At 43.7% G+C, this 57671-nt stretch carries 53 protein-coding genes, 2 tRNA genes and 2 pseudogenes (1 of these 57 running past the window's edge); 30 read left to right on the forward strand and 27 right to left on the reverse strand.

Annotated elements, in window-relative coordinates; all coding sequences use genetic code 11:
- Positions 1–220 precede the first annotated feature (220 nt).
- From M9196_RS17920 to M9196_RS23750, 4 genes are all read right to left on the reverse strand, one after another.
- Positions 221–1804 (reverse strand): bifunctional aspartate transaminase/aspartate 4-decarboxylase, encoded by a 1584-nt coding sequence (locus M9196_RS17920; RefSeq protein ID WP_250618887.1) that lies wholly within the window; start codon positions 1802–1804, stop codon positions 221–223.
- 227 nt (positions 1805–2031) lie between these two features.
- Positions 2032–3405 (reverse strand): FUSC family protein, encoded by a 1374-nt coding sequence (locus M9196_RS17925; protein ID WP_250618888.1) that lies wholly within the window; start codon positions 3403–3405, stop codon positions 2032–2034.
- Positions 3395–4285, reverse strand: a complete 891-nt coding sequence (locus tag M9196_RS17930) for an HlyD family secretion protein (protein WP_250618889.1) — start codon at positions 4283–4285, stop codon at positions 3395–3397. The genes M9196_RS17925 and M9196_RS17930 overlap by 11 nt, the downstream gene beginning before the upstream one ends.
- Positions 4286–4305: 20 nt before the next feature.
- On the reverse strand, positions 4306–4530 hold the full coding sequence (locus M9196_RS23750) for a DUF1656 domain-containing protein (protein ID WP_406707700.1): 225 nt from the start codon (positions 4528–4530) through the stop codon (positions 4306–4308).
- A gap of 366 nt (positions 4531–4896) precedes the next feature.
- Between M9196_RS23750 and hflX the strand changes: the two genes are divergently transcribed.
- Entirely contained in the window at positions 4897–6234 is a 1338-nt protein-coding gene (gene hflX, locus M9196_RS17935) for a GTPase HflX (RefSeq protein ID WP_250618890.1), read from the forward strand.
- Positions 6235–6437: 203 nt separating this feature from the next.
- Here hflX and M9196_RS17940 read toward each other — a convergent pair.
- Positions 6438–6989 (reverse strand): annotated as a pseudogene (locus M9196_RS17940) (CBS domain-containing protein); the annotation flags it as partial.
- A 952-nt stretch (positions 6990–7941) separates the two neighbouring features.
- A complete protein-coding gene (focA, locus tag M9196_RS17945) occupies positions 7942–9390 on the reverse strand; it encodes a formate transporter FocA (protein WP_250618891.1) in 1449 nt (482 codons plus the stop codon).
- Between the two features lie 388 nt (positions 9391–9778).
- Here focA and M9196_RS17950 point away from each other — a divergent pair, with 388 nt between their 5' ends.
- Complete coding sequence (locus tag M9196_RS17950; RefSeq protein WP_250618892.1) at positions 9779–10684, forward strand: LysR substrate-binding domain-containing protein; 906 nt, start codon at positions 9779–9781, stop codon at positions 10682–10684.
- Positions 10685–10812: 128 nt separating this feature from the next.
- Positions 10813–11289, forward strand: a complete 477-nt coding sequence (locus M9196_RS17955) for a DUF1097 domain-containing protein (protein ID WP_250618893.1) — start codon at positions 10813–10815, stop codon at positions 11287–11289.
- A 203-nt stretch (positions 11290–11492) separates the two neighbouring features.
- On the opposite strand, the gene M9196_RS17960 is transcribed toward M9196_RS17955, so the two are convergent.
- Positions 11493–13124: an ATP-dependent endonuclease gene (locus tag M9196_RS17960; RefSeq protein WP_250618894.1), complete on the reverse strand. Its 1632-nt coding sequence runs from the start codon at positions 13122–13124 to the stop codon at positions 11493–11495.
- Between the two features lie 252 nt (positions 13125–13376).
- On the opposite strand from M9196_RS17960, the gene M9196_RS17965 reads away from it, so the two are divergent.
- Positions 13377–15074 carry a bifunctional metallophosphatase/5'-nucleotidase gene (locus M9196_RS17965; RefSeq protein WP_250618895.1) on the forward strand — a complete coding sequence of 566 codons (1698 nt, stop codon included), beginning with the start codon at positions 13377–13379 and terminating at the stop codon, positions 15072–15074.
- 369 nt (positions 15075–15443) lie between these two features.
- A complete protein-coding gene (locus M9196_RS17970) occupies positions 15444–15635 on the forward strand; it encodes a hypothetical protein (RefSeq protein ID WP_250618896.1) in 192 nt (63 codons plus the stop codon).
- 20 nt (positions 15636–15655) lie between these two features.
- On the opposite strand, the gene M9196_RS17975 is transcribed toward M9196_RS17970, so the two are convergent.
- On the reverse strand, positions 15656–16339 hold the full coding sequence (locus M9196_RS17975; protein ID WP_284677219.1) for a tRNA (adenine(22)-N(1))-methyltransferase: 684 nt from the start codon (positions 16337–16339) through the stop codon (positions 15656–15658).
- 203 nt (positions 16340–16542) lie between these two features.
- Between M9196_RS17975 and M9196_RS17980 the strand changes: the two genes are divergently transcribed.
- Positions 16543–16824 carry a hypothetical protein gene (locus M9196_RS17980; RefSeq protein ID WP_250618898.1) on the forward strand — a complete coding sequence of 94 codons (282 nt, stop codon included), beginning with the start codon at positions 16543–16545 and terminating at the stop codon, positions 16822–16824.
- A gap of 305 nt (positions 16825–17129) precedes the next feature.
- Here M9196_RS17980 and M9196_RS17985 read toward each other — a convergent pair whose 3' ends face one another.
- Positions 17130–18365, reverse strand: coding sequence for a leucine-rich repeat-containing protein kinase family protein (locus M9196_RS17985; RefSeq protein WP_250618899.1), 1236 nt, complete (start codon positions 18363–18365; stop codon positions 17130–17132).
- Positions 18366–18557: 192 nt separating this feature from the next.
- Here M9196_RS17985 and M9196_RS17990 point away from each other — a divergent pair, with 192 nt between their 5' ends.
- Positions 18558–19256, forward strand: a complete 699-nt coding sequence (locus M9196_RS17990) for a pseudouridine synthase (protein WP_250618900.1) — start codon at positions 18558–18560, stop codon at positions 19254–19256.
- A gap of 110 nt (positions 19257–19366) precedes the next feature.
- Positions 19367–19750, forward strand: coding sequence for a nuclear transport factor 2 family protein (locus M9196_RS17995; protein WP_250618901.1), 384 nt, complete (start codon positions 19367–19369; stop codon positions 19748–19750).
- Between the two features lie 162 nt (positions 19751–19912).
- On the opposite strand, the gene M9196_RS18000 is transcribed toward M9196_RS17995, so the two are convergent.
- Together M9196_RS18000 and M9196_RS18005 are read right to left on the reverse strand one after the other, a co-directional pair.
- On the reverse strand, positions 19913–20170 hold the full coding sequence (locus M9196_RS18000) for a putative hemolysin (protein WP_250618902.1): 258 nt from the start codon (positions 20168–20170) through the stop codon (positions 19913–19915).
- 245 nt (positions 20171–20415) lie between these two features.
- Positions 20416–21888 (reverse strand): DUF3943 domain-containing protein, encoded by a 1473-nt coding sequence (locus M9196_RS18005; RefSeq protein WP_250618903.1) that lies wholly within the window; start codon positions 21886–21888, stop codon positions 20416–20418.
- Positions 21889–22138: 250 nt separating this feature from the next.
- Here M9196_RS18005 and M9196_RS18010 point away from each other — a divergent pair, with 250 nt between their 5' ends.
- The 4 genes from M9196_RS18010 (at position 22139) to M9196_RS18025 (ending at position 24383) form a co-directional block, all read left to right on the forward strand.
- Positions 22139–22657, forward strand: coding sequence for an NUDIX hydrolase (locus M9196_RS18010; RefSeq protein ID WP_250618904.1), 519 nt, complete (start codon positions 22139–22141; stop codon positions 22655–22657).
- 16 nt (positions 22658–22673) lie between these two features.
- Complete coding sequence (locus tag M9196_RS18015) at positions 22674–23330, forward strand: potassium channel family protein (RefSeq protein WP_250618905.1); 657 nt, start codon at positions 22674–22676, stop codon at positions 23328–23330.
- Positions 23331–23502: 172 nt separating this feature from the next.
- Positions 23503–23979, forward strand: a complete 477-nt coding sequence (locus M9196_RS18020; RefSeq protein WP_250618906.1) for a LabA-like NYN domain-containing protein — start codon at positions 23503–23505, stop codon at positions 23977–23979.
- 5 nt (positions 23980–23984) lie between these two features.
- Positions 23985–24383 (forward strand): nitrous oxide-stimulated promoter family protein, encoded by a 399-nt coding sequence (locus tag M9196_RS18025; RefSeq protein ID WP_250618969.1) that lies wholly within the window; start codon positions 23985–23987, stop codon positions 24381–24383.
- A gap of 22 nt (positions 24384–24405) precedes the next feature.
- Here the strand turns inward: M9196_RS18025 and M9196_RS18030 are convergent, their stop codons facing one another.
- Together M9196_RS18030 and M9196_RS18035 are read right to left on the reverse strand one after the other, a co-directional pair.
- Positions 24406–24720 (reverse strand): AzlD domain-containing protein, encoded by a 315-nt coding sequence (locus M9196_RS18030; protein ID WP_250618907.1) that lies wholly within the window; start codon positions 24718–24720, stop codon positions 24406–24408.
- Positions 24717–25358 carry an AzlC family ABC transporter permease gene (locus M9196_RS18035; RefSeq protein WP_319946367.1) on the reverse strand — a complete coding sequence of 214 codons (642 nt, stop codon included), beginning with the start codon at positions 25356–25358 and terminating at the stop codon, positions 24717–24719. Before M9196_RS18035 ends, M9196_RS18030 begins: the two co-directional genes overlap by 4 nt.
- A gap of 450 nt (positions 25359–25808) precedes the next feature.
- On the opposite strand from M9196_RS18035, the gene M9196_RS18040 reads away from it, so the two are divergent.
- Positions 25809–26501 (forward strand): hypothetical protein, encoded by a 693-nt coding sequence (locus tag M9196_RS18040; RefSeq protein WP_250618908.1) that lies wholly within the window; start codon positions 25809–25811, stop codon positions 26499–26501.
- Positions 26502–26527: 26 nt separating this feature from the next.
- Here M9196_RS18040 and M9196_RS18045 read toward each other — a convergent pair whose 3' ends face one another.
- The 4 genes from M9196_RS18045 to M9196_RS18060 all read right to left on the reverse strand — a co-directional run bounded on the left by M9196_RS18045 (position 26528) and on the right by M9196_RS18060 (position 29872).
- Positions 26528–27319: an EAL domain-containing protein gene (locus M9196_RS18045; RefSeq protein ID WP_250618909.1), complete on the reverse strand. Its 792-nt coding sequence runs from the start codon at positions 27317–27319 to the stop codon at positions 26528–26530.
- 311 nt (positions 27320–27630) lie between these two features.
- Positions 27631–28419 (reverse strand): lipase family protein, encoded by a 789-nt coding sequence (locus M9196_RS18050; protein WP_250618910.1) that lies wholly within the window; start codon positions 28417–28419, stop codon positions 27631–27633.
- A gap of 127 nt (positions 28420–28546) precedes the next feature.
- Positions 28547–29179, reverse strand: a complete 633-nt coding sequence (locus M9196_RS18055; RefSeq protein ID WP_250618911.1) for a hypothetical protein — start codon at positions 29177–29179, stop codon at positions 28547–28549.
- 48 nt (positions 29180–29227) lie between these two features.
- Positions 29228–29872 (reverse strand): helix-turn-helix domain-containing protein, encoded by a 645-nt coding sequence (locus M9196_RS18060; protein ID WP_250618912.1) that lies wholly within the window; start codon positions 29870–29872, stop codon positions 29228–29230.
- 203 nt (positions 29873–30075) lie between these two features.
- Between M9196_RS18060 and M9196_RS18065 the strand changes: the two genes are divergently transcribed.
- The 6 genes from M9196_RS18065 (at position 30076) to pulA (ending at position 36636) form a co-directional block, all read left to right on the forward strand.
- A complete protein-coding gene (locus tag M9196_RS18065) occupies positions 30076–30309 on the forward strand; it encodes a DUF2164 domain-containing protein (RefSeq protein WP_250618971.1) in 234 nt (77 codons plus the stop codon).
- Positions 30310–30473: 164 nt separating this feature from the next.
- Positions 30474–31016 (forward strand): cytochrome b, encoded by a 543-nt coding sequence (locus M9196_RS18070; protein ID WP_250618913.1) that lies wholly within the window; start codon positions 30474–30476, stop codon positions 31014–31016.
- A complete protein-coding gene (locus M9196_RS18075) occupies positions 31013–31582 on the forward strand; it encodes a YceI family protein (RefSeq protein ID WP_250618914.1) in 570 nt (189 codons plus the stop codon). Before M9196_RS18070 ends, M9196_RS18075 begins: the two co-directional genes overlap by 4 nt.
- A 297-nt stretch (positions 31583–31879) precedes the next feature.
- Positions 31880–31966 (forward strand) — tRNA-Leu (locus M9196_RS18080).
- Positions 31967–32028: 62 nt separating this feature from the next.
- Positions 32029–32102: transfer RNA gene (locus M9196_RS18085), tRNA-Cys, on the forward strand.
- Positions 32103–32631: 529 nt separating this feature from the next.
- The gene (gene pulA, locus M9196_RS18090; protein WP_250618915.1) at positions 32632–36636 is read left to right on the forward strand and encodes a pullulanase-type alpha-1,6-glucosidase; all 4005 of its coding nucleotides are present in this window, start codon (positions 32632–32634) and stop codon (positions 36634–36636) included.
- A 143-nt stretch (positions 36637–36779) separates the two neighbouring features.
- Here the strand turns inward: pulA and M9196_RS18095 are convergent, their stop codons facing one another.
- Together M9196_RS18095 and M9196_RS18100 are read right to left on the reverse strand one after the other, a co-directional pair.
- Entirely contained in the window at positions 36780–37100 is a 321-nt protein-coding gene (locus M9196_RS18095) for a heavy metal-binding domain-containing protein (protein ID WP_250618916.1), read from the reverse strand.
- A gap of 150 nt (positions 37101–37250) precedes the next feature.
- Entirely contained in the window at positions 37251–38063 is an 813-nt protein-coding gene (locus tag M9196_RS18100; RefSeq protein WP_250618917.1) for a phosphate ABC transporter substrate-binding protein, read from the reverse strand.
- 182 nt (positions 38064–38245) lie between these two features.
- Here M9196_RS18100 and M9196_RS18105 point away from each other — a divergent pair, with 182 nt between their 5' ends.
- Positions 38246–38593, forward strand: a complete 348-nt coding sequence (locus tag M9196_RS18105) for a DUF3024 domain-containing protein (RefSeq protein WP_250618918.1) — start codon at positions 38246–38248, stop codon at positions 38591–38593.
- Between the two features lie 94 nt (positions 38594–38687).
- Here the strand turns inward: M9196_RS18105 and M9196_RS18110 are convergent, their stop codons facing one another.
- Both M9196_RS18110 and M9196_RS18115 read right to left on the reverse strand, forming a co-directional pair.
- The gene (locus M9196_RS18110; RefSeq protein WP_250618919.1) at positions 38688–40115 is read right to left on the reverse strand and encodes a methyl-accepting chemotaxis protein; all 1428 of its coding nucleotides are present in this window, start codon (positions 40113–40115) and stop codon (positions 38688–38690) included.
- A gap of 154 nt (positions 40116–40269) precedes the next feature.
- Positions 40270–41538: an aromatic amino acid transport family protein gene (locus M9196_RS18115; protein ID WP_250618920.1), complete on the reverse strand. Its 1269-nt coding sequence runs from the start codon at positions 41536–41538 to the stop codon at positions 40270–40272.
- Between the two features lie 607 nt (positions 41539–42145).
- Between M9196_RS18115 and M9196_RS18120 the strand changes: the two genes are divergently transcribed.
- Positions 42146–43084: an endonuclease/exonuclease/phosphatase family protein gene (locus tag M9196_RS18120; RefSeq protein WP_250618921.1), complete on the forward strand. Its 939-nt coding sequence runs from the start codon at positions 42146–42148 to the stop codon at positions 43082–43084.
- Between the two features lie 97 nt (positions 43085–43181).
- Here the strand turns inward: M9196_RS18120 and M9196_RS18125 are convergent, their stop codons facing one another.
- From M9196_RS18125 to M9196_RS18140, 4 genes are all read right to left on the reverse strand, one after another.
- Positions 43182–43748, reverse strand: coding sequence for a PhnA domain-containing protein (locus tag M9196_RS18125; protein WP_250618922.1), 567 nt, complete (start codon positions 43746–43748; stop codon positions 43182–43184).
- 181 nt (positions 43749–43929) lie between these two features.
- Positions 43930–46380: a VolA/Pla-1 family phospholipase gene (locus M9196_RS18130; protein ID WP_250618923.1), complete on the reverse strand. Its 2451-nt coding sequence runs from the start codon at positions 46378–46380 to the stop codon at positions 43930–43932.
- An 18-nt stretch (positions 46381–46398) separates the two neighbouring features.
- On the reverse strand, positions 46399–47646 hold the full coding sequence (locus tag M9196_RS18135) for an outer membrane protein transport protein (protein WP_250618924.1): 1248 nt from the start codon (positions 47644–47646) through the stop codon (positions 46399–46401).
- A 347-nt stretch (positions 47647–47993) separates the two neighbouring features.
- On the reverse strand, positions 47994–48782 hold the full coding sequence (locus tag M9196_RS18140; RefSeq protein ID WP_250618925.1) for a M48 family metallopeptidase: 789 nt from the start codon (positions 48780–48782) through the stop codon (positions 47994–47996).
- 167 nt (positions 48783–48949) lie between these two features.
- Between M9196_RS18140 and M9196_RS18145 the strand changes: the two genes are divergently transcribed.
- The 5 genes and pseudogenes from M9196_RS18145 (at position 48950) to cutA (ending at position 52073) form a co-directional block, all read left to right on the forward strand.
- Positions 48950–49384, forward strand: coding sequence for a hotdog fold thioesterase (locus M9196_RS18145; RefSeq protein WP_250618926.1), 435 nt, complete (start codon positions 48950–48952; stop codon positions 49382–49384).
- Positions 49381–49614, forward strand: coding sequence for a DUF3389 domain-containing protein (locus tag M9196_RS18150; protein WP_250618927.1), 234 nt, complete (start codon positions 49381–49383; stop codon positions 49612–49614). Before M9196_RS18145 ends, M9196_RS18150 begins: the two co-directional genes overlap by 4 nt.
- Positions 49615–49678: 64 nt before the next feature.
- Positions 49679–51379 (forward strand): annotated as a pseudogene (locus tag M9196_RS18155) (SgrR family transcriptional regulator); the annotation flags it as partial.
- A 107-nt stretch (positions 51380–51486) separates the two neighbouring features.
- Positions 51487–51738, forward strand: coding sequence for a hypothetical protein (locus M9196_RS18160; RefSeq protein WP_250618928.1), 252 nt, complete (start codon positions 51487–51489; stop codon positions 51736–51738).
- A gap of 14 nt (positions 51739–51752) precedes the next feature.
- The gene (gene cutA / locus M9196_RS18165; RefSeq protein ID WP_250618929.1) at positions 51753–52073 is read left to right on the forward strand and encodes a divalent-cation tolerance protein CutA; all 321 of its coding nucleotides are present in this window, start codon (positions 51753–51755) and stop codon (positions 52071–52073) included.
- 144 nt (positions 52074–52217) lie between these two features.
- Here cutA and M9196_RS18170 read toward each other — a convergent pair whose 3' ends face one another.
- Positions 52218–52829 carry a DUF2238 domain-containing protein gene (locus M9196_RS18170; protein ID WP_250618930.1) on the reverse strand — a complete coding sequence of 204 codons (612 nt, stop codon included), beginning with the start codon at positions 52827–52829 and terminating at the stop codon, positions 52218–52220.
- Positions 52830–52984: 155 nt separating this feature from the next.
- Between M9196_RS18170 and M9196_RS18175 the strand changes: the two genes are divergently transcribed.
- The 4 genes from M9196_RS18175 to M9196_RS18190 all read left to right on the forward strand — a co-directional run bounded on the left by M9196_RS18175 (position 52985) and on the right by M9196_RS18190 (position 56052).
- The gene (locus tag M9196_RS18175) at positions 52985–53188 is read left to right on the forward strand and encodes a hypothetical protein (RefSeq protein ID WP_250618931.1); all 204 of its coding nucleotides are present in this window, start codon (positions 52985–52987) and stop codon (positions 53186–53188) included.
- 682 nt (positions 53189–53870) lie between these two features.
- Positions 53871–54131, forward strand: a complete 261-nt coding sequence (locus tag M9196_RS18180; RefSeq protein ID WP_250618932.1) for a hypothetical protein — start codon at positions 53871–53873, stop codon at positions 54129–54131.
- 247 nt (positions 54132–54378) lie between these two features.
- Positions 54379–55218 carry an isopenicillin N synthase family dioxygenase gene (locus tag M9196_RS18185; protein WP_250618933.1) on the forward strand — a complete coding sequence of 280 codons (840 nt, stop codon included), beginning with the start codon at positions 54379–54381 and terminating at the stop codon, positions 55216–55218.
- 225 nt (positions 55219–55443) lie between these two features.
- A complete protein-coding gene (locus tag M9196_RS18190) occupies positions 55444–56052 on the forward strand; it encodes a DNA-J related domain-containing protein (protein ID WP_250618934.1) in 609 nt (202 codons plus the stop codon).
- 80 nt (positions 56053–56132) lie between these two features.
- Here the strand turns inward: M9196_RS18190 and M9196_RS18195 are convergent, their stop codons facing one another.
- A protein-coding gene (locus M9196_RS18195; protein ID WP_250618935.1) for an ABC-ATPase domain-containing protein crosses the window boundary here: on the reverse strand, positions 56133–57671 show its 3' portion. Its footprint extends 117 nt past the window's final position; 1539 of the gene's 1656 nt are visible here — the last part of the coding sequence; its start codon lies off the right edge, out of view; it ends in the stop codon at positions 56133–56135.

Raw genomic sequence — 57671 nt, forward strand, 5'->3', positions numbered from 1 at the left:
TTATATAAAATCAGTGTTTAACAAAAATATACTTAACCAGAAGTGATAAAGGTGATTTCTAGGTGTTGCAGAGAGGGTGAATAATCAGGATTGGAATGCGTTTATCTGTAGGGTTAAATAAAAATGCCTCGCAATATCCTGCGAGGCATAGACTAATATTAACATTGAGTAACTATTGAGTAGCTATTAATACTCAATAGTTACTAACACCAGAGAGTTATTACGAGCAAAACTCTGCGTAGTATTCGTCTAGGACTCGACGAGTCTCACGGCCTATGAGCTCATACTCGTGATGAGTGAGGTTAGCTAAAGAGACACGTACCGATGCGTGAACCACATCAAAACCTTTACCCGGTAATAGTATAACGCCTGTCTCCTGAGCCAGACGGAACAAGAAATCTTTACCTTTGTTATTGGCTTTAAACCAGTTCACAAAGGCTTCGCCGTAAAGCTTACCGCCCAGAGTGTCCAGTTCCAATAAGGTGTAATAATCAACACGGTCAGCATCCTCTTCGACTGTAATGCCCATATTTTCATAAAGCGTGTTGTAGCGCTCTCGGATGATACGTTTGCACGCGTCTTTGTACTTATCTTCTAAATCCATTAGACAGTTCAGAGAGAACATCGCCATTTGAACTTGTTGTGGCAGTGATAAGCCAGCGGTGTGGTTTAGTGCAACTGCGCGGCTATCAGCAACGATTCGGTCGATAAATTTAATATCTCTAGGCGTTGGTGTTAGCGTTTTGTATCGGTCATCGAGCTCAAGTTGATGTGCTTCCGGTAAGGCGCGCATCGCATCATCAAAAACATTACATTCTTGAATAGCGATAGTGCCTAGACGCCAACCTGTCGCCCCAAAGTATTTAGAGAATGAATACACACAAAGCGTGTTGTATGGAAGTTTGGCAAACAGTGACACAAAGTTGTCAGCAAACGTGCCGTAAACATCGTCGGTAATGATGAAGAGATCTTTTCGTTTCTCCTCAACAAATCTAGAGAGTCGATCCAACGTCTCATCTGAAAACTTCACTGATGCTGGGTTTGCTGGGTTTACCACGCAAAGTAGTTTGATATCTTCATCAGCAAGTTTTTCAATTTCTGACTGAGGCAGCTGCCATGTCTTTTCATCAAGACGAATTTCAACGATTTCCAGTTCGTATTCAGACAACTCTGGTATCTCTAAATATGGTGTGAAGATAGGGGTTGTTAGGGCTACTTTGTCACCTTTCTTCAATAGTCCATTGTGGAACATGGTCGCGAAGGTGTACGTCATTGACGCGGTGCCACCCTCAGTAGCAAACAAATCAAAGTCAGTCGATGTTGGCATTGGGCCATACATTTCTTCTGCGATGTATTGTTTTACAACTTTCTCTATGTTGACCAACATACGAGGAGGGACTGGGTAATTACAACCTAGGAACGCCAGTACGAGTTCATTCAAGAACACTTGCTTATCAATGCCTAAGCGGTCTTTAGCATAGCTTAGCGCCTTCACTAAGAACTTCGTACCTTCAGAGTGTCCGTATCGACTAACGAACGTATCAAAACGTTCAACAATTCCGTTTCCATCAGGGATACCGCCGAATCCAGCATCTAGATATGCATAGTTGCGTTCAGCTTCTTGCATCGAGAAATCACCAAGGCGTAAGAATGCATGACGAGGTAGAGTTGCAAGAAAATTAGGGTTACCTCGACCTGCATCCATAAGAGCACGGTCAGGGTTGGTTTTGGCGACCTCAATGAGTTTGTCTTTAAGTTCAAATGGGCTTAAGTTTTCAAATTGAGAAAAATCGAAAGTAGTCATAATAGTGATAACCTTTGTAATACTAAAAATATGAATGTAATTAATAAATTGATAAACACTGAGTAGTTAATGGTTCAATACAATTCTAATAATTGATAATTACGTCCTATGCTGGTAACGGGTTACCTTGTCCTGATGCAAATATAATACGTGATTAATTCACATGTAATAAATCGGTTTTGTAGGATCTTATCATCACTAATAGTAATGGATATAAGAAACGGAAATTAGCAAGTTGTTCGTTGATTAAACTGAATTAAGTCAATAAAAAACTTGGTTAAAGCCAGTGACATGAATACCATGATCACCATGATTATTGGTGTTTGTATGTCATAAGTTGGCGTCAAGTGGAGAGGGCCATTCGTCAATACAACAAGTAGTTGAGGACCTATTACTTTCTGCAGTGGTTGTTTAAAAATGTCACAACCAATTGACATAATCAATAAGTTAATAAAATAGAAAAGTCCTAATTGCCAAGCTTCAGTCAGTGCAGGTAGCAGTAATACAAACTGAATGAGCACGAAAACCGAAAAAAATAAAAAACCGCCTATTATATCGTGCATTATAGTTCGAGGCATTGAAGTTATAGTATTGGCTAATACGCAAGCTAACATTGGAAATGTTGTGCCACCCGGCACCGGGAGATACATCCAAATTGCGAACGCACTGACGATAATACATACGTTTTGCAGTGTTATCACCAGCCTTTGTTTATAATTAGTGAGTAACGTAGATTTTGGTTTAATTTTAGCGTTCAGGGAACTCAAGACGGTAGGGTCGCTTAAGAGTTTACTTGCTAATGAATCAATATCTAGTTCATCGAACGCTTTATAGTTGCCATATTTTTTGATGTTATTATAACGCTTACAGTGCGCTAAATATGCGTTATTATCTGTTTGTCTGAGTTGCTCAAAGCCTTCAATATAAGATGCTAATAGCAACCTAAAATATGGAAAGTTGCTTGTGACATTATAACTACCGCTTAGAGGCAGTTGTAGTAACGCTTTGGTGCGTTCGACGTTGAGATTAATCACGTCGAAGTCAACCTGATTAATCCCTTTAAATCGACCCGTAGAAATTGCGATGCGGTATTGTTTTTCAAGAATCTTGAATTGTGCTGCAATCACATCTTCTGTTTTCTGTGGCCATAAAAACGTATATACAAATGTAAAAACAAGCACACCTAATATGGTCTCTTGTAGGCGAATAATGGCAATATTGAATGTAGTGACATTATCAAAATTACCAACCATTGCGATCAGGGTACATACAGTAAAGGCCATCTTGAATAGGTAACCATGATAGACGCACCCGGATAAATAAACCAAAATCGCAGAAACGCTTACAAACGCAACAATAAAAGCAACGGGGCTCTGAGGAAAAAGAGCGACTAAAGTAAACGAAATCAATGTACCTAAAGCTGCGCCAAGTATACGTTGTTGGCCGGTTTTTAACGAATGCCCAAATGATTCGTTGGTCGATAGGACAATAACTGTGACGGCGGCCCAATACGGTTTTTCCCAACCAAAAGATAGCGCAAGAAGAAGCGCGACCGGTACGGATATCGCCAGTTTAAGTGCGTCTCGTGTATTAATCTTCATCGTTCTGCCCATGGTTTGGATATTTATTGATTAATACTGAAGCTGTTGCGCCAACAATAAGTTGAATGTCTTCAGGTGGGTTATCGAGTTTTACTTTGACTGGGATACGCTGTGCGAGACGAATCCACTGAAAGTTCGGGTTTACGTTTGGTAGCAAAAATGAACCCGTGCTGCCGTCAGATTTCGATATGCCATACCCCGTACTGGTTACGTGACCAATCAGTGGACTGTCTGGGTGAGACATAAGGGTAACTTTTGCAGATGAACCCTTACGAATATATCTAAGGTCAGTTTCTTCAAAGAAACCTTCGATCCAAAAACTGTCGTTATCGATAAGAGCAACAACCGGCTGATTAGCGACAACTTGCGACCCTTCCTTAAGATTTAAATTGGTTATGTAGCCGTCACTAGGAGCAGTAATGGTTGTGAAATCAAGGCTCAATTGAGCGGCTTCAAAGGAAGCTTGCGCTGCCTTTACATTTGCACGTGCGGTCTGAACATTGTTAGTTAAGTTGTTTAACGTTAACACTGGCACAGAGCCGGGCTTAAGCTTTTCTAGTGCAGACGAGCGCTTCTCTTCATTGATAGCACGATCAAGTAGTGCCTGTACTTGAAGAAGGTTGGCATAAGCTTGATCTTTCGTCGTTAGAAAGGTGCTCGGGTCGATCTTGAATAATAGATCGCCTTTGTTAACGAAGCTGTTGTCTTTTACGTTTAGTTCAACCACTGGGCCTGTAACCCGAGGGGTTATTTGAATAATGTCCGCGCGGACTTGTCCATCGCGAGTCCATGGATTTTGGATATAAGTTGAGTAATGGTCGAACGTAAAATAACCAGCAAAAGCTAGAACGGCGAATGTAGTAATAAGTTTCTTGAACACGGGAATACCTTTTTCTGTAGTTACGACCAAACGATATATTTATTGAGCAAAACAACGTAAATAGCGGCAATAGCGATCTCGACAAGTGCATAGCAGGCGAAGTGACGGTGCCATTTTCGTTTTACAATGAATCTGCTGGTAAGGAGTGCAAGCAAGTATCCACAAGTGCAAGTCAAAAGTAGCGGTGGGAAATAAATACCACCTAACTCAAGCTCATGTGGCATGGCGAACGTAAGTTCATTCATTGTGCGGTTATCCTCATACCAAATAATCTCATATCAGAAATTGTGTCTATAAAAGGTCACTGATATGTTCGATTGGGTAATGTTAAACGTTGCATGGATTGCTCACGAATCGTATATGGAGGATGGTATCCTCAGGTTGTATCCATCACCAAAAGGTGAGTGAGCGTGGATGATCGAGAGGAATGGACGATATTTTTGCGGCGAGCCTTATAATTTATTTCATTTATTCAATAGCTTAAAATATATAGAGCATCATTTAGTATTTAGCTCGTGGTTGCTCTATCAAGCTTGCGAATAACAGCGTAGGATCAGGCTCATTAAGACCCATTACTAGGTTTGCACCTAGGTGCATAAAGACATTCGATCATGAAACTAACCGCAAAAGCAGCACGCAATAATGCGTTACTTATTTCCATTACCACGCCGGAATTTAAAGGTGATGAAGCGAAAGAGTCTCTCGCAGAACTTGCTCGTTTAGTGACAACCTTAGGGTTTAAAGTGGTTGGCACCCAGTCGCAGAAGCAAAGCTCGACACAAAAAGCCAGTGTGCTTGGTGTGGGTAAGTTGGCTGAAATTGCTCAGTTGACGGGGTATCAAGGTTCCATAGAAGAAGCGGAATACGACGATCTTTTTGATGAAACCGATTTTTCAGATTTCGACGCTGAAACGTTGCCTTCTCAAACGGCAGATGTCGTGGTATTTGATTGTGACTTGAGCCCATCTCAACTTCGCAATGTTGAAAGCCAGTTAGGGGTAGAGGTTTTTGATCGCACAGGCATTATTATTGAGATATTCAGTCGTCATGCTCGTACTCGTACTGCACGCCTACAAGTTGAGATTGCACGTCTTAATTACTTAGTTCCACGGCTTCGCGAAACCGAAAATGGCGATAAAGAACGTCAGATGGGTCAGGGCGCCGGTGAAACATCACTAGAGTTAGATCGTCGAAAAGTGCGAGACCAACTTGCCGACCTAAAGCGCGAATTAGTAAGTGTACAGAGTGAACTAAAGAACCGACGCTCACAACGTTCGGAGCTATTTTGTGTTGCATTAGTTGGTTATACCAATGCGGGTAAATCATCCATGATGCGCGCTTTGACTGCCACGGATGTGGTGGGAGAAGACAAATTGTTTGCGACACTCGATACGACTGTCCGTGCGCTGCAACCCATTACTCAACCAAGGATCTTAGTTTCAGATACGGTTGGGTTCATCAAAAAGCTTCCTCATGACTTAGTCGCATCGTTCCACTCAACGCTTGCTGAAGCCCATGATGCTTCTTTGTTGCTGTATGTGGTTGATGCTTCCGATCCCTCATTCCGTACTCAACTTGATGTCGTTCATGATGTATTGGGGCAAGTCGGTGTAGAAGACAGTGAGAAGCTGTTGGTATTGAATAAATCCGACTGTTTGAGTGCTGAGCAGCAGCAAGCGTTGTTGGAAGAGTTCCCTGATGCGATGTTCACGTCGACTCGTGATCCCCTTGATATCAAAAAGCTGCACCAATACATTGTGAGCGTGGCTGAGCAAGGCATGATTGAAGAAGAAATTATCGTGCCTTATACCGCCAATGGTGTAGTCGGTGAGATTCGATCGAGCATGAGCGTGACGAAAGAAGAATATGATTATGAACATATTAAATTGACCGTACGCACCAGTGAAATTGAGCTGGCTAGACTGAAAAAGCGCATGCGGAATTTATAAGTGCTAATGGTAGTGGTGAAATAGCGTCGCGATAGTCGTAAAAAGTGTCACGATATTAGAGCCGCTTAGCCAATGATGATTAGACTTTTAAGCTCGATAAATCTTATCCTTTTTCCCCAGTTACAAAGGTGCCCCGGTTTTTACACCGGGGCTTTTTTGGCCAAACGACTTATTTCCTAACCAAAAACTTTAAAATGAGTGCATTACGCGGTGGCGCGTTCTGTTTCAACAATATTCAAGCGTTTGCCGTATGAAGGGCGAATGGCTTGCATGACTTCTAAGCGAGAGATACAGCCGACGAGTCTGCCGTCTTCCAAGACTGGTAACGTTTGTGGTTTGTTTACTTTCATTGCTTTTGCACGCTCTTCAAGAGACAGCGTGGTTAAGCTTGTTGCATAGCCCATTGATGATGTTGGATATAGCTGTTCTTTATCGATACATAGGGCTTCAATAACGTTAACTAACGTCTCTTTGGCGTTAATTGAGACAACATCACGATGCATTAGGTCGACGACTTTCTGGTCCTGCTGTGGGAGGTAATTCTCACACCAAAGATCCACCATCGCATCGTGCACGGAAAAGAAACCGATTAAACGTCCATTGGCATCCACGACAGGGGCACTGGTTTGATTGTTGTCTAATAGGGCATCCAGTGCGACGGATGTGAGTGTTTCAGCACTAAGAGCAATAGGTTGGTTGTTCATAATGTCTTTTACAATGATGTTGTTCATAACTGGTTCCCTTAATCTTGTTATAAGCCGCTATTTAAGTACGCCGCTTTGAGTTGTTTGCGTGCCGATACGACTAAACATAAACGTGATAATGTCGGCAGTTGCTGTGTTCGAAACTAGATTAAGGGATGATGACCTCTTGAGTAAAATGGGTAATATTGACTAAGGCGTTCAACATAATTGATGTCTCTTTGAAGCTAGGTATGACGGGCTTTGTGACATTTTTTAGCCGGTAATTATTTTAAATTATGGTGTTTGAGTATTCGTTTTTTTGGTCGATTTTTTAATCAATAACAAAGATGAATACCGCTAGTAAGAATCGTTGATGTTGCCGTTATTTAGCGTTTACCAGCTTTGTCATCTCTGAGCTAAACCTAGAGTTGGTCGGCGTAATTATTGCCAGCCTTGCTGTCCGTTATTCGTTAGCCGCCATGCGAATGACATATGCTCGTTTAAGGAGCGGGGGACGGTAGTTCTCTTAAAAAACGGTGTAAGCCTGTGTCTTATTCAACATCGTAATAAGCTAATAAGCTAATAAGCTAATAAGCCATAAGCTAATCAGTAAAGCCATTGAACACGATGATAAGTGGAGATAATGGGTCGCTAGTGTCAGTTTTGGTTTTTCACTGGGGTTCTAGCGTAGATGCGTGAAATTTGAGTCGCTAAATGTCATCCAGCGCACGTCACGATCTATTTGAGATTGAAAGAATGGAGCGTGGGTAGAAATACAGCGGGCAACAAAGAATAGCAGCGGGCTGGGTGAGATTGGCGTCAGGAACAGGTGTTCAGTCGAAAATGTGAGTGAAAATGGCTAGCGACAATGATGATTAACATCGCGATGTACTGTAGGGGCTTTGGGAAAGGGTTTTACAAAGTCTAGAAATAGGGTAGCCCCAGCTTTTACACTGGGGCTTTTTTGGCCAAACGACTTATTTTCCAACCAAAAACTTTTTAACTTTTACTGCGATTTTGAGCATTAAGCGGTTTCTAAACTGCGCTCAACTACGTTGAGGCGCTCACCGTATACTGGACGAATCGCTTTCATGACGTCTCCGCGAGATAGCACGCCAACTAATCTACCGTCGTCAAGTACTGGCAGAACATGCGGCTTATTCACTTTCATCGACTTTGCGCGTTCTTCTAAAGATAATGTGGTGTAGTTAGTTGCGATGCCCATTGAAGTGACAGGGAACAATTGCTCTTTATCAATACAAAGGAACTCCGCGACGTCGACTAGCTTTTCATTGCAGTGAATAGCAACAACGTCGCGATTCATTAGGTCGACAACCTTCTGACCTGTTTTCGGATTGTAGTTTTCACACCACAAATCAACCATCACATCATGAACCGAGAAGAAACCAACTAATCGCCCTTCAACATCAACAACAGGTGCGCTGGTTAAGTTGTGGTCAAGAAGTGTGTCAAGGGCAACGGCTGTTACTGTTTCAGCACTTAGCGTCACGGGTTGATGGGTCATAATTTCTTTTACGACGAGGGCATTATTCATAGTGCTTTCCTTAACTGACATTAGAGTGGTGGTTTGCGTAATTGCAGTGACATTCGCCGCTTTTAATTGCGGTCTACGGTAGATGCTCCAGTTAGCGAGTCCCACTAATACGGCGCCTCCAACGATATTGCCGAGCGTGACTGGTACCAAATTGTTAGCAACAAAGTGGAATGGGGTTAGATCAGCGTATTGACTCGCGTTTACGCCGACTGATGTCCAGAATTCTGCAGGTGCAAAATTTTGAATAACAATGCCAAGGGGCACCATAAACATATTGGCGACACAGTGCTCAAACCCGCTGCTGACGAACATAGCCACAGGCAAGACGGTCATTGCCGCTTTGGTCATTGCATTAGCTGAGCTAAAAGTAAGCCAAATGGCTAGACATACTAAGAGATTACAAAGCACACCCAGTGCAAATGCCTGTACCCATGAATGATGCAACTTATGTTGCGCGATATTAAGGGCATTGAGACCCCATTGACCGCTGTCCATTTGGTACAAACCAGCTGCAGAAACGATAAGTAGCAAGAACATCGCGCCAATAAAGTTTCCAACGTAGACTTTTCCCCATACCGACAGCATTTTGCCGAAAGTGATTTGTTTGTTCGCCCAGGAAATACTTGAAAGCACTGAGCTGGTAAATAGCTCACCTCCACAGATCACAATAAGAATTAGGCCCATACTGAAAGCCAAGCCGCCAGCGAAGCGGCTCATGCCCCATCCTGCGTCGGCACTGCCCGTCGTCACAGTGATATAGAATAAAAATGCGAGACCGATAAAAGCGCCAGCCATAATGGCGAGGCTCATTGTCATGCCGCTGGTTTTCTTAGCCTTACTTAATGCAAACTTCTCAGCTTCAGCCATCATTTCGACAGGAGAAAATAAGAGGTGATTATCGGAGTTGGAAGTTGCCATGGGTTACTCCTTTTCAATTAGTGTGTGTAGTCGTTCGCTCATTTCATAACTCCTTAATCTATTTGCGAAAACAAAGCTGATTGCCGTGTTCGAATCTAGATTAAGGGAGTTTATGGTTAGAGGTAAAATTGATAATTTTTAAAAACCACATCAAATTTATTGATAAGTACTGAGCACTAGGTAGAATAAGGGCTACAACGGATAACAGTCTGTTTTCTTGTTACTTTTCGATAAGGCTTTATATCGCAAGTTGGTGATAAATTGACCACCGGTGAGCGCGAGTCACTATTGATAAGAAAACTTGATATCCATAAATGACGTAAGCGCACAGTGAAGTGCGTTTATTTGTATCGATTTCAATCATCCTGACCTGTAGTAAGGAACAACTATGCGGTATTCATTAAAACAACTCGCCGTATTCGATGCCGTCGCTGACAGCGGCAGTGTAAGTCAAGCTGCAGATAAATTGTCTTTAACTCAATCTGCGACCAGTATGTCTCTAGCTCAGCTAGAAAAAATGCTTGGTCGCCCTCTTTTTGAAAGACAAGGTAAGCAAATGGCTCTCACGCATTGGGGAGTCTGGCTTAGACCGAAAGCAAAACGTTTATTGCAAGATGCGCAGCAAATTGAGATGGGTTTTTACGAACAGCATTTGTTAAGTGGTGAACTAAAGTTAGGTGCGAGCCAAACACCAGCGGAACACTTAGTGCCAGATCTTATTAGCTCTATCGATAATGACTTTCCAGAAATGCGTATCACGTTAGGTGTGCAAAGTACCGATTCTGTCATAGAAGGGGTGTTGGAGTATCAATACGATTTGGGCATTATTGAAGGGCGTTGTGATGACAACCGAATTCACCAAGAGACATGGTGCCGAGATCACTTGACGGTGGTTGCTGCGGCGCATCATCCGTATACAAAGCGTGACCGAGTCAGTCTTTCTCAGCTCGAACAAGCTCGTTGGGTGTTGAGAGAGCATGGCTCAGGTACGCGTAAAATATTTGATAGTTCCATTCATCATCTTATTGGAGATCTCGATGTTTGGCGTGAGTATGAGCATGTCCCAGTACTCCGTAACATGGTCGCCAGCAGCCAGTATCTAACTTGTTTGCCTTATTTAGATGTAGAGCGTTTTATCGAGGCAGGGCAGCTGGTGGCATTGAATGTCCCGGAGTTAGAAATGGAACGAACACTGTCCTTTATTTGGCGTGCCGATATGGCAGAAAACCCGCTTGCAGAGTGTGCTAAACGTGAAGGCATGCGGATGATGAAAGGTCGTCCATCAATTCTATAGCGTGATTGGTATCACATTAATGGTGAAACCAATTCTTTCGTACATTTTATGATGCGAGGTTGATCACTAAATATTGACGGTCTTTTGGCTATTCTAGTACCTGTGTTTACAAGTACTGGTGCAAAATAATGAGTCAATTGATCGCAATTTCGCTGACGACAGGCCTTCTTTCGGGAATCTGGGGATGGATTGCCATTTCATTTGGTCTGCTTTCATGGGCTGGATTTTTGGGTTGCACCAGTTATTTCGCCTCTCCGACGGACGGCGCCAGTGGACTGGCCAAAAGTCTGTTAACCAATATGTCTGGCGTTGTGTGGGCATTGGTCATTATTCATGGGTCTTCGCTGATTAACATGGAAATAGCAGGTTACGTGGTAACAGCATTGGTCTCATTTTGCATGTGTTTACAGGCTAAGCGTGCATGGCTTGGTTATATTCCCGGAACGTTTATTGGAGCGTGCGCTACGTTTGCCGCGGATGGTAACTGGCAATTAGTCGTTCCGTCATTGGTGTTAGGCGGCCTGTTTGGCTACGCAATGAAATCCAGTGGTTTGTGGTTACATGCAAACATCGCGCAGCGTGATGCTCAACTCTTAAAGCAATAGAATCTGGCACAGTCAAACGGACAATAACTACTGAGAAAACAAGTAAATGACTTACTGTAAGGGCTCATCAAGATTAGTGATGAGCCTTTTTTATGTTGGTGATGTGGTATGACCGTCTGCTAGACGAAGGGGTTACAATCAAAATAACAATGGACGTTATAAATGTAATCTTATTAGTTTTTCTTATTAACGCATTGAAAATATTATGTATTTCCGTTTGCCATGGTAATAACTCTCTTGAGAATCCAACGAATGATAAGTGGAATACTGTCGACGCCCCGTTGCTCGCATTCTCCGACAATTGCCAATGCTAGATCGGGTTTTGCGAACTTTTTCAAAACACGAACAACGACTTTATGAGGTGGAATAGGATGGTCATTAGGAATTTTGATTAATCCCTTAAAAAAGTCTTCAAAGCCATTGATATACAAGTAATGTTCGATATCACGTTCGGGCAATTCGGTTAAGTGATGACGAGGATGCTCTCCATCGAGTTGATTCATCACAGCCGCAGCGTATTTTTTTCCTGCCGCATCGCCATCGGTGACAACGTGCCAATCAATACCAAAGGTTTTGGCCACTTTAATCAGAGATTTTAAGCCAGATTGCGCGAACTCTATGATTTGTACGCCTTCTGCCGCCAAATTATAACCACTTAGATTGGCAAGTTCATTGAACAACCAAACCTCAGTTTCTCCTTCAACCAATAGCCAGCAACGAGCAAATAGCGCTCTGGAGCGATGAAAGCGAATATGAAAGCCTACTCGACGCAGCTCGTCTTTCGACAAGTGTTTGGTACTAAGACTTGTCGCCACCGTACGATCTGATTGACGGACTAAGCGACGTATAGACTGGATGGGCACCGTACCCAATAAGTCACTACTGTTTGTCGTCAGGATTTTCTGCATGGGTAGCATTTGTAGCAAACTCCAAGCTCGAGACAGGTGGGTGGGGTGTAAGCGACCTTCTGGATCTTCTAGTATCAAAATGGGTCTCGCACAGCGGCGAAGGTCATTAGGCCCTTTGGCCTGCAAATAGGCGTTAAGTAACCCAAGCAGTAGCAAGCGAGTTTGGTGGTTTTTGGTTTCATCGATAATGTTGACGAGGTTTTGTTCTGAGTGAGGGCGACTGAAGAACACGCCGTCGCGATTTTTGGTAGCGGTTTCACGGGAGTGACTTTTAAACGAGAAGTAGTGTTCAACCAAATCGCGCATGGTGTTCAAGCTACTTTTTATTTCACCTTTGTTAACATGTCCCGGCACGGCGAGAAGGCGGCGGCATGTGTTATTAATTCGTTTCTCAGCTTGTGAATTGTACAAACGCTCTTGTTCTATGGGATGACGGAAGCGACGTGAATCTCTAAGCCTAATAACTGGGTGTAATGTCATCAATTCTTGCGCGATTTTTTCTGAATGATGAAGGCGTAAGGTTTGTCCCTGTGTATCTAGAAAGGCGTAGTGTTGTGTCACATTGTATGCTTCGAGTGTGGCACTGATACGATAGTAAAATCGATAGGATCCATTTTCGTCGACTTGCCACACGGGCTTTAGCTTCCGGTATCGACCAGAGAGGGTTTCATTTTTTTCCGTAGTAACAAATGAGAGAACAATCTGTAGATGTTGAGTTTGTGGATGAGAGACGGAGTGGTCAACATGGAAGTCGGTCATTTCAAACTGATAGAGTTCGCCATCTGAGGGTAATACCACACAGATAGCATCTAGTAGAGACGATTTACCCCAGGTATTTTCACCGATCAGTGTTGTTAGGTCATCCAACGCAAGAGATAGGCGCTTGATGCCTCGAAAGCCAGAGATATCGATTCGGTCTAATTTCATTCAATTCTCCCGAGTGTTTCGCAAAATTGATATCACTAAAGTTCTAAGTGATGGTCAGTATCTATCTAAATTATAAGAAACTATTTATGATTTTGTTGGTCTCTTGCTCATAAAGTTATCTAATAACCGTAGATATTTAGTGTGATGTATATCTTATTAAGACCTGTATAATGCTGATGTGATTTCAAAAAATTCATTTGAATGTCACATTATGCTGGCTACCATCAGAGGGGAGAATTAAGAGATAATACTATGATAAAAACAACAACACCTCTCAAATTGACCATCGCGCATATCAACGATACGCATTCTTATTTTGAACCTACCTCCTTACAACTCAAAGTTCAGGTAGCCAATCATGAATTTCATCCCTTCGTCAGTGCGGGTGGATTTGCACGCATCAAAACCCGCGTAGAACAAATTAAAGACTCGCATAATAGTGATGACTTTCTATTTCTTCATGCTGGTGATTGCTTTCAAGGTACGTTGTATTTTTCACTCTTCAAAGGTGAAGCGAACGCGGAACTACTTAACGCCTTAGAGTTGGATGCGATGGCGCTTGGTAATCACGAGCTTGATATGGGTAACGATCCGGTTGGACAGTTTGTTCGAAGTATTCATTTCCCATTTCTAGCGGGTAACTGGAACCTATCACAAGAAGGCAGAAAGGCCTTTTCCCTTAAGGGACAGCCAAATGTTTATGATTATGAGCCAATAACAAAAACAGCACGTTGGATCGAAAAAGCCGTTAAGGGAGACAAGGTAGCGATTTTCGGACTATCAATTGACAAGATGGCCGATATTGCCAATCCAGATAGCGATACTGTTTTTGAAAACGCGATTTTAACGGCAAAAAATACCATTCAAGCTATCCAAGATTCAGGCGTTAATAAGATTATTCTACTTAGTCATCTTGGTTACGATGCTGACCTTGATTTGGCGAGTAAAGTTGATGGAGTGGGCTTGATTATTGGCGGGCACAGTCATGTGCTGCAAGGGGATTTCTCACGCTTGGGTTTAGTAAGTAAAGACCCATATGGCATAAAAATTGGTGATACCTATGTTGTTCAGGCAGGGCACCATTCTATGACGATGGGACACTGTGAGATTGAGTTTGATGAAAATGGTGCGGTTAGTCAGTTCAGTGGGAAAAATGAACTCTTAGTCGGGCGCCGTATATTTATGGATGTCGATAGTGCCTTAACTGACGATGACTATGATGCGGTAAAAGCAACCGTACAAGGTCACGCTAATGTTGTTCAGTGTCGAAAAGATGAGCGAATCAAAGCGATTTTAAGAGACAAATACCAACCTAGAGTGAGAGCGTTGCAGCAAAGTATTGTTGCATCGTTACGTCGTCCACTTCGCCATATACGCTTACCTGATAGTCAAGGTGGCAGTCAGATCGCACCCTCCGTCGCGGAATCATTTCACTATGCGATGACCCAATTAGGTTATTCTCCTGAGTTTGCCATACACAATGCGGGTGGCGTAAGGAACTCACTTAACGCTGGTGATATTTCTGTCGCCGATATCGCTGGTAAGTTACTGCCTTTTGCTGTCCCTATCGGAGTTTATGGTATACAAGGTTGCTACATACCTCTCATCATTGAGGGTGCAATTAATAATGCGACTGATAATGGGGTAGTTGGAACGGGATCGGGCAGTTACCCTTACACTTATCAACTTGAGTTTCATTATGACAAAGATGCGCCGATGGGTGAGAGGGTCAGCGATGTCTTTGTCGCGGGAAGACCACTGGACAGTACTCGTTTATATACTGGTACATCAAGCGCTTATACCATGAAAGGCAAAGAAGGCTACGACGCCATCCTTAATATGCAAGATGAAGGGGTTGTCACGAATTGGTCTATGTCTGACTGTTTTATTAAGTTATTGAAAGATAAACCGGAAAGATTAACTTTCGTGTCTCATTGTCAGAAACTGTAGTCTGAAACCTGCCACCAAACGCTAAATTGGTATCTTTATTGCAGTGTTTTAAGCGAACACTGTTATCGCTAATGGAACATTGATGTTGTTCAGTCAGTGATGCTCACAGCACTCTTTGGAGGCAATATGTGGAATAAAGATTGGTTTGATGTCGCGGTTGTGGCTAGTTGGGTTGGGGTATGGCTAGTGATGCTGTACTTCATGCCAAGTGGCGGCATGATATAAAAGATGATTTTAAAAGTAGTCAATAAAAAGCGGATGGAGACATCGGCTTTTTTGTTTATTGATAACTGATAACTGATCACTGATTACTGAGTGCAATGAGTCAATCGCTTGCGAAAAAGAACAAGGTAAAGGCCAAGGAAGAAAGTGGCCGAGTACAACTTTCTCTCGGCCATTCCAGACGCGCAAGCAAAGGCGTTCTATAACAAGTTAAGAAATACGGCTCGCCCAGTCAAGCTTCTAAGTCCTGTAATGGCAGAGAATCTCGATATGTCATACGGATACCTAAAGATGTGCGGTGCACTTAACATTTTTGGCGCTCACTCTGGCGCTCGTTGACTGCTGGCTTTGAGTGAATGTTACTTATCACCAATAGAAACTTGTCTGTAATCTTTCAAGATCGCGGCAACGTCTGATTTACCACCACTTTGAATACGCTCATAGTGGCGCAACGTTTTATCGAGATAATTTGCCGCTAATTCTGTTTGCTCTGAGCTATTCGTCTGCCATAGTTGCTTACCAACCGGACTAATGACATCGCCTTGCTTGCTATCATTTGTCACTAACATCACTTCGTAATAGCGCCGATTTTCCTCCACCAATGACTCATTGATAAGCCGCAAGCCATTTTTTATCAAGGTTTGACGAAGTGCATACTGATGGTGAACAGGGCACAAGAGAAAGTCGATCTCTAGTTGCGGATGGTCTCTATTAAGGCGGCTGACGAAGTCCATCATTAGGTCTCCTCCTACGCCGGCAATGACGACTAAATGCCGGCCCTTGTATTTGGATAATGGTATCGTGGCGACGTCGATGCAATGGACGTAATACTCGGACGATGAAGCTGAGTAAAACTGCTGGAGTTTATCTTCAAGTGCCGCCATTAACTTAGGAACAATATCGACAAAATGGATGTGTTGCGCGGCATTACGGTCTAGCAAAGCCGCACCAAGAAACCCGTGATCGCAACAGCAGTCCCAAATATGAGTGTAATTTGAAGCGATCATATGATCGATCTGCGACAGCCTTCTACTTAGCTTCAAGGTAAGTACCTATACGTTTAGATGATGAAGAATTTTAGGAAATTGCGCGCATTGTAATGGTTTTCTCACCGTTAGCGAAGTAGTCTGGTTATATTGACTTTAGCTCAACCAAATTAGCAATATCAGAAGGTTAGACTGGGAATAAGCTATCAATCTTTTGATGCAACCGTTATAGCGTACTTTGAAAAATAACAAGGAGTGGTATGAACGTAGATAAAGCGAAAAAGCGCATTGCGAAACAAGTAAAAAAAGGCTTTAAAGGTTACCCACAAATAACATTGGAGTATCGTGGGGAAAGCGCAGAGAGAGCATCTGAGGTGGTGATTCAGTTTGTACAAGCTGAGGGCGCTCAAATTCAAGAGGAATTGTTTTCGAGTACAACAGATGCAAGAAATGATGAAGTCATTCAGTCGGTAATTGTGAAAATCATTGAGCGAGCTAATGCCAGTTCAGTCATTGAGGTCGAAGGGGTTTCGGTAATTTAATGGCTTTATTGGTAAGTTTATGGCTTTATCGGTCAATTAATTGTTTTATCGGTAAGCTAAGTGCTTTATTGCTAAGTTCATCGAGGTGCTAATAAGTTAAGTACTGTTGTACTAAGGTAAGTGCGCTATCACTAAGCTAAGTGCTCTATCACCTAGTTAATAGTTGTCGCGTTAACGTAATAGCCGTCCACCGACTTTTGCACCCATTAGGCACCAAACGTGTCGTGCTTAATGGGGCAATGATATTCGCCTATGTAGAACAAATAGCCATGTAGTTTTAACTAGAAAGAGGAAAAGAAAGGCGGTTACGTTTTATTGCGTAAGGTCTTGTATTTCTGGCTATTAATATCTTGCTTAGCACAAATGCTTAGCAGGTCGTCAATGAAGTACTTAAGTGCCCGCTCTTCAATGATTCTGACTTGGTTTTGTTGCTGACTTGATAGCATGTGGTACATGGTGGCCGCACCAAAATCACCAAATATGATATTGCCTGTCTCATCAACCAGCGTGTTGTGTGCATACAGGTCGCCATGACATACTTGGTTTGAATGCAAATGTTCAAACACTTCTTCCATCTGCGTCACGATTTTTTCAATCATTTTAATTGGCAAGGTAAAGCCCGGCTCAAAGGTGTCTCGTGTACAGCTGTTTAGGCAAGGCGGTAAGCCCAAGTTTTTATAGTGAGCCGGGATTAAGTTCATGATCAGAGCTAAGTAGCCTTCCTCATGCACTTGCGCTAAAGATTGAACAAGATTGGGATGGTTGCCAACTTTTAGGCAGGCTTGTAATTCATCTTCTGGGTACCCATCGCTCGTCACTTCGCCTTTAAATACTTTAACCGCGATGTCTTGTGGCAGTGTCGGCTGCGGTTGGTTCCACGTTGCCTTAGAAATCACACCCGATGCGCCTTGTCCTAACGTTTCCTGTAACGTAAAGCTGGTGGCTTTGACTTTAGGAACAGACTGGATACTAATGTCGGATTGGCAAAATGGGTTTCCCGCGAAGGCAAGCCATGCCAGTTTAGGTAAGGATAATAATGCGTCTGGACATTGCGCTAACTGGTTGGCGGAAATCCGAACCAGTTCAAGGTTATGCAGGTTCACCATCGTGCTTGGCAGCGCCGTTAAGCGGTTTCCGGCTAGGGCTAACTTTTGTAATCGAGGTCGTTCACCTAACGAGTCAGGCAGCGATGGAATCTGGTTATCCGTGAGAATAAGCCAACGAAGGCGCTTGGGTAATGAGTCTGCCGGAACATTATTGATTTGGTTCGCTTTAAATCCAACCATCTCTAAGTTTGGGCAGCGACCTAATACGGGAGGTAACGTTGTAAATCGATTATTTGACGCAAAGACGATTTTCAGTTTGCTGAATGTCTCTAGTTCGTCTGGCAGCGATGACAGCTGGTTATTAGACAAATCAAGCACTTCTAAGCTTTCGGCAAGCGATAATATCTCTAATGGGAAAGTGGTCAATGATTCAGATAATTTGAGATGAGTGATACCAGAAAGTTCGCCCGATTGGAGCTGAGAAAGCGTCTGCAAAATGATTCGTCCATACTAAAGAGTGATTTCAAACATGGCTAGTCTACGCGAAAGACCCTTAGGTTGTGTAGAGTAAAGCGAAATTAACGTGAGAATTGGTTTTCAAAGGCGTCTATTTCTTGGTACGAGTGGACTTGCTAATCACTACTGAGTGCGCATAATGGCGGAAAATATTGTTAGGAGAGTAATGGAATGCGGTTAGACCGATTTGTCTGTAAAAGTACTATGCTGACTCGTGTCCAAGCCAGTTCGGCGATTGAGCGAGGTGAGGTGTGCGTTAATGGACAAACGATGACCAGTGAACGAGCTCAGGTCCATGAGAATAACCTAGTGACACTGAACGGTGTTGCGCTATCTTGTCGTCCTTTTCGCTATCTACTGCTAAATAAGACGGCGGGGACAATTTGCTCAAATATCGATGAAGTCTACCCATCACTATTCAATAATATTGATATTGAACATCGTGATGAACTCCATATCGCTGGACGCTTAGATGCCGACACAACAGGGTTGGTGCTCATTACCGATGATGGTCGTTGGTCCTTCAATATTATTACGCCTTCGAAACAGTGCAGAAAAGTCTATCGAGTTGGTTTATCAAAAGCTATTGATCTAGATGCCGCCGATAAGTTTAAACAGGGGATCCAGCTGCAAGGAGAGGAGAAGCTGACTAAACCTGCCCTCCTAGAGATGATTACCCCTAAGGACGTACGCTTAACGATAACTGAAGGCAAATTCCATCAAGTGAAACGAATGTTTGCCAGCATTGGAAATAAAGTGGTGACACTTCATCGTGAGCGAATTGGTGATATACAGCTGGATGTTATGCCTGGTGAGTGGCGCTATCTAACGCAATTAGAGATAGAAAGCTTTTCTGACAAAGACCTTTAACAGGATGGTCAGCTGCTGTATTGAGTGATTGTTATGCGGAGATTGAATAACTGGCATTTGTGGTGAACAAGGCCTACGGTTTAGCATAAATGCGAATTCGAAGGTGGGTTATGAACAGTCAGATTGAACAAAATAAAAAGCACGCGGTTGAGTTTTATCAAATGGCGTATTTGGGTTCTCCAACCAAAGCGGTCGAGCAGTATGTCGGTGATGAGTACATTCAACATAATCCAGTTGTCATGGATGGAAAGCAGGGATTTATTGAATATTTTAAACAAATGGCTACGCAACATCCTAAAAAGAACATCGATTTTTTACGTGTGATTGGCGAAGGCAATTTAGTGGCATTGCATACTCACCAACAGTGGCCCGATGGCGACGAGTACGTCACGATGGACTTTTTTCGGTTTGATCATGACGGAAAAATCGTAGAACACTGGGACGCGATTCAACAAGTGCCAGAACGTTCATTGAATGGTCACTCAATGTTCTAACACGATTTTTAGTGGAATGTGTTTTAGCTTATCTATCAAGCGTCACGCATTTGTTTGGATGTATTGAGGGTGGAGCGAAGGAAACGAAAGCGGTTAGATTCACGTGGTTAAATGAAAGCATATGAATAATGGGCACTGCTGTCGAGTGCCCATTATTAAGTGTTACTTTTCTTCTTCTTTATTTCTATTTTCATAGTAGTCCCAAACGGTGTATTTTTCTTCGTCTGAGATAATGCAGTAAGGAACACGCTTACCGTTTTCGGATACACGTGCCAGTTTATTTCCTTGCTCAACACAATAAATATACGCTGGGTCGCTAATGGTTGTGATTTCATCGACATCATATTCGTCAGGCTCACTTGCACAACCTGCCATAATACCTACTGCAATCGCACCAATCATCCATTTTGCTGTTTTCATTCGTTCTCCTAGTTGGAAATCTGGCTTTTGGTTAAGTGTAGGAGATCTCAGAGAAAAAGTGTTTTGATTGGGTCAAAATATTTACAATTAATCGACAAATTGTTGAGATATCGAGTTTGTGCCTACAATTCCTACAACGTAGTGCGTTAAGCTTGATCTTCAAGTCGCTTAATCTTCAAGACACTAGGGACTTGATGCCCTTTGGCGTAGTCATTTTCACGACTAACCAAAGGGACGGTTGTTGATTAGATGTACTTATTGCCTTCACCAAAGCGGTAAATCAAACGAGAACCCATTATATGGTCTCGCGCACCGGAATTGCGGTGATAGGCGTATTTCCAGTCAGCTTGCAGCGACCAATTGGCATTGAGTGAGTAATGAACACCTGTGCCTATATTCCACTGTAATTTTTTCGTATCACGATCTTTATCAAGCATTGCCTCACCGACGCCCGCATTGATGTATGGCTTCACAGGACTGCCAGGGAGTAAATAGTATTGAAAGTCTAAACTGTAGTTTTCATAAACGTGTTTTTGATTACTGACCGTTGATTCGTAGTTGCCTTGCATATAGCCAAGACGTGTTGAGAACTGCTCGGTGAAGTAAAGTCCTAACGTAAATGCTGGAGCGAAGTCATTTTTGAGGTTACGTTCTTTGTCTAACTGAGGGTAAGCAAACCCTGCGCTGACGCCGACAATACCGTATGTGACCGGATCATCCGTGTATTGGTGGTAGTTTTTCTTCTGACGACGTTTCAAACTGTCATCGGTTTCACCTGCGCCGAAGGCATACTGCACTTGAACTTGGTATTTCGTTTCCACTTCGCCGTTTCTAAGTACATTAGAATGCGCGCCAACAAATCCAGTACCCGCTTTTACGATTTCTCTACCGGCAACGTTATTCACTCCGCGCCCTAGGCTGTCAACAGGGTCTAAGAAGAAGAGGGCCGTCGACCCAAGCGCATCCGATCCCCAAACCGTACCGCCACCAAGGCGAATTTCTTTTTCTTTGTTAAACGCCCACTCACCATATACCCAACCAAGGGTAGGGGTGACGACAAGATCTTGAATTGATGGGATTTCTGCAAAGGCTTCTATGCCGTATTCCCAGTAGAATGTGGACATTAACGTGGAATACATGAAAGCATCCCATTGGCGATAGCCTGATTTCCTCGCCGCTTGGTAATAGACCCCACCAAAATATGGATGACCAATATAGTTGATAACGTGGTCATCTCGATCCCACACTGGACCAGATTGTACGTTGTCCCACCATTTGTTCATAAGTTGAACGTCATCTTTTTCCCAGTTTGTAATGGACTCAGGCATAAGTGCTAACACACCCGCAACCCCTACACCATATGCAAAAATGGACTTGGTTTGCGACCAAAGGCGTTCGCTGTCTTCACCGTTTTGAGGGTTAAACAGAGACACTTGGTAAGGGGAATCATAAAAACTGACTTGCTCAACGGTGGTCTCATTCTGACGCAGTTCTTCAAAACTACTATTGGTATCAATAGAGCGATAGCCAAGTTCGTTCCAAGTGCGATATTGCTGCGCAGTCAGCGCTTGATGGCTTAGTGGATCTTCAGCCGCAACGGCTTGCTTTAGTAAGTCTTCTTGAGTCAGAGCTGAATTGTCAGTATTGACTTCTACTTGTTGCGTTGCATTCGCCCAAGGGATAAATAGGCTTGTGAGAGCAAGAGTGATGACAGACAATTTTACCAGTGACTTTGGTGTAGTCATTTTGGCAGAGGGGGTAATTCTCGTTGGATAAACATTCATAATATAAAGGGAGTTAGCTCAAAGTGTAGTGTTTAGTTGCTTAACATCCCTTTAAGCGAGGGAGTGATAATACAGCGTTCATTTATGATAGTCCCTTGTGAAATAACAATAAAACTGTGTCAAAGTGTAAATGTTCATTTGTGTGATAGACTTCTCGCAGTATTACCACGTTGTTGAGCAAAACATGAGAAAGATTACGACTGCGATTCACCCCGATATCGATCATTTGGATGACAAAAAAATTTACCATCGAAAGGCAACCCGAGCGATAGCGATAGATGGAGAACAGATCTTATTACTGTATACCGAGCGCTATCATGATTACTCGCTACCGGGGGGGGGGCTGGATGAGGGTGAGGATGTGATTGCAGGTATGGTCCGAGAATTAGAAGAAGAAACGGGCGCCCGCAATATTCACGGAATTAAGCCGTTTGGAATCTATGAAGAATTTCGTCCTTGGCATAAGAAAGATGCGGATATCGTGCATATGGTGTCCTACTGTTATTCTTGTAAGGTTGACCGTGAGTTAGGCAACACCGCTTACGAGGATTATGAAATTAAAAATGGCATGAAGCCAATTTGGATTAATATCCATGAAGCGATTGCCTTTAATGAGAAGACCATTGCTGAAAGTGATAAAAAAGGTATGAGTATCGAAAGGGAAACGTACCTGCTGCACTTAATCGCTAAAGAAATGCTGTAATTGAGGAGAGACAGTTTTGAAACTCGTGACGAAAGACGATAACTTTTTCTTTTTACTGGGCTCGCTATTAGTTCTATTTTTCCTGAGTGCTGTGGTCCATCAATTTAAAGACGATGCACAGTCGTATGTAATGGCGCTACTGGTACTTTGTATGTCTACGTCGATTGTCGGTGTACATCGTAAGCAAACTTTCTATCGCTCTTGGTATGCCGTGATGCTGGTGGTTATTGTTACCTCTGGGACCATCACTCTTTTTGAAAGTAAAGATCTGTCTTTAGTGACAATGTCAGCGATGTTGTGTTTTGTGCTCGCACAAACGTATTCAGCGCTAAAGCAGGTGGTGATGGCGAAAAGAGTCACGTTGAATCAAATCGTCGGATCGATTTGTGTTTATTTGTTGTTTGGGTTGAGCTTTACGTTTATTTATCTCATCCAGCTCGAGCTGTTTGTCGACCCTTTTAATGGGATAAGCCATAAACCATGGTTAGATAACTTATTTGAAGTGATCTATTTTAGCTTTATCACGCTCACGACAGTCGGCTACGGTGATATTTCGCCAACACTCGCCATTCCTAAATTTTTCGTCTTTTTGGAGTCTATCACAGGCAGCTTTTACTTAGCGATCATGGTAGCGAGCTTAGTGAGCAGTCATCTAGCGCAAAAAAATGAGTAAATGGGTATTGATTGAACGCATCGTCCGTTAATCTTTTATCCCGAGTAAGCCTCCAATTTATGATGATAATTGGAGGCTTTTTTTGAGGGGGATAGCGATATGTCGTTATCGGACGCATCCACGAGCAGCAGAGATCTGTTATGATGGAACAAAATCCGCTTAGGTTGAAGTTATGGAAACCATCGCAGTCCTTGTTGACGTCCAAAATATTTATTACACCACACGCCAAGCATTCAAAAGTCGTTTTGACTACAACGCGTTATGGCGCCAACTGTCTGACCAATATCAAATAAAATCGGCGAATGCGTACGCCATTTCCTCTACCGATCCTAAACAAAGACAGTTCCATCACATTTTACGAGGTATTGGCTTTAAGGTTCATCTTAAGCCGTTTATCCAACGCTCAGATGGCAGCGCAAAAGGGGATTGGGATGTCGGTATCGCTTTAGATGCAATTGAACTGGCTGCTGATGTTGATCGCATTGTTTTGTTGTCAGGAGATGGTGACTTTCAAATTCTCGTAGAGCGAATCCAACAGCGGCTCGGCAAGAAAGTCACGGTTATCAGTGCGCGCGCATTAACCGCTAATAATTTGATTGAAGTCGCTGACGACTATCAGCCCATTGACGATACATTGTTGATTTACTAATGACGATGAAATCTGAACTAAGCGTGCTGTCGGGGGAGTTGGCAACAGAGTTCAAAACGGTACAAGCGATGGTTGCGATATATTGTCGTGATCATCACCAAGACGAACGTCTTGGTGCAGGCGTGTGCGTGTCTTGTCGCGAGCTGCTTGACTACGCTGAAATGCGGTTAGATCGATGCCCTTACGGGCAGACTAAGCCAACATGTAATAAATGCCCTATTCACTGTTATAAGCCAGACCCCAAAGAACAGATGCAAGCCGTAATGCGTTATGCGGGTCCGAGGATGCTACTTCCTCATCCGCTCTTGTCTATTCGCCACCTTTTACACGAGAGAAGGGCGGTGCCCGCTAAACCAGAGGCGGGTCTATCTAATCGTTCGCTTCGCAAGCAGCGCGGTGATTAATTCTGCTATTAAGGCTCAGTCCCTAAAATACGCTGAGCTTTAATAGCAAAAAGAACGCGATACTGACGATAGTAGTTAACAACACATTGTTCGTGGCTTTAGCGCAGATGATGGCAAAAATTGCGCCTAAGCAGTATGGCAAGTTGTCACTCCAGTTAAGTTCTCCATGTGGAAGAAACACGATGGGCCCCCAAATAGCCGTGAGTACTGCAGGACTGGCGTAACTTAGAAAGCGTTTAGCGCTGGCGCTGATTCTAAGCGGCAGTTTAGGTTCCAGAAAAAGATAACGGCTGGCGAAGACAATTGACGTCAGAATTAGAATTATCGCAAAAATCATGACTTGGTTTTCCCTTCCACCACATAGCCAACACTCATCCCAACAACGCTGGCGATCACTAACCCCATTTCAACGTTCATTGTCGCTAATACAACCGCAGTCACGAGGGCTGAAAAGGTAGCGAGTAACGTCGCTAAAGATTTAATTGTTGGTATGACAATGGCAATAAATGTCGCTGCGACAGCAAACTCCAAGCCATATTGCTGTAAGTCAGGGATTTGGCTACCAACAACAAGGCCAATCATTGTGGCGACATTCCAAATCAAATAAAAGGATAACCCTGCACCGAGCGCAAACCAGCGGTTAAATTGTTGCGGAGATTGATGTCCACATAGCGCAAATAACTCATCCGTTAATAAAAAACCCAGGCCTAGACGCCATTTGAGCGGTAGAGGAGAAATCGATTCCCTCATAGATAGCCCGTACAGAAAATGTCGAGAGGTGATAAAGAATATAGTGACCATCATAGTCAGCAACGTCGCACCAGATTTAATCATTCCCATGGCAACCAGTTGAGCCGCCCCTGCAAATAATACGGCGCTCATGGCTTGGCCTTCAAAGAAGGTTAACCCAGATTCAATGGCAAAAGAGCCGGCTAAAAAGCCCCACGGAACGACCGCTAAACTTAACGGCATCATTGAAAGGCATCCTCGGAGAAATAAAGGCATTCTCTCGCTGGGTAGGGTATTTTTAGGCTTGCTCTTAGCAATATCGTTTGGCATGTCTTCCTTGTTTATTTGCTAATTCAATATAGGTGTCGTCTATTGTTTTACTGGTGATAAGGCTTACATTGCATCTACAGGGTGTATTTTCAAGGGTTGAAGTATGCCAAATGTGAATTATTTTTGTTCCCTTAACCTTGCTAGAATCACGAGCCCAACATTAGCCAGGCATTTTGTTTGAATATTCCTACTTACTTTTCATCACTTAATTATTTATTGAATCCGGTACTCTTGGGCTCAATAATTAAAACGCGGACTTATATAGCTATCGTTTTTACTTTAAGCGCGGCTACATCTTGGGCTGCAAATAATCCGCCAACAAATGATGAGGATTATGGGCGAACATTACCATTCTTCGGTGATCGTGTGCGTGATATGGGAATTACGCTACCAAAACCGGTGGGCATCTCACTGTTCACTCACCAGCAAGAAGACCTCATGAATTTAGGTGACTTTAAGATTGATGGAGAGTCTGTTGACGACCTTTTGCCGAGCGGCGGAAGTTCAACCACCAATACGACTAGCATTGTTGCGGTTCGCGGCGACGTATGGGTGCTGCCGTTTTGGGGCTTTAATGCCATGATCGGTAAAGCGGTCACGTCTTCCAATATATCCATCGGAGTCAGTGATTTTTCCAATGGTAATTTGGCTCGGCTGGAGATGAACGGCATGGCCACGACCTCTACTGTCACCGCTGTCGGAAGTACACTGGCGTACGGACACAAGAACTTTTTTGGGACCATCGATGCGCAGTATGTGTCAACGTCGGTTTCCGGTGTTGGAGTGAGCTTAGACGCGCTGGTCATTACTCCATTAGTTGGGCTAAATGTAGGCGATAGTGGTTGGCGAATTGTGATTGGTGGTCAGTATCAGGATTATCAACGTCAATTAAAAGGTAGGCTCGGCGATATTAAATTCAGCGCAACACAATCTTCGAGTCGCTGGTCAACAATGATAGGTCTGCAAAAGGGCTTTGCTGACAATTGGGAAGCGTCGTTAATGGCTCAAAGTGGAAAAACGCGTGAAGGGGTCACTTTTATGCTTGGTAAGCGCTTTTAATTCAACTAGACCAATTAAGCGATAAACTAGACGACTTGTCTAAGTCTAGGTTCAAGGGTCGTAGGCACGGCTAGGTGGAAACCTTGATAGAAATCAAAGTCTAACGACCGCATTTTTGCCAGTTGTTCGTCCGTTTCAATGCCTTCTATAACGGTTTTTGCGCCATTTTCTTTAGCCAGCGCGATGCCATCAATAAGTGGTGCTTGTTTTCCTGCGATGTAGTCCAGCAGTAACTGTCGATCAAATTTGAGAATGTTTGGACGAATGGATGCGACTCTTTCCGGATTCGATTCCTTACAGCCGAAGTCATCAATCGCGATGAGAAACTCTGCTTCGCTTAAGTGTTTTGTTGCGGAAGCCAATGTTTTTGGGCTGAATGCGGTTAATTCAACCAGTTCTACCACGACGCGCTTACAATCGATCTGAAGAGCCTTTAAGCGTGACATTAATAAGGAAGATTGCAGTCCTTCTGCGGCCAATCGCTCACTGGAGATTGGCAGGAAGTTCAGGAATAAAAGCCTTTCGCGATACTCAGACATACTGAAATTTCGAATATGGATCACGCGACTTAATCGGTCAACATTCAGTTGGTCGGATAACGGCACCTCTTTATTCTGGAAAAAAAGGTTAGGTGGTATCGGTTGGTTATCTTGGCCATACAGACGGACTAATGCCTCCATGCCGATAATCTTACCAGCCTGACAGAAAATCGGTTGAAAAACACTTTTCAGTATAAGGTCTTTATACGTTGCGACGTAGCATCCGGTATGATCGATTTTGATGCGTTGTGTAAATTGGTGTTTGTCTGTAAGTAGCATGAAAGTGATATTTGTATTCCAGGTGTTTATATAATGTCATGGGTGAAAAATAAGTCAAATTCACAGCCGCTATTGATGATGCTTGGTTGATTATAAATTTGAATGTTAACCCCGTGAAGATGATATATATATCGAAGAAATGCGGTGAGTTAAGCAATACAATTCGTTGTTTCTTCGACAATTCGATTTATAAATGGAGATATTTATTCATAAAGTAGCCAAAAGATATAAACCATTTACAATAGCTGGTTGATTTTTTGTACAAAAATAAATAATTTTATATTTGGTTAAAATATCGATATACCTCTCATTTATCGGTCATCGAAGTAATCTTTGTTACGGATGTATTTACTCATTAAATGATAGGAGAAAGGACGGATGAGCCAGGAAACGACTGAGCGGCTAAATCGAACAACTGACGGTGTATTTTCGAAAATGCGCCCATTGTAGAGCCATAACATTTTACCAACATGCCAATAAGCAAATGGTAGCGGTGGCAGAAAAGTCACGATGTCTAGGTCACAACAGATTCGATAGGTTTTATGCGCCAACTTAAAACGTTTTTTAAAACGCCAGCCTCCGATCGCTGGTTGCCCAAAGGTGACTATACGCTTAATCGATTTAGGGTGTTTCTTCTCTAGTGCATCAGCTATCACACACCCAATCGCTCCGCCAGATGAATGCCCAGTAATCGTAATTCTTTTACCACTCTCAATCAGCCCACTAGCAATCATCATGGTACGTTCAAACAGTGATAAACCGAGCACATCCAATTTGTGGCTAGGCTGACTTTCTTGATTGAGTATAAAATGAAAGCCAGCATGGATAGAGTAATCGAGTCCGAATGTTTCGCATGAACGTTGCCAAAGCGCAAAATTAAGTAGCCAATCGCTTAGGCTGTGAGAACCTTTTATAACGATAATGGCTTCTTCTTTATGCTTACTCCATAAAATTCTGACGACGGTTTTACCCGCTCGGTTAGTGACTGTTCTTTGACCGTTAGGGTCAAAGCCATACCGTGTTTGTTTAAATGTGCGAGGGTAAGCAAGATTACAGAGTACAGCGTAACGTTCATATTGATATCGTTTAAGACTTTTCATTGGTAGGCGAGGCCAGAGCTAACAGAGCGATTGCGAACATATTCTTACTATGCGAAATTCGCGTTAACCTTTAATGACAGTGAACGTGCTGGAACACTCATATGTCCAATTGCTTATTACGCCTCAGCTAGTTTTGAACAATAGCGTATAGCTGCACGTACTTTTTAAGAGAATCGCCGTGTCGGGCACGTTTAATGGGGTGAGAATATGAAATATAACGCGGTGTTGCTTGGTTGCGTGTCATCAAGCGTTCACGCAAATAACTCGGACTTTCTGCAAGTTTGACGCCTTGCTGAATATATAAATCACCGTCCTCCGGTAGCTGGTGCGTCCACCAGTGGATAATCTCTCTACTGAAGATATTACGATTCATCCAGTGGTCTGCAATAAGTACGAGTAAGTCATGAGGTTGGATGGCAAACCGATATTCAGCTTGCCATTCTTGAATTTTTTCAAGCAATCGCTCTCGACTAGATGGGCTAGCGTTGACAAAGTGATGCGTGATAACCCACACGGTGCCTTGAGAGGAAGAGACGCGATAATGTTGTGGTGCTTCTGAGCGCTTATTCAACTCAATTGACGCATATTCGCAGTGCTGATTAGCGCCAGTTTGATTCGCCACTAACCGTTTAACAAAGGCTAGAGCTAAATGGTGTTCAGTCATACCTTTATTGTGCACAGCAGGGTAATGATGAGCACATAACGTTAAACAGTCATCTTCAAATTGATTTAAGCTGTGAACAACAACATCAAGAAGCACGGTCTATTCCTTAACCTGGCTGTGTTTATTAAAACACGGCGCTTTCCACTAACTGCGCTTGGACCATGTTCCCCAACGCACCACACCAATCACTTCAATGTCGTCATCCATTACTTGATGAATGGCATTTTTAGATGTGTCATCCCCATACCAAACATGTATGACGGCACCGATTTTTACTAACGTGAAAAATTCCGGATAATCATTACCAGGTAAACGGGCAAGTACAATATCATCATTTACCCATTCCTTGCCTTGTTCGACAAGTGCAACACAGTCCCATTTATATGATAGAGCACCGGTTACCGGATATAACACCCCAAAACAGTTTTTGTGTTTTGTGGGAACTGGAATCGACCCAACAGAGTTCGCTTGCTCACCATTGAGAAGGCGTGGGACTTCTGTTTTTGAGTATACGCTGACAGTAGACGCTCCGATGTTTACCGCGTTTGTTAATGTCTGTGCGTGGGTATGCTTGTCACCAATCCCAAAACATAACCAATGAGGTTGAACCTTAAAATACTCAGCAATGAGGGCGAGATCCTCTATTGAAGGGTAAGTTCTTGTCGCGCCTTTTGTCAGATAGCGACCAATGGTTGCTTTCCCTTTCCCAATGGCTTCTGCCAGTTCGTGGTTAGTCACTCCGTGTTCTTTCAATAATTGAGTGATGCGTTCTTGATACCCTGTGTCCATGGTTCCTCCATATATTTGCACTCAGCATAGTGGTTTGGTTTCAAAAATGAAACAAGGATTCATAGATAATAGTGATAATGAGAGGTGGCGAGAATAACGAGTATGGATGGAGTGTTAAAACTTGAATCATTAAAAAACGTGTGCGTGATAGGGGATAAGATGTAACATTATGTGATACACGTTGAGTAAAAGAGAAAGGCATGATGTTTGATTCAAAGCAACGAAGTGAGATTATCATTAATTTACAACAATACTTTTCTGATGAATTAGAGCACGAGTTGGGGCAATTTGATGCGGAATTTTTATTGGATTTTCTCATCAAAAAATTGGGCCCAGCCTTTTATAATAAAGGGTTAGAGGATGCAAAAGCGATACTCGAACGTAAAGTGCTTGATATCGGCGACGAACTGTATGAAATAGAGATGCCACTAGATTGATGCTGAGCTTTTTCGTCTGTGCTTGAGTTAGTTCGAAAAAATTGAATGACTTTATCGAGTTAGCCCTATCGTTGTAATGTCAATTTAAGTAAATACTGTATCTCAAACGTTAATTAGTCATTAACATAATCAGTGATAACTAGTATCAATAGATGGAACGAAAAATGGCAACAGCTACGGTTCAAAATTATAACGTGGTCTCAAGAGTACTGCATTGGTTATCCGCCTTGGTAATCATCGGTATGTTTGCAGTCGGGCTTTGGATGGTTGATCTTACGTATTATAGCGAGTGGTATAAAACAGCGCCTCATTGGCATAAGTCTGTCGGTATACTGTTGGCTGTCACGACTGTAGTGAGGTTAGTTTGGAAGCATCTAACGCCTACTCCCCCTATTGAAGGGGCTAGCCTAGAGCAAGTTGGGGCTAAAGTGGGGCATATGATGATGTACATAGCGTTGTTTGTCATTTTCATCAGCGGTTATTTGATTTCAACGTCAGATGGTCGAGGTATCGACGTATTTGAATGGTTTACGGTTCCAGCATTAGGTGAACTATTTGCAAATCAATCTGATATTGCAGGAGAAGTTCATTTTTATGCCGCTTGGTTTGTTATTTTAGCCGCTGCAGGGCACGCATTAGCTGCCTTAAAGCATCACTTTATCAATAAAGATAATACTCTTCGAAAAATGTTAGGAGTTTCGAAATGAAAAAGACACTAATCGCTACAGGAATGGCAGTGGCAATGATGTTGCCGCTAGGTGCAAATGCCGCTGATTACGCTATTGATACAAAAGGCGCGCACGCTTCTGTGAACTTTAAGGTGAGCCATCTAGGTTATAGCTTTATTCAGGGGCGTTTCAACGACTTCTCTGGTCAATTTAGCTATGACCCGTCTAACGTTGAAGCTTCCTCAGTAGAAGTAACCGTTGACACGATGAGTCTTGATTCGAATCACGCCGAACGTGATAAACACATTCGCAGTTCCGACTTTATTGATGCTGGCAAATACAAAGATGCTGTATTCAAGAGCACCGGTGTTAAAGACAATGGCGACGGCAAGTTAGACATTATGGGTGACCTTACTCTTCATGGCGTAACTCAGCCGATAACCATCAACGCGGAGTTTATTGGTGCAGGTCAAGACCCTTGGGGTGGAGAGCGTGCTGGGTTCTACGGTACAACTCGCTTAGAGCTAGTGGACTTCAAGATTCCAGTCATGGGAGCATCAAGCTACGTTGACATGGAGTTACACATTGAAGGCGTGAAGAAGTAAGCTAGACTCACTAGCCAAAGACTTCTCTGAGAGAAACCCTGATAAACAATCAGGGTTTTTTTATGCGTTTACAGCGTTAACCAGACTCACTAATCCTTAAAACTTAAACGCCCATATCTCTCTATTATCTTACAGAGTTAAGTCGTCCGTTCATTTTTGATGGGGCTTTGCTCAGTTAGGTGGGATTTTAACCATATGATTCATAAAGTAAGAATTTACTGTTGACCCAGAATCTAATTGGGGTAAAGTACGTCTCGTCCTCACGATGAAGCGAGAGGATGATGGTGTTTGCATGTTGCCCTGGTGGTGGAATTGGTAGACACAAGGGATTTAAAATCCCTCGACGTTCGCGTTGTGCCGGTTCAAGTCCGGCCCGGGGCACCATCTCACTGTTGCAGTCACGTAGGCGAGCCTATTTGCACAGTGAACGACAACAACCAAATAAAGGCGCCTTGGCAGAGTGGCTATGCAGCGGATTGCAAATCCGTGGACCTCGGTTCGACTCCGGGAGGCGCCTCCATTTCTTAGAACTACCAGCATTTCTTAGCGATAACCTCATCTATACCCATACTTGTTTTGTACAAACCTACGATACAATTTCGTTTATACCTGCATCTATTTCTATGATTTTTCATTAAGCCTATAAATCACGCACATTCGTTTCTGGCGTAATGAGCACATTAGGGCATTGATATGACGTGTGTTCTCAATTCGCCAGAGAGTCTTGTGGTAAGTATCTTATTTTTCCCTGTAAATAAAGTGACGCCCCAACAGTGAGCTAACTCTCTCATTGCAGGCTGAAATCTACGCCTTTTATCCTCCCCCTTGAGCTCTACGCCCCAAACTTTATCCCCAAAACTGTGTGTCATAGCTCTCACAAAACGACCTATTGAAGGCGTGATTCTGTGAGAATTGTCCAATAGAGTGGTAATTTTTTTTATTACATCAAGTTTACAACGCTTCATCTCATTTTGTGGTTGTTACTGTTATTTAACATAGAGGCTGTACTGCACATCAATTTAAATAATCAATAACAATAGGTTTGCCAAGTGGACAATAAAACATTCAAATTATCGTTGGTTGCTAAAAGCTTAATTCCAATACTCTCCGTTGCTGTCATTGCAGGTTGTAATGAAAGTAGTGATACCTCCGGTGGCAATACCGGGGGAAATGCTGGCGACAATATTAGCGGTCTCTATCAAGCAGGAGATAATGAAGTTGTGGTTTATTATAAACAAGACGTGGCCGCAGCTTCAGGATCACAATATGACGGTTGGGGCTTACATTTATGGAACGGCGAAGGGTGTACGAGTACCGATCTACAAGCGATGGGGATTGATGACGGAGGCACAGATTGGGGAGAACCTAAGTTAGCGGATGGCGTCAGTGATACCTACGGCGCCTATTATGTGTTGAATGTCAATCCAGATGCTTCTGACCCACATAACTGTATGAATTTTATTTTACACAAAGGGGACGAAAAAGCGTTCGGCAGTGCAAACTCGAAAGTACAACTTAATAATCTGGATGAAAGTAAAGGATTGTTTGGTTTCCATGGTAGTAGTGAATTGTATTATGAACCGATCGCCGATCGCCCGATTGTGATTGATGGACAAAAAGCGCATTGGCTAGACGCTGATACGCTAGCGTGGGAAGCTGCGGCGAGTGCTCAGAAAGTAAAACTTTTTTATAGTGAAACAGCCTCAATCACTATGGATGAGGATAAAAATGTTGTTGGTGGCACCGTGGTAGATATGACGGTGGAAGGCGATCTATCAGATGAGCTGAAACAGCGATTTAGACACTTGGGAAGTTTAAAATCGGTCGCACTTGATGCCAGTGATGAGCAACTACGAACTATTTTAAAATCACAGATTGTCGTGGTCGCTTACAACAGTAACGATGAAGTAATGGCTGCGACAGAAGTTCAAAAACCAGGCGTGATCGATGCGGTTTTTGTTGATGAAACAACGGGCAATGCCATTAATGAAACCTTGGGTGCAATCGTAGCGGGTGACGATGCAAACTTTAAACTTTGGGCGCCAACCGCTCAGCTTGTTGAACTCGAAATCTACGACGCTGATAAAAAGCTAGAGCAAAGCGTTGAAATGACAGAAAATGTCGATACCGGTGTCTGGTCTTCGGATGTGGTTAGCGGAGTCGTGGGTAAGTTTTATCGATACAACGTTAAAGTTTATCATCCGACAACGAAAGTCATTGAAGAGCGTTTAGTAACCGACCCATATTCTGTTAGCCTTTCTGTTAATTCTCGTTACTCTCATGTGGCTGATTTAAACGATCCTGCATTGATGCCTGATGGCTGGGGAAGTGATCAGCACGTACGACCTACCGTCGAAAATGACGAAGACCACGTGCTTTATGAATCTCATATACGAGATTTTAGCTTTAGTGACACGTTAGGTTCCATGGCGTTCAATGGTAAATACATGGCGTTGACAGAGCCGTCACGCGAATCTGTCATGCATTTACAAGCGCTGAAAGATGCCGGTTTAACCACGCTACATGTTCTCCCTGCGTTCGACATCGCAACCATTGATGAAGAAAACACGGTTGATATTACCGATACCGTCGGAGATTTATGTGCTGCTTCACCGTCTGCTTCTGTGTGTGCAAGTGCAAACTCGTCACAAGTTATCGAAGATCTGTTAGAGAGTTATGACCCGACAACTGGCGATGCTCAAGCGTTAATGAATGACCTGCGCATGCTAGATAGCTTTAACTGGGGATACGACCCATATCATTACACGGTACCGGAAGGAAGCTATGCAACTGATGCAAAAGGCGCTGTCCGTATTAAAGAGTTCCGTGAAATGGTTAAAGCATCTCATGATATGGGGCTGAAGCTCGTCATGGATGTGGTGTATAACCACACTAACGCATCAGGTGTGAATGATAAATCTGTTCTGGATAAAATCGTCCCAGGGTATTACCACCGACTAAATGTGAATACGGGCGGCGTAGAAAATTCAACTTGTTGTGATAATACCGCGACAGAGAACCTTATGATGGGTAAGTTGATGGTAGATTCGCTGAAAGTATGGGCGGATGACTACAAAGTTGATGGCTTCCGCTTTGACTTAATGGGGCATCAACCTGCTTCTGTCATGGTACAGGCTTTGGAAGAAGTACGCGCAATCGACTCTAATACCTTATTTTATGGTGAAGGGTGGGACTTTGGTGAAGTGGCAAATAATGCGCGCTTTGATCAAGCAAACCAGATAAATATGGCGGGTACTGGAATTGGTACGTTCTCAGACAGACTTCGTGATGCCGTGCGAGGCGGAAGCCCGTTTGATGGTGGACAGAATAGCGATGGTCAACATCCTCTTCGATTTAATCAAGGTTTTGGTAATGCCGCGTATATTAATGAAGAAGTGACCAGCTCCCAAGAAACAACGGATGCGATGCTTCATAACCAAGATATTGTCCGTTTAGGCATGGCAGGTAATCTAGCCGACTATGTTTTGCTTGATTACACGGGCAGCACAAAGACGGGTAAAGATGTGGACTATAACGGTGCTCCAGCCGGATATACTAAATTCCCATCAGAAAACATTTCTTACGTATCTAAGCACGATAACCAAACTTTATGGGATAACAATGCCTATAAGATTGCTACCGGTACGTCGTCTGCTGATAGAGCGCGTATGCAAAGTGTTTCCCTTTCTACCGTCATGTTAGGGCAGGGGATACCGTTCATTCATATGGGGTCTGAATTGCTACGTTCTAAGTCAATGCAGCGCGACTCTTATGATTCAGGTGACTGGTATAACCGAGTTCGTTTTGATGGTTCAGATAATAACTGGAATGTAGGATTACCACGAGAAGACAAAGATGGGGCTAACTGGGGACTAATAAAAACCATCGTTGCGGATTCCTCTGCTCAGCCAGATGCGGATGATATTGCACTGACAAAAGCTCAATTTTTGGAGCTGCTCACCATTCGTAGTGAAAGCCCGTTGTTTAGATTGGACAGTGCATCAGAAGTGATGAACCGCGTCGATTTTAAAAATGTCGGCACGAATCAAACACAAGGTTTGATTGTAATGACCATTGATGATGGGACCGGAGCGGGGGCTGACTTAGATAACCAATATGACGCTATTGTTGTTGTGATTAACTCCACGTCAACTGGACAGGATTTCCCAATAGCAGGAATTGAAGGGTTTGAACTGCACAGCGTTCAGAAAAATTCAGCGGATGTAACGGTTCAATCGGCGTCATTTAATGAAGGACTCTTTTCAGTACCTGCATTAACCACTGCCATTTTTGTACAACCACAAATGGGTGCTCAAGGTGACGGCCTGCCGGTTGATATGTCGAATAAGGACGTTGATGCCATTCCTCCTTTTGGGGATACGACGGTCTACGTGAAAGGCAGCATGAATGGTTGGGGCGATAGCAGTGAATGGGCAATGAAGTTTGTGGGTAGCGGTTTGTACCAACTTTCAGCAACCTTAGAGGCGGGTACACATGAGTTTAAATTTGCAGACTCTAGTTGGAGTGCACCCAACGTAAGTTGTGATTCAGCAGACTTAGGTGCAGGGTCTTTACCACTTGGTGAAAGCACTAACTGTTCGCTGACAGTTGATGAGACAGGCAAATACAATTTTGTATTGGATGCACGCTATATGCAAGATGACAGTGTAACCAAGCCTATCGTGACGGTGACGAAATCGACGGATATCCCAACATTTGGCGATACCGACCTTTATCTAAGAGGAACGATCACTACTTGGGATACCCCTGCGGAAGACTCTAATGCTAAATTTAGCTATGTCGCGAATGATGTCTATGCCTTAACTATCGCGCTAGATGTTGGTAGTTATGAGATGAAAATCGCCGATGCGGGTTGGGCGGCTGGCACCAATTTTGGAGCGGCGGGTAGCCTGGAATTTGCCACTGCTGTCACTATGGCGGTGGGCGGTGATAGTCCAAACTTAGGTGTGACCGTCGCTGAGGCTGGTAATTACCGTTTTGAATTAAACGCGGCAACGACAACGGCACCAGTGCTAACCGTGACTACACAGTAATTGCTTTATCATTAAAGCGGTGAAATAAAATAGGCAGCAAAATAACGATTTTGCTGCCTATTTATTTGTTTGATGAGAAGAAAAACAGTGTATTTCGATTAGTATTGGTTCTATGAATCAGCGAACACCTCGACACTTAGGCATTAATCTACCACGACCGCCGTTCCGCTTGCGGATACCATTAACATACCATTTCCCGAGCCAAGCACTTCATAATCCAAATCAATACCCACTACCGCATTTGCACCGAGATCTTGTGCTTTTTCTTGCAGTTCTTTTAGTGCAATTTCGCGAGCGCGTTGCAGCTCTCTTTCGTAGGTGCCTGACCGCCCTCCAACAATATCGCGTAAACCAGCAAACATATCCTTGAACACATTGGCACCCAAAATAGCTTCACCAGCAATAACACCTTTGTAAGCGACAATTCTTTTTCCTTCAATGCTTTGAGTTGTTGTCGTAATCATGAAAACGCTCCTAAGTTGAACAATAGCGAATTAAATTACAACATAGCAGGTCACATAGAGATATGAAATAACGCCGGCGTCTATTTTTGAAAGCCAATAAAAAGGAGAGCATAGCTCTCCTGATGTTTGAATGTAAAAATACTTAGGTGGTTATTTAATAGGTGTATACCCGTATTCGGCTATCAACGCTTGCCCACTGTCAGAAAGCACGTACTTAATAAATTTATCTGCGTTATCGTCTATGTCGTCTTTTTTATGTAGAAGTAGGAAAGGACGCGCTAATTTGTATTTTCCTTGGGCGATGTTCTCAGTAGACGCCTCAACTCCTTCAAATTGAATTGCTTTAATGGAGCGATCGACAGAACCTTCAGAAATGAATCCAATAGCATGTGGGTTGTGATTCACGATGGTTTTTACCATGCTATTGCTGTTTACCACTAAATTAGTTGGGTTGATATCAGAAACGACGCGATCATTCACGACGCGAGTTAACCCTAGTAGGCTTTCAAAACTATAGCGTGTACCTGAAGACGCTTCGCGAGTGACAACTGCAATCACTTTATCTTCTCCACCGACTTGCTTCCAATTCGTGATTTTGCCTTTGTAAATATCAAACACTTGTTCGCTTGAAAGATTAAGCACTGGGTTGGTGATGTTAACGACAATGGCTAAACCGTCATAAGCGATCGGAAACACATCTAAGGTTTCACTGCTCTCTCGCTCGGTTAAGAAGCGACTGCTCATACCTATATCGGCGACACCCTTTTCAACCAGGGTAATACCCGCCGTTGAGCCTATACCTTGAACAGCAACGAACGTGTCTTTATGAGAAGTATTGTATTGTTCAGCCAGCACATCCATTACACGTGCGACCGATGTAGAGCCAGAAATATTCACTTCTTCAGCATAAGAAAAGGAAGTGGCTGAGATTGAAATCAGGGCGGCAATAGCGACGCGTAGCATAGAATAACTCCATATAAAGTAACGATTCGACACATCATATGTCGTTTGTATGACACTTTTGTGATTAAGGTAAAGAACTCGGCATTCGGTCATTATATTTATCTACATCGAGATTGGGGTTCTAACAAAATAATCAAAAAGCGGTTATATTTAATGACAGTGAGATAGAAAGGTGGGAGTGTATGACACTAATTCAAATGTCCCAATGTCGGCTGGAACGCTGTGCTGAAATGGTATGCATGAACCGGAATAAAAGTATCCCGGTAGAGCTTGGAAAGTCGTTATTTGAAACAATCCCTAACGGCGTGTTGTTCTCTAATGCCCATTACTTGCTCGATTCGACGTTTTCAGATTATACCAATTCAGTGGCTAAAGTTGAGTTTGATAGTTTTGAAAAATCGTGGCATCTATCGATCCCATCCGAAGATGATGAGTCACAATGGATCCCATATCCATTTTTATCTCAAAGCCGCGACCTTACGGCAATTATGCGTGAGATTGAAAAAGATCCCAAAGCTTACTTCTGGTGATATTCATGCTTAGCATGTTAAATATGCAGGCATAAGCATAAAAAAGGAGAGCGCTGGCTCTCCTTTTTATTCAAAATTATTTCAAATAAAACAACTAGGTACGGTATCTGACAAGCACCTCATTAAGCGAACGTGAAGCTTCGGATAACGTCGCTATCGATCCTTCGCTTTGTTGTGCAATTTCTCTAATTGTCGCAGACTGCGTGCGGATGTCACTGAGTTCACTGGCAATACTTGAGGCAACAGAGCTTTGCTCAGTCGCAGAAGTGGAAATTTGAGTGCTCATATCCATCACGGCCTGGGCTGAATTAGAAATCGAGTTGATATCAAGACCAATATCGGAAATAAGCGCACTGCTTGAGTGAGCTTGTTCTACGGTTTGTTGTGTAATCGACGCAATATTGTGGCTCTCAGATTGTAGCTTTTCGATCATAGTCTGAATTTCTACAGTGGCAGCTTGAGTTCTGCTTGCGAGCGTACGAACCTCATCGGCAACTACCGCAAAACCACGACCTTGCTCACCCGCTCGCGCTGCTTCTATCGCGGCGTTGAGCGCGAGTAAGTTGGTTTGTTCGGAGATGGCATTAATGGTGGTAATCACTTCATTAATTTGTGTTGTATTTTCTGTAAGTGCAGACACAGAGTGAGAGGCTTCTTGGATGAAATTAGACAGTTGGTTGATATCGCCAATAGCTTGCTGTACTCGTTGATAGCTTTGTTCAACTTGCTTTGCGTCGTCTTCTGCTTGTTGGTTAGACTGTTGAGAAATGTTAGACACTTCCTGCGAAGATGCTGTCATCTCTTCCATCGCGGTAGCAACTGAATCAAGAGAAGAATACTGGCTGCTTATCTGGCTGTTACTTCGAGCGATCTCTGAATGAAATAGCGTTGACGTTTGTTCAAGGCTCGTTGCAGAAGATTTAACAGTGACGACAAGTTCGGTTAGCGTGTCCATCGCGGTATCAAGTGCTACACCAATCGAGCCAAATTCATCTCTACCCGCGACAAAGTTCAAGCGAGAGGTGAGATCGCCATCGCCGATTTTTTTTGTGGTCGCATAAAGTGTCCAAAGTGCACCGCCTAAGAATGTGGTTAGCCAATAAGCGAAAATACCAAACGGCACTACCCAAAGGGAAGTGAGGGCGAGGGAGGTGAATGCGTTAGATTTTGCGGTCTCAATAATAGCGGTTGCTGAGTGATGCAAACGATAGAGTTTACCATCGTCAGAACGGACAACGGCTTGTACCGTTCCGTTATTAATCGTGCTTGATTGGGCGGATGCAGGAGTGACCCCTAGGCTACGAAGCGCCTCAGGATTTGATGTGGCTTCAAGGTAACCCTGTAAGCGCGCCTCTACAGAAGTAATCGCGAGTTGCTCTGCGTGATTGATGGTATCTTTATATCGGCTTGCCGCTGTAAAGGACAAGGCAATAAAAAACAGGGCAAAAAGCACCCACATTTTATCGCTAATCGACATTTTAATAAAGATTGAGTCGATTTTTCTAAACTGAACTTCTCTCATAGAGACTCCGCTGCTTTCTTATAATTAGTTTGAATAGACAAATGAACAAGAGGCCTTCTAGTGAAGACCTCTTGTTCTACATGCTATCTATGTTATCGACGGAAATGTAATTACTTGAGAGCTTTTACACTGTAACTGTGATTTAAATCGTTATTTATAAGCTCGGTAACAAGTTGACCGAAATCAGTACTTGAGACAGCACGATAAGTAGGCCGATAGCGAAAGAGAGGTTGAGAGCCAATTGACCACCAGCGACGACATAGTTTTGCTCATTCATTGGTGTTGTTTTACGTACTTTCTTTATCATTGCGACTGGCAAAAATATTGCGAGTGTCGCGAGCGCTATAGCGGCATAACCTAGCGCCGTGATAAAGCCTTGTGGGTAGAACAATGCAAAACAAAGGGGTGGAAGAAAGGTCACTAGCGCTGCGACAACACGCTGCTTTGTCGTCAGTGAGCCCACTTCTATGCTTGCGTCTTGATTACTAACTTGAGAGTTGGCTTGTTTAGACGCCGTATTATAACGGCTGCCGAGATCTCTAAGGTACTCAAACAAGCCTAAGCTTACGCCTAAGAAAGACGTCATTAATGCAAGGTCTGCGAATACGCCGATGACCGTTGCTAACTTATCGACATGCACTGTTTGGGCAAGCGCTGCGATGAGGTTACTGAGGCCAGAGTTATCCAGTAAGTTATTTTGACTTACCACCCCAAGAGTGACTACCTGCCAGAAAACGTAAATAATCAGTGGAAGACTCGATCCAATCATGATCGCTTTGCGTAGTGAGCGAGTGTCGCCTTTAAGGTAGTTTACAATTGCAGGAATACTGCCGTGGAATCCAAACGAAGTGAAAATGACCGGAATTGCCGCAAGGATCAACCCTTGCTGTACTGGCATACTGAGTAAGTAAGAGTGAGTCACGCTTGGCGCTAAAAGAAACAGTACGCCACCCATAGCAAGGAGCTTAATGGTAAACAGTACTCGATTGAGTTTATCAACAGCATGTGTCCCTAGAGCCACGGTTAGCGCAACAAGAAAGGTGAAAATAAGCGTAGCAGCGGTATTTGATAGGTCGATACCTAAGATCATATCCACGCGTTCACGAAATTGACCGCCACCACCAGCAATATAAGCCGCGCACAATGCATAAAACAAAACGAGCATAGCAACACTCGCAATATATTGTCCTTTCTTACCTAAAATTTGTTTTGCTAACGTGTGTAAAGTCGCAGAGTGATCGGCATGTTGGTGAAGTTCAACCATTAGCAGCGCGGTATAAGCCATTAGCGCCCAAAGGCTCATCATAATGATTAAGGATGTGCCAAATCCGATACCAGCAGAGGCGATAGGTAGCGCCAGCATGCCTGCGCCGATAGTCGTACCTGCAATAATGAGTGTGCTTCCAATGACTTTTGATTTCATGTAAATTTTTCTTTACGTTATGGCTATCTAAAGTCTTACTGACTGGTCGCCTGCTAGGTTTAGAGCGCTTTAATCTGGGTTGATAGTGATTATGTAGATAATTAAATGCCAAAACAAGCAAAATGTAATATTTTTTATTTACTAGTGTAATGCTTTGTTTACAGCTCGAGGTTATTGAGTGATAAACAGACGATGCAATCGATTAACAATGAGATACATCAAATATTGTGTATTAATATTTGGGTTTAATTGGAACGTCATATAATTTAGGTAAAACTCAATGATGAGTGCCCAAACGGAGATAGCGGTTCACCTTGGGCTAAGAAGGAAAATAATTATGGAAACAACTACGCATGAAGATGCACTTGAGTGGATGGACGCAATGGAGGTCGGAATTATTCTATCTGATTATCGAGAATGCGAACACTCAGAAGAGACACCCTCTTAACTTATTGGCACTGTAACGGTGCCTTAAGTGTCTCATTACTTAAACTACCAACTCATCTTTATCTAACTCGACAGATTCAACCCCGCCTCTTTCACGTTTTACGCATTCGACATCTAGACTTAAACCTCACAAACAGTTTTCTAGGAGTTAGATGTCTCTATGTGGATCGTTGTTATCACACTTCCTACGATGTTAGGTTTATGCGCTTACTATCTAACTAATCAATGGGCGTTGGAAAATGCGGCGGCATTTATCATTATACTGCCGGTTTTTTATTTAGCGGTTGCGTTTGCTTTACTTGTATTCAAGCGCCGTAACAAAGCCAGTGTATGCGTATTACTCATGCTAGCGTGGCTTATACCAGTGAGTCCTATGGGATTTACGAGCACTCATGTATGTAGTGGGCAAGAAATCTCAGTGTTGCAATACAACGTGTACTACGATAATCATCAACTTGATTCGTTTATTCAGTACGTGCGTAAAACGACGCCGGCTATTTTGATACTACAGGAGGTCTCACCGACACACGGTGAGCAGCTTAAGGAGCTCACTGCGTTATATCCTTACCAATATGGTGGACAGAGGCGCGTAGGTTACCCAAGTGGTCAAATGATTTTGAGTCAGAATCCGTTATATGGTCGAAACGTCGTGGCATCACGATCTGGTCACCGCATATTAAAAGTGATTTGGCGGGCAACAGAAGATAAGGATATTTATCTTATCGCCGCGCATCCACCGTCACCGAGAACAAAGCAATTGTGGATTGAACGAAATGAAGTTATCAATGATGTCATGATGGAGGCGCAGCGTTCACCCTTAGATACCACGTTGGTAGTGGGTGACTTTAATTTGTCGAGCACAACCGCGCGGTTTGCGGCATTGATGCCTGGCTTTCAAACTCAACCGATTGCGAGTTGGCCTTCGTTTATAAAGCGTTGGTTACTTCCGTTTCAGCCCGTTGTTGCTATTGACCATCTTTGGGTCAAGGGGCCAAGCATTAATACTCAAATTTGCCAACGTCAGGCGATCACGCAAATAGGGGGCTCTGACCATGTCGCCATTCGCACAGACTTACATTTAGAGTCAACACTAGAGTAAGAACATTGGGCTTTGGTGAGCAGTACTGAGATTAACGCTACCACTGAAATCAAAAAAAGCGCCATAAGGCGCTTTTTTAGTTGTGATGAGAAATTAATTATTTCTTACGGCAATATTCACAACGTAGCCACATAGACTGACCTTCGACTTTTCCTGAGAAAAGTTCTGGGTCATCTTGTGCAAGACCGATGTTTCGTACCATCGTACCAATTTTAACAACCATTGAAGACCCCTTTACTGGAAGGTCTTTAATGATAGTGACGGTGTCACCTTTTTGTAATGGTGCGCCGTGGCAATCAACGTGTTTAAGACCATCATTTTCAAGACCAGTTTCAGCCCATGTCTTAGTCTCTTCTTCCATGTACATCATGTCGAGAAGGTCTTGTGCCCAGCCTTCAGCTGATAGGCGGTGTAATTGACGGAATGCGACTACTTGAACAGGAGCCACTTGGCTCCACATGCTGTCATTTAAGCAGCGCCAGTGGTTAACGTCCATTGACTCTGGGTTTTCAATTTGGCTTGAACAGGTTTCACAAAGCATGATGGCGTGATCAACGGTCACGTGTGAGTGCGGTGCGACAACAAACGGAGAGAGTGGCGTCTCAGCCGCACATAGTTCACATTTATTTCCACAGCGCTCTAGCATCGTTGCTTCAGTAGACATACTTAACCCTTATTTTGGTGAGATCGGGCGAAAGCCTCGTCCGATGGTTATTCTGTGGTACTTAATTTTAGTATCACCGGATTGATAGCCGCGCATTATACATGGTTTTAGCGAAAAGTGTGATATAGAAACGGAAAAGCACGGCAGGATACCGTGCTTTGTTAGTCAGGCTAAATCAACGTTACTCTAAAACAGAAGCAGAATTTGAAATCGCCGCAGTGCCCGTTGCAATGAAAGAGCTTACTTCACTTTGCAGCTCCTGATGATGGGCCAAATCGGAAAAGGTGGTGGTATCTTGAACCGAAATATAACTACTGTGTTGCCCAACTGCATTAAAGCGCACGAATGGCGTCATTTCGGCGGCCCCGCCTTGACTACTGCTGACCACGGTTAAACCCAATTTAGCCGCTAATGGTTCGGTGCCCGCGAAAATGGACTGTTGCACATATTTACTGACGCCTTGGCCTTGATCAATATACCCTGGTACGTTGTTAGGCACGGTTCCGTCGCCTTTAACCTGAGCCATATATACTGGCGTTGCAATAGCCTTTAACGTAGTAGCATGTGTGTACGGATCAGCTGTATCCAACACGGTTTGAACCGCGTAACTGAACTCGGTATTCGTGGTTAATATTTTTTCGGTATTTTCTATGGGTGACTCAAGCTTAAAAGCGCCAAGACATGAGTCAAAATAGGTATCAGGATCGGCGGCAAATTGATCGCATGCACGTGAATTGACGAACGTGTCGTAACCGATGCCAGCAGACAAGGCGATATTATGAGTCACCAGTGGGCCGAAGGAATCGGAGCCTAGCAAAAGATTTGCGATCTGCCCGCCTGAGTTAACAAATGCAGCGCGACTAAACTTGAACAGGGGATCAACAGACGCATTTAATGGCGCGTTGGCTTGAGTGACGGCAGGTATGCCTAATACTCCGCCTAATGAGTGTCCAATGAAGGTTGGAGGGGTTGCGATTGTCGAAGGTAGCGCGGCGAGTGGGGTATTGGTAAAACCACCGATGAGTTGATTGGTCGACAATGCCATTCTAAGCGTCATGATATCCAACATGGATTGACGAATATTGTCACGCGCTACGGGTAGTACTGTTAAATTCATGTAGTCGGTGACATCGCGTTGCGCGGATGCACCGTTGGGTAAACTCCTATCTCCGTGAAGCGGCGCATCAATGGCGATGACGGCTTGACCGGCTTTTACTAAATTGCTCGCAAATAAATAAGAGTTCTCTTTGGCTGATGTGATGCCGTGTTGATACACCGCAATGCCAGTAATTGTTCCGCTGGTGGGTGTGTAAAGCAAAAAGTTGACGTCTTGTAGTGATTTGACGGCGGGTACTGGTGAGTATCGTGTCACGATACGCTCTGAATCAAATACACTGCCATCAAGTTTGGTGAAAGATAGCCCCATTAAGTCAGCTAGCAGTGATTCAGGATCGGTTAAAAACGTGCCTGGATTAATATTGTTCGCTTGAAGTTGCGTGGCAAAATTCGCTTGTTCCGCACTATCAGTAATTATACTTTTGGTGATCGCGAGGCTATCCGTGCCAGATTCAAATGGTTGGGTATTCCAGCGGTCCCCTGTTTCTAAATAATAGGGCAGTTTAATCGTCCCTTTTGTCACCGAAACTGTACCTGCAGCGACGCTATTGTAATTGGCGATCACAGTATTTCGTGTATCGTTAGAAAGCCCTAAGTAGGTGGTGAAGTTGTCGTCGCTCGCGAGAGCGGTAGCAAGGTCAACGGGTGTAGAAAAGGTCATCTCACCAATCCGGTTAACGTCGGCATTATTTGGGTTTGCTGATCCTTTCCAGATATCGCTGTAGGATTTGCTAGGGTCTTGCGCAGCCGCGAGCATCCCTTTGGTCGCATAAAGCGTGGCACCAATAGATTGGGTAGAAAACCAAGTGGAATAAACAATGCTATTGGGGTCGACAGCGCCAGCGCTACCGGCGTGGATCAGTGCCTCCACCCCTTGCACAACCTGTTGAGCTGTTGCGAGCGAACCTTCACTGTAAATTTTGGTTTGGGATTTTAACGCAGCGTAACTCTGAGAGGTACCGACCGAATCCCCGTTGGCGTCTAGTAGGGTATTATTAACGGCAATGATATATTCACTTGAACCGGCAAGGTCTATAAGAGGAATGACGATAAGTGTTGTACCCTGTGTTTTAACTACATAATCAACCCCATAAGTCAGCAACTTGTCTGGTAATGGTGAGTCTGAAGTTAAGCCTTTTGTTAGCTTAACCATAGTGACTGATGTGGCAGCAGGCGCGCTTGTTAATGGTTTGTCGAATTTTATTGCAATAGGAGAGGTTGTGGACCACCCATCAGTTTGTCCCATTGCTGCGATGGGGTTGCTTAGTGCGTCGTTTCCACCTGTTGGAATTTCTAATGTACCATCCATGGTGTTCATTAACGCAAAGGTTGGAAAAGGAACATCGGCGTTTGCGCCCTGAAGGGTGTACACCACTTTGGTTGGTTTGCTGAGCAGGGTTTCAATATGTTGTTCATAAGACGTTGCGGTAGGGGTTCCAGATAGTTCACTTTCACCACCACAGGCAGACAAAAGCAGTGCGCCAGAAATGACCGACGCTAAATATAATGGTTTCATAGTCGTATCCTTACTGACTTAGTTGAATTGGTAGTTAACTTGAAGTGCGCCAATATACGCCGTGGAATCTCCACTAAATTGCAACTCCTGACCTAACTTGTCGACTTCGGTAAATGATCCGGACTTTCCTTGAAGAAACGTCAAACCCGCATCCACTGAAAGCGCCGAGCTCATTTGATAAGTGATGCCCGCTGAATACCAATAACGGTCTGAATCTGGGATGCTTAGTGTCGCTTCACCTGCTTGTTTATCTAACGCAAACCCCGCACGCAGTGTCCAATCATGAGTTAGATAGTGGGTAAATCCTGCTGAGTAACGGTTACTGTCCTCATAGTTTTCTTTTTTATAGAAGCACTCTCCGGGCACACTACCGCCAGCACAGGTCGGGGATGTTGCTTTAAGCTCTTTAAAACTGCTCCACTCTGTACGCTGTAGTCCGTAATGAATCGCCCATTTTTCTGCCACTTTATGATAGCCAGAAAACTCCCAAATCGCGGGTAAGGTCACGTCTAAATCTGCCTTTGTGTTAGGGGGAGTTGAAATACCACTGTCATAGCTGGAGAAATCCCCGTCTTCGAACGCAAGATCGATAGCCGAGCGGTACGAGAAACCAAAGCGGTGGTTGTCATTGACTTCATATAGTGCACCAAGGTTCCAACCAAACGCATAAGTTTCACCTTTCATTGAAATGAGCATGTCACTCGCAGAGCCACCTAAAAATGGTGCTAATGCGCCTTTGTGACGATTTAGTTCTGCTTCCGCATAAACAAAATTGACGCCAGCACCGAGGGAGAACTGATCATTAATACGATAGGCAATGTTTGGGTTTAAGTTCACAGAAATTAGTGAAGTATCGCCAGCTAAGTCACCGGCATACGCATTGTCAGGGTAATCGGTTGCGACACCATAAGTACTAAACAGCCCAATTCCCCACGCCCACTGTTCATTGATCGGGCTTATGTAATAGGCACCAGGCACAAATTGCATGGGAGCCACATCTTTCATTTGTTGGTTGTTGGTTTCATCAGTAATGTTCACGTTGGGGTCGACGAGAGTGATTGCACCTGAAAATTGTGCATTATCAAATAAGGTCATAGCGGCCGGATTTCTAGCGAGCACACTGGCGTTATCGGCGACGGCACCCTCGCCTGAAAACGCTCGACCTAAACCAGACGCTGAATGTTCGTTTGCTTGAAAGCCAGCGGCAAGCGAGGCAGGTGTGATAACCCCCAATATAATGGGCGTGAGGAGCGCTCTTTTTTTCATTTTAAATTCCCTTTTTAAGCAATATTCTCAAACGAGCTAGTAACGGGCTATTATCAGGTCGCGGAATATCTTCCCAACTTTCATCGTAGTATTTGGAGATGAAGGAGGACTTTTACTGATTAGACCAGTTGTTAATGTCATGTAAAATATTAGTAAAAGCAAGGTTAAAATGTGTTAAGTGTGACAAAACGAATAATAGTGACTGTACTGGTGGATATGGGAATGTAAGGAGGAGAGGATTATCGGAAAAGGCGGTGTAAGGAACACCGCATGAATGTTTGAGTGATGGAATCGACAAATATTGCCGAATAAACCAGAACGAAGTGATTAGTAATGAGGGTTAAACACTAGGTTTTTTTACAGTTTGGGGCCTTAGTGGCGTAATCGGGTAATGTCGCAGTCTTGGCTTTAAGATCGTTGATGCGGGTGTCGTGTGAAGGGTGGGTTGAGAGCAGTTCTGGTGGTTGATTGCCACCGGATGCTTTCGCCATGTTTTTCCACAAATCGACACTTTGTCGCGGGTCAAAGCCACTTTTTGCCATTAGTTCTAGGCCGACAATATCAGCTTCAGATTCTTGAGTTCGTCCATAGGGTAGGATTACCCCATACTGAACGCCGACACCCAGTGCCGCCATGGTCACATTTTGATACTGTGATCCGCCTAATGCGACATTAGTAATTTGCATACCAGTATTGGCGAGTTGAGATTGTGACAACCGTTCGTTACTGTGGTCGGCAAGAACGTGAGCGATTTCGTGGCCGATAACCGTAGCAAGTTGGTCTGGTGTGACCGCGACATTGAGTAATCCAGTATAAACGCCAATTTTACCGCCTGGTAAAGCGAAAGCATTAACTTGATCACTGTCGAATACCACCACTTCCCACTCAGAAAATTCGGCTTGGGGTGGAACATGGTCGGTAATAGTTTTTGCCACACATTGCACGTACGCGTTGGTTGCTTGGTGAGTACTAATTTTTTGTTCTTTCTTCATTTGTTCAAAAGACTGTGCACCCAGCTGGCTCATTTGGCTATCTGAAAATAGGATTAATTGGTTGCGTCCGGTAGGTGACGACGAGCACGCTGCAATAAAAGATGTGATGATCGCGGCGGCTCCTGCTTTTGCCAAAGTGTTCATGATGTTACTACTCCTATGCATCCGTGCCAGTGCTTGCTGTTTGTTGTGGTATCAGACCACGTATAAGACAGCGTCGCTGTGAGCGGTTATTCTTCTTGATATTTGCCAAACGAAAAAACTCAAGGCATCATACTTTTCATTAATGGCTCTAAGTATAGGATTTAACAGTGAGTATTTGGAAGAAGAAACTCTCATTAGCTGCGCTAAATCGCACTTCCGAGAATACACTGATAGAACATTTGCAAATTGAATACACGGATTTTACCGACAATTCTCTGTCTGCCACTATGCCAGTCTGCAGTTTTACTCATCAACCCCTAGGGATGCTACACGGCGGCGCGTCAGTGGTGTTAGCTGAAACGCTGGGTTCACTTGCGGCTAACTATTGTGTTGATGAAAATCACTATTGTGTAGGGTTAGATATTAATGCTAATCATGTACGAGCGATGCGTTCGGGACATGTTATCGGTTGTGCAACACCCGTTCACTTAGGTGTGTCTACTCAGGTGTGGCAAATTGATATCAGCGACTCTCAACAACGATTGGTCTGCACGAGCCGTTTGACAATAGCGGTTAAAAAACACAAAAGAGTCACATCATGACGGTCGAATTTAGTGGCGGTAAAGTGTTGATGACGCCTCATGAAATAGTGGTTCGTTTATCAGGCAATCATACAACGTTGCAAGCCCAAGTGGATGCGGTTCAACTCATTTTACCCGCTTGCGTTATTTCGGCTAATGGTGCGGAGTGCAAATGGTCCATTCGTTTGGATAATCCACAGCAGATCCAACTGATTGCTAATGAGACAGGAATCGAGGTTCTGTCTTTGTAACTTGCTAATTGTACTCTTAAAGAGGAAACTAAGACCAAAGCCATTTCCTAAGTGTTTCCTCTTTATGAGTAGTCCTCGTCTTCGTAAACAGTTTGAAATTCTATTCGAACATTTCTCTGGTCAAAATGCTGAAACACAGCTCGACGATATCACCGAAATATTGTTTTGTACCCGTCGTAATGCTCGGATTGTACTTAACAAGCTTGAAGAGGCGGGATGGATTGAATGGCATCCCGCAGCAGGTCGTGGCAAGCTCTCTGCGTTAAATTTCAAACAAAACCGCAACGATGTGAGTGAGACACTTGCTCGCCGCTACCTCGAAGAAGGACGAATTGGGCATGCTCTGAATGTCTTAGAAAAGGATGCCAACCGCCTTAGTCAAGTGATTCAAAGCTACTTGGGGGTCACGCAGACTGATGGTAAACAAGTTATACGTCTACCGTACTATCGCGCACTCTCTATGCTCAATCCGGCAAAACCGCTACGACGCTCGGAATTGCATATCGCTAGGCAAGTATTTAGCGGGTTAACGAAGCTCGATGAGCATGACGATATCAAACCGGATCTTGCTCATCATTGGCAGCAGTTGAGCGATTGTCATTGGCGTTTTTACATCCGACCTGGTGTGCGTTTTCATAATGGTGAATTACTGACGATCGAGCACATTATTTCCAGCGTAGAGTCATTAAAAACATCGAACCTTTTTTCTCATATTGATAAGGCGGTGAGCCCGTCACCTTGGGTGCTCGATGTGCACTTTTCAAAACCTGACTTTCAAGCGGCTTTCCTATTTGCAGAAATCAGCGCAAAAGTCTTACCACCACCCAGTATGAGAAACGATGATTTCGACCGATTCCCTATAGGCACAGGCCCTTATAGTGTCACTACAAATAATGACAAACGATTGATTCTTTCGGCGTTTGACGGCTACTTCGGCTATCGACCACTCCTCGATACGGTAGAAGTTTGGATCATTGATGAACCTCATTCTACATTGGTATTTCCTACGTTAGCCGACCCTATCCCTGGAGCGCGCTCTGAAAAACATGATGACATCGATCTTGATCCGGGTTGTACCTACTTGCTGCTAAACCGTGTTAGTGGTCTTGCGAAAGACGACGCGTGGGCACGTTATTTGACTAAAAAGCTCACGTCTTTAGCTATATTCAAAAAGTTACCAGAAAGTACCGTAACGGATTTGGGCATTATTCCGGCTCACGGGTTAAAACCAGGTTGGTATCATCAGCCAATACAAGCTCAAGCTGTCAATGATATGAGCATGCCAGGACTCGAACTCACCAGAGATCTTAAGATCGCCTATTACTCGGAGCATCCTACGTTTCCAAACATTTCACGAGCAATAGAAGAGCTGTTGAAACAAGACGGAATACGTACCCAGTTTATTCGCTATGGTCATGACTCTCCTGATGCTGACAGTGTGGATATCTGGATCAGACCGATGGGTATTGCGACGAAACGGGAAGAGGCGATTGCTGGTTGGTTATTGGATTATAGTGGCATCGAATTAATGTCCAAGCCAAAGGACTTTTTGGCGTGGTCGATGTTAGTGGAAGAATGGCGAAGCCAACAGGATTATAAGTTCCCAGCACAAGAAATTGCCAAACAACTTGTCCAAAGCTACCAAGTCATTCCGATGTTTCACTGCTGGTTGGGTATCAGTAAAGACCATTGTGGTAGTTTGCAAAACGCCAAATGCAATGCTCTCGGATGGTTTGACTTTAGCCAGGTCTGGGTGAAACCTGATGAATTGATTTATCAAAGCCAGCAGGTGTCAGATGAGCTGAATCACAACGCGAAGTTCCAAAAGGACACGGCACTGACTGAATGCACAAGTAACAAGAGTTATTAGTGATGGCAAAGCCCAATAGTAAAGCCCCGTCCAAATCAGTGGATGTGTTTTGCAGCAAATGTGGTGCAAAACTCTATCGATACAAAAAAGGCGGTAAGGGTGCGTTGGTAAAGTGTTTTAAGGAACGAATTACCGAAGACTACACTCGAAGTTTAGGCGTTTGTCCGCACTGTGACAGTGTGTTTGGGCGCGATACCTTAGTTCGCGGTACGCCTGCTATCAAGATGGTAGGTGGCAAGGTCCGCATGAAGTAAATGGGAGAAGATTAGTGAAATCTAACGCGATAACAGTGCTCACTACAGTGCCAAATGATCAGCAAGCAAATCTTATTATTTCGGCGTTGTTGGAAAAACAATTGGCGGCTTGCATCCAAACTCAGGTGATCGGCAGCCACTATATGTGGGAGGGTAAAGTGTGCAACGAACAAGAGATTTTACTTATTATCAAGTCCACTAACGAGGCGTATTCTAAACTCGAACGCTTGATCATTGAACTTCATGATTATGACGTGCCGCAAATTGTAGCGTTGCCCATAGAGGCGGGGTATCGACCGTATTTAAACTGGTTGAAGAGTCATGTAAACCCTTAAGTCTTGCAAAACCTTAATCTGTTCGGAAATGTCGCCCATAAATGAGCGACTTTTCTATTGTATTGCGCTAAGGGCGACCTAGGTGCCTAAGCACTTAGTCGTGCAAACCCTTAGTTATGCAAAACCTTTCTCAGTCCATGTTTATTATTGGGAAAGTGAACGGTGGCGTGTGAGAACGAGAAACAGCAATAATGACGTTATAGCGCCTGCCGTGTCACAGAGCATGTCCTTTTGAGCATCCCAAATGTCGCCTTGCGAGCCTAAAAACGCAATGCCTTCATCGCCTCCTGCTAGCACAGCATACCACCACTCAATAATTTCATACGCGGCGGCTAAACTCATAATCGCGAATAAAGCGAATAAGGTGGCTGGTATTCGGTTCATTACGTTGGTTTGGTAAACATATTCTGCTATTGCAAACGCATACAAACCAATTGAGAAGTGAGCAACGCGGTCAAAGTTGTTTCGTTCTGAGCCGATCAATTCGTTAAACCAATTAAATGGGACTTCTGCAAAGGTATATTTTGCACCGATGGTATGCAGAGCCAACCAAATGAACATCAATATATAGGCGAGATTAGAGAAGGTGAATCGACGAGAAACCATCCAGATGAGGGCCAAAATACTGATAGCCGGGATAATTTCAGCAACCCAAACCGCGCGCGAGTGTGGCGCTATCGATGAAAATCCTTGGATGACAGTATAAAGCGCGGTCAAGACCACCAGTGTGGGGCGCTGCACGAATGTAACAGTCATTCATACTCCTTACCAAGTTTCAATTGAATCAATATAGTACATTTATTCTAAGAGTGTGTATCGCCGGATGCGCCATTGTCATTATGCGCCTCACGTATGGAGTGATTAGGCGTTTGTGTACTAAAATTTCACCTTATTCCCAAGTGCGTCTTATATTGTTGCCCAGTTTACCGTCACTGTTTGCGCTATCAGAGCATGCAGCGTTAGCATTAGTTAAACCTAGGCCGATTACCAGCGATAAAGTGGCAAACGTCAAGTATGGAGTAGTCCGTAAGGGAGGAACGAGTCGAGATCTTACTGAAGGTACGGCCTCAGATCTATCGGCAACGGACTGGAAATGGCTCTATCAGCCAAGCTGATGGTGTGTATCTTTTTTAAACAGATATGCTCTATTACAATAGTCATACAAATAGGGGTGAAACCAATAATTTAAGTGGCGCTAATTATATAGCTCGTCAATCTGTTTTAATTTACTCCACTCCAATTATTATCGGATTCAACACTGAAGTTTACGTTGCTGCTTAGTTCAAGGGCGTAAGTCGCCCATGACATCCAATCCTTAACAAACGTTAAATAGCATGTATCAGTATTACTGGTGGGCTAGGGAGATCCTTAAGATTAATACGTCCGATTTTACGGCGGGATGAGCAAAAGCTTCAGTACATCCCTAAAGCTTCAGTGCAATCCCTAAAGCCAAAAGGATACCGCTATACAGGAGATCTTACGACACTTGTCATTTGCTGATTATGAAATTTTTAACAAACAGAGGCTTAATAGATGACCCTTAAGCAGAAGTTACGGGAGGCACGTGGCAGTACCAGCATAGCCCTGAATCCTGAGCAGATAGAGATAGTAAAGAATCTTCTTAAACAAGGTTATAGCAAGAAAGCATTGACCGTCATTTTAGGACTTAGCTACGAAGAATTAAAAAAGTACAAATAAATTCCTGATGTTACATCAACACTGCGTGTAATTAATCAAATCAAGATGAGACAGCAAGGCAGCGACTCAATTATTAACACTCAATTAAGGAGCGGTCTAATGACTCAATTAATTATTGCCATTACGTTACTTTCTATTTCTTCTTTCTCCTTAACACAAAATGAGGAGGTTGCTCAACACCAACTCTCTTTGGGTGCAGCGGACGGTGTGGTTCGCCCAGTACTGGAGAATGGCTACGACGTGAATACGGCTCCCGAAGCATTTAATATGGGAGCATCAACAATGGACGATGGCAAATATACCGCTAGAAAGCGACCAGATAGTGTACGTGATGCAGTAGCTAACGGCAGTAGAGGGTAGGGAGCTAGAGTTCGGTTATACATTTGGCCCTACAATATCAATTTGGCGTTATATCACCGTTGGTGACTAAATCGCGGTCGAACGCACTAGCGCAATTGTAGGCTTCACTTTTTAATGCATTAAAATTTTATGTGATGAGATTCACGTTGTGAGTGGTTATTACTGAAATAGAGTCTGCAATACTTTGAAACTGCGCTAACTTTTTCTTAACATCGCCCCACAACAATAAAGATAACAAAGTGAAGTCATGAAATTAGAAACTGTCGACTATTTAGCCCCAAATGCTCCAGAACTATTTGTTCAATCGCTACGAGAAACCGGCTTCGGTGTACTAAAAAACCATCCCATTCCGAAGTCTTTGGTAGAGTCCATTTATCAAAACTGGCAAGCGTTTTTTAACTCTTCTGAAAAGGAAGGTTATCGCTTTAACGTAGAAACACAAGATGGGTATTTCCCGCCAAGTGTTTCCGAGGTGGCCAAAGGTCATGCGGTGAAAGATATTAAAGAGTACTTTCATGTCTATCCATGGGGGCAAATTCCAGTAGAGCTTAAGAATGAAATTCTTGATTATTATACTCGCGCTAATGCGTTTGCCGAAGAGCTATTAGGCTGGGTTGAATCGCACGCGCCAAAAGATGTACAAGAAAAGTTTTCAATCGCTTTGTCGGAGATGATAAACAATAGTGACAAGACCCTACTGCGAGTATTGCACTATCCGCCAATGACGGGTGATGAAGAGCCTGGAGCGATCAGAGCGGCAGCGCATGAAGATATTAACCTATTGACGGTGTTACCGGCGGCGAACGAGCCTGGATTGCAAGTAAAAACGCAAGAGGGTGGTTGGTTAGACGTGCCTTGTGATTTTGGCAATTTAATTATCAATATTGGTGACATGTTACAAGAAGCGAGTGGGGGGTATTTCCCGTCCACGACGCATCGCGTGATTAACCCTACGGGTGAGAAGCAAACACAATCGAGAATATCGTTACCGTTGTTCTTGCATCCTAAACCAGAAGTCGTGTTATCAGAGCGTTATACTGCCGACAGTTATCTGATGGAACGTTTACGAGAGCTCGGTGTAATCTAATCCTGTCAGCCGTTAGGTCGTGTGAATCTAAAGCCAGTGAATAACGATCACTGGCTTTTTTGTGTTTGAACCAATCTAGACAGACATACAACCATGATGTGACGTCACGCATTTAGCGCGTTAGAGCGGTTTTGAAAGGGCGCTTGATAAGGTAACGCGCTTTTTAGCTACGCATTAAATTTGGAGTAGTGCTAACATAAAAAGAGTGGATTAGGGAGCAAAGTGTTGACAGAGAAGAGAAATAGCGAAGTTCATGCGTTTAGAACGGAAGACAACCCATTAATTTGGTCGGTATTAAATCGTTTAGAAGCAAGTACAAGCAGTTGGAAAATTCATGTCTTAGCATCGGAGTTAATCAACGATCAACTAATCCCTATTCTCGACGAGCAACCTGAAAAAGATCTATTCAAACGTAACTTTTTACTGATGAACGCGCTATATCAACTACAAGCGATGTTGGTGCCTGAAAAGTGGCTAAATGTGGAAGCAATGAGTATCGAATTGATGCCTTTTGATGCGGTTAATCATGGCATTTCACCTTCCGATCCACTGCGTGAGTATTACTTAGATTGGTCACATTACGAAGCGGATGCGTTGGAAGTAAAACGATTATTGAATGAGTTTTGGGAACGATATCAGTCCCATGTTGGCGCTAAAGACGTGACGATGTCACAAAAGAAAGCGTACGATTTTTTTAATTTGGACGAAAGCGCAACATTAAACGAGATTCGCCAAGCGTGGCGTCGCTGTGCATTGAAGTGGCATCCCGACCGTGATGGAGGGGATGCTGAACAGTTTAAATTAGCCTGCCAAGCGTGGTCGCTACTCAAATAGTCACGAAGACAAAAATAGTCACGAAGACAAACGGCTATCCAAAGTTTTGCGGTGATTTATCGCATTGGCGGCTAATTCGTTTATCTTGGTTGGCGCATTTTAGCGCTACGCAGTCTATTCAATGCTGAAAGAGCATCAACGACGCGCGGTTTTGCCAAGTCACCAGAATTAGGCATTCTAGAGCTCCAATCACCCTCTAACAGGCTGACGATCGCTTTTGGCGGGTGTTCTGACCAACCAGGCTGTTGCGCGAGTTGAAAGATTAACCAACCAATTGCATTCAATTCAGCATTAGACTCTAATTGTTCCAGTGCTTTGAGATCGATAGTTTCTTTACCAAAGCGTAAAGCGTTGCCGCTTTTCCCGGATACCCGGAATTTACCTTCCGCTAAAATCGACATCAAGTGCTCCGAATCGACATGGCGTGGTGGAATCATTTCCAGTGGTTTCTCGCTCTCGTTTTGGCGCTCACTAGGGTGCAGCTTAACGACTTCTTGTGCTTTTTCTGTCACATCAATAGCCTGATAGTCATGCATTTGAATCACAGTATTTGCAACATCAAGATAATCGCCTGAGCCACCCATGACAATCATGGTGGAGATGTCTAGTTCATCTCGCAATTGACCAACGCGATCAACAAACGGAGTGATGGGTTCAGCCCCTTTCGCCACAAGCGCTTGCATGCGCTCATCACGAATCATAAAGTTGGTTGCTGAGGTATCTTCATCGATCAAGATTCCCGTTGCTCCGGCTTCAATCGATTCTTGCAACCACGCAGCCTGAGAGGTAGAGCCTGAGGCGTCTTGAGTACTAAAGTCGCTGGTCTCTTTACCAAATGGTAGGTGGTTGATGTAATTGCTCAAATTTAAGTTGTGAATTGAGCGACCATCTTCTGCTTTGATTTTGGTTGCGTTTGTTGTGGTAACAACGCACTCGCGACCATCACCAGGAATGTGGTTGTAGATAGATCGCTCGATGGCGTTAAGTAGCGTTGATTTACCATGGAAGCCACCACCAACGATTAAAGTCACACCTTTTGGTATGCCCATTCCCTTCACATCACCGTGATTAGGGCGTTGCAGTGTCACTTCTAGCGAGCTTGGTGAAACAAACGCAATGGCATCTTTCATTGGAAAATCACAGTTACCCGCGATACGCGGTAGCACACTGCCGTTGGCGACAAAAGCCAGCAAGTCATGTTCGTTTAATTGGTTGCGCAGTGCGTCTTGATCTTCAACAACTTCACAATGATGTTTAAGCGCATCAACATCAATCTCACGCTCTAACGTACATTTACGAATGTATTTTGGTAAGTGGAACGTCAGGATATTAGCGGCTTTTTTGCCTAAAATATTACGCCCTTCTGCTGGAAGGTTAACTCGAAAACGTAATTCGATACCGTCATCACTAAATACAACCGATGTTGAATCCATGACCGTTTGGCCGGTTAACGTTACCGAGACACTGTTTTCTTGTTTAGCGAAGTCAGCAAAGGTACGTGCAATAAAGTCACGAGCGGCAATTTGGTAGCTTGGTGAACATGCCTTGAGCCACTCCAGCCCCGTTAGCGACCATTTTCTAAAGGCGCGAACGCGAGATGCGGTAGCGTAAGGGTCGGA

It is taken from the genome of Vibrio methylphosphonaticus, from assembly GCF_023634655.1.
Lineage (GTDB): Bacteria > Pseudomonadota > Gammaproteobacteria > Enterobacterales > Vibrionaceae > Vibrio > Vibrio methylphosphonaticus.

What these genes read in the sequence shown, in the direction of transcription:
- M9196_RS17950 (WP_250618892.1), top strand. Translation starts at nt 9,779, where the DNA reads ATGCGGTATTCATTAAAACAACTCGCCGTATTCGATGCCGTCGCTGAC.
- M9196_RS18125 (WP_250618922.1), bottom strand. Translation starts at nt 43,748, where the DNA reads ATGTCTACTGAAGCAACGATGCTAGAGCGCTGTGGAAATAAATGTGAA.
- M9196_RS18120 (WP_250618921.1), top strand. Translation starts at nt 42,146, where the DNA reads ATGTGGATCGTTGTTATCACACTTCCTACGATGTTAGGTTTATGCGCT.
- M9196_RS18105 (WP_250618918.1), top strand. Translation starts at nt 38,246, where the DNA reads ATGACACTAATTCAAATGTCCCAATGTCGGCTGGAACGCTGTGCTGAA.
- M9196_RS18115 (WP_250618920.1), bottom strand. Translation starts at nt 41,538, where the DNA reads ATGAAATCAAAAGTCATTGGAAGCACACTCATTATTGCAGGTACGACT.
- M9196_RS18035 (WP_319946367.1), bottom strand. Translation starts at nt 25,358, where the DNA reads ATGATGCCGTTAAGTTTAGCGGTCGTTCCGTGGGGCTTTTTAGCCGGC.
- M9196_RS18135 (WP_250618924.1), bottom strand. Translation starts at nt 47,646, where the DNA reads ATGAAAAAAAGAGCGCTCCTCACGCCCATTATATTGGGGGTTATCACA.
- M9196_RS18110 (WP_250618919.1), bottom strand. Translation starts at nt 40,115, where the DNA reads ATGAGAGAAGTTCAGTTTAGAAAAATCGACTCAATCTTTATTAAAATG.
- M9196_RS17980 (WP_250618898.1), top strand. Translation starts at nt 16,543, where the DNA reads ATGAACGTAGATAAAGCGAAAAAGCGCATTGCGAAACAAGTAAAAAAA.
- M9196_RS18020 (WP_250618906.1), top strand. Translation starts at nt 23,503, where the DNA reads ATGGAAACCATCGCAGTCCTTGTTGACGTCCAAAATATTTATTACACC.
- M9196_RS18025 (WP_250618969.1), top strand. Translation starts at nt 23,985, where the DNA reads ATGAAATCTGAACTAAGCGTGCTGTCGGGGGAGTTGGCAACAGAGTTC.
- focA (WP_250618891.1), bottom strand. Translation starts at nt 9,390, where the DNA reads ATGGCAACTTCCAACTCCGATAATCACCTCTTATTTTCTCCTGTCGAA.
- M9196_RS18160 (WP_250618928.1), top strand. Translation starts at nt 51,487, where the DNA reads ATGGCAAAGCCCAATAGTAAAGCCCCGTCCAAATCAGTGGATGTGTTT.
- M9196_RS18130 (WP_250618923.1), bottom strand. Translation starts at nt 46,380, where the DNA reads ATGAAACCATTATATTTAGCGTCGGTCATTTCTGGCGCACTGCTTTTG.
- hflX (WP_250618890.1), top strand. Translation starts at nt 4,897, where the DNA reads ATGAAACTAACCGCAAAAGCAGCACGCAATAATGCGTTACTTATTTCC.
- M9196_RS18010 (WP_250618904.1), top strand. Translation starts at nt 22,139, where the DNA reads ATGAGAAAGATTACGACTGCGATTCACCCCGATATCGATCATTTGGAT.
- M9196_RS18095 (WP_250618916.1), bottom strand. Translation starts at nt 37,100, where the DNA reads ATGATTACGACAACAACTCAAAGCATTGAAGGAAAAAGAATTGTCGCT.
- M9196_RS18060 (WP_250618912.1), bottom strand. Translation starts at nt 29,872, where the DNA reads ATGGACACAGGGTATCAAGAACGCATCACTCAATTATTGAAAGAACAC.
- M9196_RS18170 (WP_250618930.1), bottom strand. Translation starts at nt 52,829, where the DNA reads ATGACTGTTACATTCGTGCAGCGCCCCACACTGGTGGTCTTGACCGCG.
- M9196_RS18045 (WP_250618909.1), bottom strand. Translation starts at nt 27,319, where the DNA reads ATGCTACTTACAGACAAACACCAATTTACACAACGCATCAAAATCGAT.
- M9196_RS18050 (WP_250618910.1), bottom strand. Translation starts at nt 28,419, where the DNA reads ATGAAAAGTCTTAAACGATATCAATATGAACGTTACGCTGTACTCTGT.
- M9196_RS18185 (WP_250618933.1), top strand. Translation starts at nt 54,379, where the DNA reads ATGAAATTAGAAACTGTCGACTATTTAGCCCCAAATGCTCCAGAACTA.
- M9196_RS18030 (WP_250618907.1), bottom strand. Translation starts at nt 24,720, where the DNA reads ATGATTTTTGCGATAATTCTAATTCTGACGTCAATTGTCTTCGCCAGC.
- M9196_RS17955 (WP_250618893.1), top strand. Translation starts at nt 10,813, where the DNA reads ATGAGTCAATTGATCGCAATTTCGCTGACGACAGGCCTTCTTTCGGGA.
- M9196_RS17965 (WP_250618895.1), top strand. Translation starts at nt 13,377, where the DNA reads ATGATAAAAACAACAACACCTCTCAAATTGACCATCGCGCATATCAAC.
- M9196_RS18070 (WP_250618913.1), top strand. Translation starts at nt 30,474, where the DNA reads ATGGCAACAGCTACGGTTCAAAATTATAACGTGGTCTCAAGAGTACTG.
- M9196_RS18150 (WP_250618927.1), top strand. Translation starts at nt 49,381, where the DNA reads ATGACGGTCGAATTTAGTGGCGGTAAAGTGTTGATGACGCCTCATGAA.
- M9196_RS18065 (WP_250618971.1), top strand. Translation starts at nt 30,076, where the DNA reads ATGTTTGATTCAAAGCAACGAAGTGAGATTATCATTAATTTACAACAA.
- M9196_RS18100 (WP_250618917.1), bottom strand. Translation starts at nt 38,063, where the DNA reads ATGCTACGCGTCGCTATTGCCGCCCTGATTTCAATCTCAGCCACTTCC.
- M9196_RS23750 (WP_406707700.1), bottom strand. Translation starts at nt 4,530, where the DNA reads ATGAATGAACTTACGTTCGCCATGCCACATGAGCTTGAGTTAGGTGGT.
- M9196_RS17925 (WP_250618888.1), bottom strand. Translation starts at nt 3,405, where the DNA reads ATGAAGATTAATACACGAGACGCACTTAAACTGGCGATATCCGTACCG.
- M9196_RS17960 (WP_250618894.1), bottom strand. Translation starts at nt 13,124, where the DNA reads ATGAAATTAGACCGAATCGATATCTCTGGCTTTCGAGGCATCAAGCGC.
- M9196_RS18180 (WP_250618932.1), top strand. Translation starts at nt 53,871, where the DNA reads ATGACTCAATTAATTATTGCCATTACGTTACTTTCTATTTCTTCTTTC.
- M9196_RS18140 (WP_250618925.1), bottom strand. Translation starts at nt 48,782, where the DNA reads ATGAACACTTTGGCAAAAGCAGGAGCCGCCGCGATCATCACATCTTTT.
- M9196_RS17920 (WP_250618887.1), bottom strand. Translation starts at nt 1,804, where the DNA reads ATGACTACTTTCGATTTTTCTCAATTTGAAAACTTAAGCCCATTTGAA.
- M9196_RS17995 (WP_250618901.1), top strand. Translation starts at nt 19,367, where the DNA reads ATGAACAGTCAGATTGAACAAAATAAAAAGCACGCGGTTGAGTTTTAT.
- M9196_RS18000 (WP_250618902.1), bottom strand. Translation starts at nt 20,170, where the DNA reads ATGAAAACAGCAAAATGGATGATTGGTGCGATTGCAGTAGGTATTATG.
- M9196_RS18075 (WP_250618914.1), top strand. Translation starts at nt 31,013, where the DNA reads ATGAAAAAGACACTAATCGCTACAGGAATGGCAGTGGCAATGATGTTG.
- M9196_RS17990 (WP_250618900.1), top strand. Translation starts at nt 18,558, where the DNA reads ATGCGGTTAGACCGATTTGTCTGTAAAAGTACTATGCTGACTCGTGTC.